This is a genomic window from Kribbella qitaiheensis, assembly GCF_042657745.1.
Lineage (GTDB): Bacteria > Actinomycetota > Actinomycetes > Propionibacteriales > Kribbellaceae > Kribbella > Kribbella qitaiheensis.
Genome location: NZ_JBHSKE010000074.1, coordinates 1 through 49,540 on the forward strand (window position 1 = coordinate 1; position 49,540 = coordinate 49,540).

Annotated in this window: 51 protein-coding genes and 2 pseudogenes; 35 read left to right on the forward strand and 18 right to left on the reverse strand. The window is 66.2% G+C overall.

Going from position 1 to position 49,540, the window contains the following annotated elements:
- From ACFPJ1_RS38650 to ACFPJ1_RS38685, 8 genes are all read left to right on the forward strand, one after another.
- Positions 1 to 780 (forward strand): IS701 family transposase (locus ACFPJ1_RS38650; protein WP_380111304.1); only part of this gene is annotated, 780 nt, incomplete at its 5' end.
- A 719-nt stretch (positions 781 to 1,499) separates the two neighbouring features.
- Positions 1,500 to 1,733 carry a hypothetical protein gene (locus tag ACFPJ1_RS38655; RefSeq protein ID WP_380111305.1) on the forward strand — a complete coding sequence of 78 codons (234 nt, stop codon included), beginning with the start codon at positions 1,500 to 1,502 and terminating at the stop codon, positions 1,731 to 1,733.
- Between the two features lie 234 nt (positions 1,734 to 1,967).
- The gene (locus ACFPJ1_RS38660; RefSeq protein WP_380111354.1) at positions 1,968 to 2,180 is read left to right on the forward strand and encodes an ATP-binding protein; all 213 of its coding nucleotides are present in this window, start codon (positions 1,968 to 1,970) and stop codon (positions 2,178 to 2,180) included.
- Between the two features lie 560 nt (positions 2,181 to 2,740).
- Entirely contained in the window at positions 2,741 to 3,811 is a 1,071-nt protein-coding gene (locus ACFPJ1_RS38665) for an ABC transporter ATP-binding protein (RefSeq protein WP_380111306.1), read from the forward strand.
- Entirely contained in the window at positions 3,808 to 4,656 is an 849-nt protein-coding gene (locus tag ACFPJ1_RS38670; RefSeq protein ID WP_380111307.1) for an ABC transporter permease, read from the forward strand. Before ACFPJ1_RS38665 ends, ACFPJ1_RS38670 begins: the two co-directional genes overlap by 4 nt.
- 41 nt (positions 4,657 to 4,697) lie before the next feature.
- Positions 4,698 to 6,023 carry a sensor histidine kinase gene (locus ACFPJ1_RS38675; RefSeq protein WP_380111308.1) on the forward strand — a complete coding sequence of 442 codons (1,326 nt, stop codon included), beginning with the start codon at positions 4,698 to 4,700 and terminating at the stop codon, positions 6,021 to 6,023.
- Complete coding sequence (locus ACFPJ1_RS38680; protein ID WP_380111309.1) at positions 6,023 to 6,706, forward strand: response regulator; 684 nt, start codon at positions 6,023 to 6,025, stop codon at positions 6,704 to 6,706. The genes ACFPJ1_RS38675 and ACFPJ1_RS38680 overlap by 1 nt, the downstream gene beginning before the upstream one ends.
- Before the next feature lie 223 nt (positions 6,707 to 6,929).
- Entirely contained in the window at positions 6,930 to 7,607 is a 678-nt protein-coding gene (locus ACFPJ1_RS38685) for a hypothetical protein (protein ID WP_380111310.1), read from the forward strand.
- Positions 7,608 to 7,641: 34 nt separating this feature from the next.
- On the opposite strand, the gene ACFPJ1_RS38690 is transcribed toward ACFPJ1_RS38685, so the two are convergent.
- Positions 7,642 to 8,358: a phosphatase PAP2 family protein gene (locus ACFPJ1_RS38690; RefSeq protein ID WP_380111311.1), complete on the reverse strand. Its 717-nt coding sequence runs from the start codon at positions 8,356 to 8,358 to the stop codon at positions 7,642 to 7,644.
- A 110-nt stretch (positions 8,359 to 8,468) separates the two neighbouring features.
- Between ACFPJ1_RS38690 and ACFPJ1_RS38695 the strand changes: the two genes are divergently transcribed.
- Both ACFPJ1_RS38695 and ACFPJ1_RS38700 read left to right on the forward strand, forming a co-directional pair.
- Positions 8,469 to 9,596, forward strand: a complete 1,128-nt coding sequence (locus tag ACFPJ1_RS38695; protein WP_380111312.1) for a phosphodiester glycosidase family protein — start codon at positions 8,469 to 8,471, stop codon at positions 9,594 to 9,596.
- Positions 9,593 to 10,501 (forward strand): decaprenyl-phosphate phosphoribosyltransferase, encoded by a 909-nt coding sequence (locus ACFPJ1_RS38700; protein WP_380111313.1) that lies wholly within the window; start codon positions 9,593 to 9,595, stop codon positions 10,499 to 10,501. The genes ACFPJ1_RS38695 and ACFPJ1_RS38700 overlap by 4 nt, the downstream gene beginning before the upstream one ends.
- Before the next feature lie 11 nt (positions 10,502 to 10,512).
- Here the strand turns inward: ACFPJ1_RS38700 and ACFPJ1_RS38705 are convergent, their stop codons facing one another.
- From ACFPJ1_RS38705 to ACFPJ1_RS38720, 4 genes are all read right to left on the reverse strand, one after another.
- Positions 10,513 to 11,907 carry a sensor histidine kinase gene (locus ACFPJ1_RS38705; RefSeq protein WP_380111315.1) on the reverse strand — a complete coding sequence of 465 codons (1,395 nt, stop codon included), beginning with the start codon at positions 11,905 to 11,907 and terminating at the stop codon, positions 10,513 to 10,515.
- A gap of 29 nt (positions 11,908 to 11,936) precedes the next feature.
- Entirely contained in the window at positions 11,937 to 12,581 is a 645-nt protein-coding gene (locus ACFPJ1_RS38710) for a phosphatase PAP2 family protein (protein ID WP_380111317.1), read from the reverse strand.
- Between the two features lie 74 nt (positions 12,582 to 12,655).
- Entirely contained in the window at positions 12,656 to 13,333 is a 678-nt protein-coding gene (locus ACFPJ1_RS38715) for a response regulator transcription factor (protein WP_380111318.1), read from the reverse strand.
- Positions 13,334 to 13,378: 45 nt separating this feature from the next.
- On the reverse strand, positions 13,379 to 14,179 hold the full coding sequence (locus ACFPJ1_RS38720) for a PIG-L deacetylase family protein (protein WP_380111319.1): 801 nt from the start codon (positions 14,177 to 14,179) through the stop codon (positions 13,379 to 13,381).
- 120 nt (positions 14,180 to 14,299) lie between these two features.
- On the opposite strand from ACFPJ1_RS38720, the gene ACFPJ1_RS38725 reads away from it, so the two are divergent.
- The 15 genes and pseudogenes from ACFPJ1_RS38725 to ACFPJ1_RS38795 all read left to right on the forward strand — a co-directional run bounded on the left by ACFPJ1_RS38725 (position 14,300) and on the right by ACFPJ1_RS38795 (position 26,657).
- Positions 14,300 to 15,316 (forward strand): lysylphosphatidylglycerol synthase domain-containing protein, encoded by a 1,017-nt coding sequence (locus ACFPJ1_RS38725; RefSeq protein ID WP_380111320.1) that lies wholly within the window; start codon positions 14,300 to 14,302, stop codon positions 15,314 to 15,316.
- Positions 15,313 to 16,392 (forward strand): glycosyltransferase family 4 protein, encoded by a 1,080-nt coding sequence (locus ACFPJ1_RS38730; RefSeq protein ID WP_380111321.1) that lies wholly within the window; start codon positions 15,313 to 15,315, stop codon positions 16,390 to 16,392. Before ACFPJ1_RS38725 ends, ACFPJ1_RS38730 begins: the two co-directional genes overlap by 4 nt.
- Positions 16,393 to 16,570: 178 nt before the next feature.
- Positions 16,571 to 17,764 carry an FAD-binding oxidoreductase gene (locus ACFPJ1_RS38735; RefSeq protein ID WP_465261105.1) on the forward strand — a complete coding sequence of 398 codons (1,194 nt, stop codon included), beginning with the start codon at positions 16,571 to 16,573 and terminating at the stop codon, positions 17,762 to 17,764.
- Positions 17,761 to 18,468 carry an SDR family NAD(P)-dependent oxidoreductase gene (locus ACFPJ1_RS38740; protein ID WP_380111323.1) on the forward strand — a complete coding sequence of 236 codons (708 nt, stop codon included), beginning with the start codon at positions 17,761 to 17,763 and terminating at the stop codon, positions 18,466 to 18,468. The genes ACFPJ1_RS38735 and ACFPJ1_RS38740 overlap by 4 nt, the downstream gene beginning before the upstream one ends.
- A gap of 35 nt (positions 18,469 to 18,503) precedes the next feature.
- A complete protein-coding gene (locus ACFPJ1_RS38745; RefSeq protein WP_380111324.1) occupies positions 18,504 to 19,274 on the forward strand; it encodes an FAD:protein FMN transferase in 771 nt (256 codons plus the stop codon).
- Positions 19,271 to 19,936 (forward strand): response regulator transcription factor, encoded by a 666-nt coding sequence (locus ACFPJ1_RS38750; protein WP_380111325.1) that lies wholly within the window; start codon positions 19,271 to 19,273, stop codon positions 19,934 to 19,936. The genes ACFPJ1_RS38745 and ACFPJ1_RS38750 overlap by 4 nt, the downstream gene beginning before the upstream one ends.
- Positions 19,933 to 21,165: a sensor histidine kinase gene (locus tag ACFPJ1_RS38755; RefSeq protein ID WP_380111326.1), complete on the forward strand. Its 1,233-nt coding sequence runs from the start codon at positions 19,933 to 19,935 to the stop codon at positions 21,163 to 21,165. Before ACFPJ1_RS38750 ends, ACFPJ1_RS38755 begins: the two co-directional genes overlap by 4 nt.
- Positions 21,166 to 21,188: 23 nt before the next feature.
- Entirely contained in the window at positions 21,189 to 22,610 is a 1,422-nt protein-coding gene (locus ACFPJ1_RS38760; protein WP_380111327.1) for a ferredoxin reductase family protein, read from the forward strand.
- Positions 22,611 to 22,623: 13 nt separating this feature from the next.
- Complete coding sequence (locus tag ACFPJ1_RS38765; protein ID WP_380111328.1) at positions 22,624 to 23,154, forward strand: FMN-binding protein; 531 nt, start codon at positions 22,624 to 22,626, stop codon at positions 23,152 to 23,154.
- Positions 23,151 to 23,597, forward strand: a complete 447-nt coding sequence (locus tag ACFPJ1_RS38770) for an FMN-binding protein (protein WP_380111329.1) — start codon at positions 23,151 to 23,153, stop codon at positions 23,595 to 23,597. The genes ACFPJ1_RS38765 and ACFPJ1_RS38770 overlap by 4 nt, the downstream gene beginning before the upstream one ends.
- A 71-nt stretch (positions 23,598 to 23,668) precedes the next feature.
- The gene (locus ACFPJ1_RS38775) at positions 23,669 to 24,160 is read left to right on the forward strand and encodes a hypothetical protein (RefSeq protein ID WP_380111330.1); all 492 of its coding nucleotides are present in this window, start codon (positions 23,669 to 23,671) and stop codon (positions 24,158 to 24,160) included.
- Between the two features lie 126 nt (positions 24,161 to 24,286).
- A pseudogene (locus tag ACFPJ1_RS38780) lies at positions 24,287 to 25,132 on the forward strand (ferric reductase-like transmembrane domain-containing protein); the annotation flags it as partial.
- A 41-nt stretch (positions 25,133 to 25,173) separates the two neighbouring features.
- Positions 25,174 to 25,293, forward strand: a pseudogene (locus tag ACFPJ1_RS38785) (glutathione-dependent formaldehyde dehydrogenase); the annotation flags it as partial.
- A 234-nt stretch (positions 25,294 to 25,527) separates the two neighbouring features.
- Positions 25,528 to 25,734 carry a hypothetical protein gene (locus tag ACFPJ1_RS38790; RefSeq protein ID WP_380111357.1) on the forward strand — a complete coding sequence of 69 codons (207 nt, stop codon included), beginning with the start codon at positions 25,528 to 25,530 and terminating at the stop codon, positions 25,732 to 25,734.
- A 737-nt stretch (positions 25,735 to 26,471) separates the two neighbouring features.
- Positions 26,472 to 26,657 carry a hypothetical protein gene (locus ACFPJ1_RS38795; protein WP_380111331.1) on the forward strand — a complete coding sequence of 62 codons (186 nt, stop codon included), beginning with the start codon at positions 26,472 to 26,474 and terminating at the stop codon, positions 26,655 to 26,657.
- Between the two features lie 695 nt (positions 26,658 to 27,352).
- Here ACFPJ1_RS38795 and ACFPJ1_RS38800 read toward each other — a convergent pair.
- From ACFPJ1_RS38800 to ACFPJ1_RS38810, 3 genes are all read right to left on the reverse strand, one after another.
- Positions 27,353 to 27,469: a helix-turn-helix domain-containing protein gene (locus ACFPJ1_RS38800; protein ID WP_380111332.1), complete on the reverse strand. Its 117-nt coding sequence runs from the start codon at positions 27,467 to 27,469 to the stop codon at positions 27,353 to 27,355.
- A 125-nt stretch (positions 27,470 to 27,594) separates the two neighbouring features.
- Positions 27,595 to 28,167 carry a recombinase family protein gene (locus tag ACFPJ1_RS38805; protein ID WP_380111333.1) on the reverse strand — a complete coding sequence of 191 codons (573 nt, stop codon included), beginning with the start codon at positions 28,165 to 28,167 and terminating at the stop codon, positions 27,595 to 27,597.
- Positions 28,168 to 28,579: 412 nt separating this feature from the next.
- Positions 28,580 to 28,813 carry a hypothetical protein gene (locus tag ACFPJ1_RS38810; RefSeq protein ID WP_380111334.1) on the reverse strand — a complete coding sequence of 78 codons (234 nt, stop codon included), beginning with the start codon at positions 28,811 to 28,813 and terminating at the stop codon, positions 28,580 to 28,582.
- A gap of 84 nt (positions 28,814 to 28,897) precedes the next feature.
- Here ACFPJ1_RS38810 and ACFPJ1_RS38815 point away from each other — a divergent pair, with 84 nt between their 5' ends.
- Positions 28,898 to 30,031, forward strand: coding sequence for an epoxide hydrolase family protein (locus ACFPJ1_RS38815; protein ID WP_380111335.1), 1,134 nt, complete (start codon positions 28,898 to 28,900; stop codon positions 30,029 to 30,031).
- Positions 30,032 to 30,221: 190 nt separating this feature from the next.
- Positions 30,222 to 31,058 (forward strand): sensor histidine kinase, encoded by an 837-nt coding sequence (locus tag ACFPJ1_RS38820; protein ID WP_380111336.1) that lies wholly within the window; start codon positions 30,222 to 30,224, stop codon positions 31,056 to 31,058.
- Here ACFPJ1_RS38820 and ACFPJ1_RS38825 read toward each other — a convergent pair.
- From ACFPJ1_RS38825 to ACFPJ1_RS38840, 4 genes are all read right to left on the reverse strand, one after another.
- Positions 31,046 to 31,690, reverse strand: a complete 645-nt coding sequence (locus tag ACFPJ1_RS38825; protein WP_380111337.1) for a DUF4158 domain-containing protein — start codon at positions 31,688 to 31,690, stop codon at positions 31,046 to 31,048. The genes ACFPJ1_RS38820 and ACFPJ1_RS38825 overlap by 13 nt on opposite strands.
- Positions 31,687 to 31,833: a DUF4158 domain-containing protein gene (locus ACFPJ1_RS38830; protein WP_380111338.1), complete on the reverse strand. Its 147-nt coding sequence runs from the start codon at positions 31,831 to 31,833 to the stop codon at positions 31,687 to 31,689. Before ACFPJ1_RS38830 ends, ACFPJ1_RS38825 begins: the two co-directional genes overlap by 4 nt.
- The gene (locus ACFPJ1_RS38835; RefSeq protein ID WP_380111339.1) at positions 31,826 to 31,966 is read right to left on the reverse strand and encodes a DUF4158 domain-containing protein; all 141 of its coding nucleotides are present in this window, start codon (positions 31,964 to 31,966) and stop codon (positions 31,826 to 31,828) included. The genes ACFPJ1_RS38830 and ACFPJ1_RS38835 overlap by 8 nt, the downstream gene beginning before the upstream one ends.
- A 343-nt stretch (positions 31,967 to 32,309) precedes the next feature.
- The gene (locus ACFPJ1_RS38840; RefSeq protein ID WP_380111340.1) at positions 32,310 to 32,804 is read right to left on the reverse strand and encodes a hypothetical protein; all 495 of its coding nucleotides are present in this window, start codon (positions 32,802 to 32,804) and stop codon (positions 32,310 to 32,312) included.
- Positions 32,805 to 34,045: 1,241 nt separating this feature from the next.
- Here ACFPJ1_RS38840 and ACFPJ1_RS38845 point away from each other — a divergent pair.
- Positions 34,046 to 34,780: a hypothetical protein gene (locus ACFPJ1_RS38845; protein WP_380111341.1), complete on the forward strand. Its 735-nt coding sequence runs from the start codon at positions 34,046 to 34,048 to the stop codon at positions 34,778 to 34,780.
- Positions 34,781 to 35,356: 576 nt separating this feature from the next.
- Positions 35,357 to 35,617: a hypothetical protein gene (locus tag ACFPJ1_RS38850; RefSeq protein ID WP_380111342.1), complete on the forward strand. Its 261-nt coding sequence runs from the start codon at positions 35,357 to 35,359 to the stop codon at positions 35,615 to 35,617.
- A gap of 87 nt (positions 35,618 to 35,704) precedes the next feature.
- On the opposite strand, the gene ACFPJ1_RS38855 is transcribed toward ACFPJ1_RS38850, so the two are convergent.
- Positions 35,705 to 36,136 (reverse strand): VIT1/CCC1 transporter family protein, encoded by a 432-nt coding sequence (locus ACFPJ1_RS38855; protein ID WP_380111343.1) that lies wholly within the window; start codon positions 36,134 to 36,136, stop codon positions 35,705 to 35,707.
- Positions 36,137 to 36,165: 29 nt separating this feature from the next.
- Between ACFPJ1_RS38855 and ACFPJ1_RS38860 the strand changes: the two genes are divergently transcribed.
- Complete coding sequence (locus tag ACFPJ1_RS38860) at positions 36,166 to 36,333, forward strand: Lsr2 family DNA-binding protein (protein WP_380111356.1); 168 nt, start codon at positions 36,166 to 36,168, stop codon at positions 36,331 to 36,333.
- Between the two features lie 727 nt (positions 36,334 to 37,060).
- Here the strand turns inward: ACFPJ1_RS38860 and ACFPJ1_RS38865 are convergent.
- Positions 37,061 to 39,268, reverse strand: coding sequence for a S8 family serine peptidase (locus ACFPJ1_RS38865; RefSeq protein WP_380111344.1), 2,208 nt, complete (start codon positions 39,266 to 39,268; stop codon positions 37,061 to 37,063).
- Positions 39,269 to 40,018: 750 nt separating this feature from the next.
- Between ACFPJ1_RS38865 and ACFPJ1_RS38870 the strand changes: the two genes are divergently transcribed.
- A complete protein-coding gene (locus ACFPJ1_RS38870) occupies positions 40,019 to 41,422 on the forward strand; it encodes an esterase/lipase family protein (RefSeq protein ID WP_380111345.1) in 1,404 nt (467 codons plus the stop codon).
- Here ACFPJ1_RS38870 and ACFPJ1_RS38875 read toward each other — a convergent pair.
- From ACFPJ1_RS38875 to ACFPJ1_RS38890, 4 genes are all read right to left on the reverse strand, one after another.
- On the reverse strand, positions 41,406 to 42,641 hold the full coding sequence (locus ACFPJ1_RS38875) for a hypothetical protein (protein ID WP_380111346.1): 1,236 nt from the start codon (positions 42,639 to 42,641) through the stop codon (positions 41,406 to 41,408). The genes ACFPJ1_RS38870 and ACFPJ1_RS38875 overlap by 17 nt on opposite strands.
- Positions 42,638 to 43,729: a CHAT domain-containing protein gene (locus tag ACFPJ1_RS38880; RefSeq protein ID WP_380111347.1), complete on the reverse strand. Its 1,092-nt coding sequence runs from the start codon at positions 43,727 to 43,729 to the stop codon at positions 42,638 to 42,640. The genes ACFPJ1_RS38875 and ACFPJ1_RS38880 overlap by 4 nt, the downstream gene beginning before the upstream one ends.
- Entirely contained in the window at positions 43,726 to 45,081 is a 1,356-nt protein-coding gene (locus ACFPJ1_RS38885; RefSeq protein ID WP_380111348.1) for an SIR2 family protein, read from the reverse strand. Before ACFPJ1_RS38885 ends, ACFPJ1_RS38880 begins: the two co-directional genes overlap by 4 nt.
- Before the next feature lie 336 nt (positions 45,082 to 45,417).
- The gene (locus tag ACFPJ1_RS38890) at positions 45,418 to 46,095 is read right to left on the reverse strand and encodes a hypothetical protein (RefSeq protein ID WP_380111349.1); all 678 of its coding nucleotides are present in this window, start codon (positions 46,093 to 46,095) and stop codon (positions 45,418 to 45,420) included.
- Positions 46,096 to 46,388: 293 nt separating this feature from the next.
- Between ACFPJ1_RS38890 and ACFPJ1_RS38895 the strand changes: the two genes are divergently transcribed.
- From ACFPJ1_RS38895 to ACFPJ1_RS38910, 4 genes are all read left to right on the forward strand, one after another.
- Entirely contained in the window at positions 46,389 to 46,709 is a 321-nt protein-coding gene (locus ACFPJ1_RS38895; protein ID WP_380111350.1) for a transposase, read from the forward strand.
- Between the two features lie 2 nt (positions 46,710 to 46,711).
- The gene (locus ACFPJ1_RS38900; RefSeq protein ID WP_380111351.1) at positions 46,712 to 47,368 is read left to right on the forward strand and encodes an IS3 family transposase; all 657 of its coding nucleotides are present in this window, start codon (positions 46,712 to 46,714) and stop codon (positions 47,366 to 47,368) included.
- Between the two features lie 99 nt (positions 47,369 to 47,467).
- A complete protein-coding gene (locus tag ACFPJ1_RS38905; RefSeq protein ID WP_380111352.1) occupies positions 47,468 to 47,746 on the forward strand; it encodes a hypothetical protein in 279 nt (92 codons plus the stop codon).
- Complete coding sequence (locus ACFPJ1_RS38910; RefSeq protein ID WP_380111353.1) at positions 47,743 to 49,383, forward strand: deoxyguanosinetriphosphate triphosphohydrolase family protein; 1,641 nt, start codon at positions 47,743 to 47,745, stop codon at positions 49,381 to 49,383. Before ACFPJ1_RS38905 ends, ACFPJ1_RS38910 begins: the two co-directional genes overlap by 4 nt.
- Positions 49,384 to 49,540: the final 157 nt, after the last annotated feature.

The following is a 49,540-nucleotide window of genomic DNA, read 5'->3' on the forward strand; positions in this document are numbered from 1 at the left end:
CGCGCCCTGGACGCCGGCGTGACCGCGCGCTGGGTCGCCGGTGACGAGGTCTACGGCGCAGACCCGAACCTGCGTAAGGCCCTGGAGGATCGGGGCATCGGGTATGTGCTCGCGGTTGCCTGCAGCCACCCGGCCCGCACCGGCGTCGGCAAGATCCGCGCCGACAAGCTCGCCGCCAGCCTGCCCCGCAAGGCATGGCAGCGGCTGTCGGCCGGTGCCGGCTCCAAGGGGCCGCGTCTCTACGACTGGGCCTGGATCAGCATCGAACCCGAACCGGGGGCAGTGCCCAGTGACGCTCAAGGGCAGCGGTGGCTGCTGATTCGCCGCAACAACGCCACCGGCGAGCTCGCCTACTACCGCTGCTGGTCACCGACACCGGTGCCGCTGCGCGAACTGGTCCGCGTCGCCGGCCGCCGCTGGACGATCGAGGAATCCTTCCAAGCCAGCAAGACCCTCACCGGACTCGACCAGCACCAGGTCCGCCGCTGGACCAGCTGGCACCGCTGGACCATCCTTGCGATGCTCGCCTACGCCCTCCTAGCCGTCCTCGCCGCGACCGAACGAGCCGAAACCTCAACCCCACCAGGCCTGATCGCGTTGACCTGCAACGAGATCCACCGCCTGTTCAACACACTCATCGTCGAGCCGATCCGAGACCTGCGACACCGGCTGCACTGGTCGACCTGGAGACGCCGACACCAACACCGCGCCCGAACCAGCCACTACCAGCGCCGACAAGCCACCGCGACCAGAGATCACGAACTACGGCTGCCGTACTAGCCTCGAAGGTTTCATGCCGGTCCGGTGTGTCGTTGAACGTTGCTGCGTGTGTGGTTGAGGTGCGGTTGGTCGGGGTGGTGGCATGCGGCGGGCCCGGTTGTCGCGCCGGGTGGGTTCCGGGTCCTCGGGGTTGTAGGGACGGCCGTTCGGGCTAGGTGGCTGGCCAAGGGGCGCTGCGGAGCCTGCCGAACGCGGCCGCGAGGTCAGCAGCCCAGGGCCAGTCGGTGTCGAGTCTGAGGTGTCGACCGCAGGCGGTGCGCACGAGTAGTGCGGCGGGCCTTACCCCCGGTTCATGGACACGGTGGGTGGATTACGCCGCTGACGGGAGCGTAGCGGGGTGGAGGGCTTCGTAGGTGTTCGGGGAGTGGTAGTGGCACCAGGAGTGTCGTCGGCGGGTGTCGGCCTCGAAGACCTCGTTGTGCGTTCTAGTAGCAGCCCGACGATGGCGACGTCGGCGTCCCTGAGGGTGGCGCGTTCGACGCAGAACAGACTGAGTACGCCGAGAACCCGGCCGCGCAGGCGTAGCGGAAGGGCGTGGGTCGACCGGTAGCCTGCCGCCACGGTCGGGGGTGGAAGCGAGGCGGGCGCGCCTCGACTCTTTAGCTGGACGGATCGTCGATGCCTTGTGTGCGTCAAGGCCGGTCGGAGTGGTGTCGATCTGGGGGAGGCGTGTTCGTCAGACTGGATGGAGGCTAGTTGTTCGAGTGAGGAGTGTTGTGATGATCGTCGAGACCGTGTTCCCCATCGTGGTCAGTGCTGATCTGCCGCGGTTGTTGCCGTTCTACACCGAGGTCCTCGGTGGGGAGCAGGTGTATCAGTTCCCTCCCGAGGGTGTACCGGCGTACGTCAGCCTGCGGTTCGGTGAGGCTGCGCTGGGCCTTGGCCATGACCCGGCGTACGCGCGCGACCGAGGCCATCCTGCCGTGCTTCCAGGCCGGCCACTGCCGCGGTGATGGGGTTCGTAGTGTCGGAGGGCGATCGGGCAGAACCTCGGACGGATGCAGGCGCTGTTGTTCGCTCTGGCGTTGCCCGCGTCTGGTTTCGCTTCGTCCTCGGGTTGAACGTATGCCGGGGTCGGTCATCCTTGAGGGCTCCTGGAATCGGCATGTCCCGCTCGGTGCGCGGCGGGTGATGGGAAGCCGCCTATCCATCAGACGCGCGGCTTCGAAGACACCTCACGACTGTCCATCTCCGACGACGGTCCGGGGATCCCGTCGGCCGACCGGATCCGGGTGTTCGACCGTTTCGTCCGGCTCAACACCGCGCGTTCCCGGGTCACCGGCGGCACCGGGCTCGGCCTTGCGATCGTTGCCGAAGTCGTCCAGCGCCATCATGGCACCATCAGGATCACCGGACGTGCCACCTTCGAAACCCGCCTCCCGGCCCTGTCTGATCGCTAGCGCAGGTCGCGTCCGCAGCGCGCCGGCCGGATCGGCTGAGGTGAGCGTTGTGTCGCAGCGCGACCTCGGGCTCGTTGCGGCATCCATCAGTCGCCGGCTCTCCTCGACGTTCACGCCCATGTCGTCAATCCACGTTGACGCTGATCGGTGGTGGCTGTGGCGTCCGGGTGGGCGGATGATGGCGGTGTGACCGCTGCTGAGGAGACGTTTCAGCCGACGGCGCCGGTGTGTTGGTGCTGCGGTGGCGAGTTCGACGAGCGTGACCTGGTGCGGCTGGGGATGCACCTGAGGTCGGCGTCTGTCTGGGGTGCGCCCGCTACTTGCAGCGGCGGGCTGCCGAGCGTGAGGATGAGCTGCGGACAGGGCCGGGGGTAAGGCTGCGGGACGGGGTGCGTGGAGCGCGCGAGTGGGTGATCAGACACGGGTGGCATCGCCTACCGGTCGTCGGCCCGCTGCTGCAGCGGATCAATCGGCATCTGCCCTAACCGCAAACCTGGTCAGTCCGCGAGCAGCGGAGCGGTGGTCGCTGTGCGAGGTCGGCGCGGGGAAACCCGTCCGGGTTGTTCCTGCGTGTAGTACCACGGTACGACGTCGCTGCCTTAAATCATTCGCTGGTACCACGGGTGCCCGATTTCGTCCTTCTAGCGTGGACAACGAGGCGGCCGGGGCACCCGGCGCCCGTGATCGAGGGAACGAACGCGATGATCGAGGCGCACCAACTGACCAAGCGGTACGGCGAGACGACGGCCGTGGATCGGCTCGACTTCACCGTCAGACCCGGGACGGTGACGGGATTCCTCGGTCCCAACGGAGCCGGAAAGTCCACGACCATGAGGATGATCATCGGTCTGGACAGCCCGAGCGGAGGGACGGTCACCGTCAACGGACGCCGCTACCGCGAACACTCCGCACCCCTGCAGGAAGTCGGCGCGCTGCTGGAGGCGAAGTCCATCCACCCGGGTCGGTCCGCGTTCGACCACTTGATGGCGCAGGCCTACACCCACGGCATCCCGCGCCGCCGGGTGAACGAGGTGATCGAAATGACCGGCATCGAGTCCGTGGCCAAGAAGCGTGCCGGCGCATTCTCGCTCGGAATGGGCCAACGGCTTGGCATCGCTGCCGCTCTCCTCGGTGACCCTGCCACCGTGATGCTGGACGAGCCGGTCAACGGCTTGGACCCGGAGGGTGTGCTGTGGATCCGGAACCTCCTCATCGGCCTGGCGGCTGAAGGCCGCACGATCTTCGTTTCGTCGCACCTGATGACCGAGATGGCCCTGGTGGCTGACCATCTGATCATCGTGGGGCGTGGTCGGCTGCTGGCCGACACCACTGTCGAGGAGCTGGTTCGCCAAACCGATGGCAGCTCAGTGACCGTTGCCACCGCCGATCCCGGGCGTCTGCGGGAGGTCCTGGCTGGTCCAGGCGTCGAGATCACCGGACAGACAGGCTCGGAGGAGCTGCAGGTGACCGGCCTGACGGCACGCTCGATCGGGCTCAAGGCCGCCGAGGCGGGTATCGCGTTGTTCGAGCTCACGGCCAAGAAAGTCTCCCTGGAGGAGGCCTTCATGGAACTCACGAAGGATTCGGTCGACTACCACGGGACCGCCGAGATCAACAGGAGTGCAGCATGAGCGTCACCACCCCTGTCCGGCCGTCCTCAGGAGACGCCGCGCCTGCGACACGACCGCCGTATCGGGTGACCGGGCGACGCGTGCTGCGCAGCGAATGGTCCAAGCTGTGGTCTCTTCGCTCGACCTGGATCACGTTGGCACTGGCGTTGCTGTTCCTGGTGGCTTTCGGGATCATCGCGGCGGCGCGCTACAAGAGCAGCGTCACCTCTGGACGCCAGATGGACCCCGACTTCGCCGACGCGACCGCACTCAGCTTGTCGCTGTTCGGCGTACCTCTCGCGCAACTGGCACTGGGTGTACTGGGAGTGCTGGTCACGGCTGGTGAGTACTCCACCGGCACCATCCGCTCGACCTTGGCGGCTGTTCCTCGCCGGCTTCCGGTGCTCTGGTCGAAGTCGGTCGTGTTCGGCCTGGTTGCGCTCGTTCTCGGCGTGGTCGGAGTGGTTGTGACCTTCCTCGCCGGCAGCAGCATCGTCTCCGGCACACAGGCGGCCCTGACGCTTTCGAGTACGGGCGTCCTACGCAGTCTTCTGGGTGCCGCCCTCTACCTGGGCCTGGTAGGCGTGATCGGCGCGGCTCTGGGTGCCTTGCTGCGATCGGTGGCCGGTGGCATCTCGGTCCTGGTTGCCTCCCTAATGCTGATTCCCGGGTTGATCTCGCTGCTTCCGAAGTCGTGGAGTCAGGCGATTCAGCCCTACCTGCCCAGCGTCGCGGGTCAGTCGATGTTCGACCTGCATCACCAGGCGCACACGCTGACGCCGGCGATCGGGTTCCTGGTCTTCCTTGCCTGGACCGCCCTGGCACTGGCAGGAGCTGCTTGGCGACTGGCCCGCTCGGACGCCTGACGGCGGCGGTGGCGATTTCGGTGTCGGCACACAATGGAGGGGTGACACCTGTGACCGTCAACGCCACGTCCGGCGCGGATCCTTACCCGAGCGCGGCCGAGCTGGATCCGCTCTGGAGGCATCCTCTGGTCGTCCGGATGACCAGGATCGCGCAGCGGCTGCGGCAGGCGGATGTGCAGCATCCGTGGGTGCTGGACGCAGGCATTGTGGCCATGACGTTCGTGTTGTTCTGCCTGCCTGACCTGGTCAGAGGCGACAGCGGCCCGAGGGAGCTCGATGGCACCTTCTCGCCATTGCCGCTGGCCGGGATGCTGGTTCTCCAAGCTGGACTGATACTGCCGCTGTTGTGGCGGCGGCGCGCGCCGTTCGCAGCTTTCGGTGTCATCGCCGTGGTGTTCTTGATCCAGTGGTCCCAGAGCGCGTGGCTGCGTGCCGACATCGCGCTCCTCATCGCGTTGTACAGCTTGACGTTGCACGGGCAACTGCGCAGCCTGCTCGCTGCTGCCGGCATCGTCGCGGTCGTCCTGACGGTGGTAGCGATCCGCATCTCCGCCGTGGTGTCGGCAGCAGAGGGATTGTTCTTCCTGGTATGCGCTGCCACTGCGGCCACAGCTCTCGGCTTGGCGGTGCGAATCCGGCGTTCTCAGCTCGCGGGACTTCGAGAACGGGCCGCCCGGCTGGAGGTCGAACGCGACCAACGGATCAAGCTTGCCGCGGCTGGTGAGCGCACCCGGGTAGCTCGTGAGATGCACGACATCGTCGGCCACAATCTGTCCGTGATGATCACGCTCGCCGATGGCGGTGCCTATGCCGCCGGCGCGACGCCGGATCGCGCGGCCGAGGCGCTCGGGTTGATCGGGGAGACCGGGCGTCAGGCGATGGGGGAGCTGCGCCGCATGCTAGGAGCGTTGCGTGAACAGCATGACGCACCGCAATTCAGCCCGCAACCGAGCATCGCCGACATCGACAGTTTGTGTCGCCGAACCCGGGCGGCGGGTCCGGCGATCACCTACCGAACGACCGGTGACGTGGATGCGACGGATCGTGGCATCCAACTCACGGCGTACCGCATTGTGCAGGAAGCGTTGACGAACACTCTGAAGCACGCCGGACCGCAGACGCAGGCCGAGGTGTGGCTGAACATCGCGGAGCACCAGTTGCAGATCCGTGTGCGGGACTCGGGTCCGCCTACCGGCAGCGGGCGGCTGGAACGGTCGGTCGGCGAGGGACACGGCCTCGTCGGAATGAAGGAACGCGCAGCCATGTACGGCGGGACCGTGCTTGCGGGTCCAGTGCCCGGTGGGGGCTGGACTCTCCAGGCAGAACTCGAACTCGATCCGCCCACCGACTCACTCGAAGGTGACTGATGATCACGGTGCTCATCGTGGATGACCAGCCGCTGCAACGGCTCGGCTTCCGGATGCTGCTGGAGTCCGTCCCCGACACCCGGGTCGCCGGCGAGGCCGCGACTGGTTCCGAAGCTGTGCGCCAGGCGGCCGAACTTCGCCCCGACGTGGTCCTGATGGACGTGCGGATGCCAGGCATGGACGGCATCGAGGCAACCCGTCGCATCGTCGCCAACGGAGGTCGGTCGCGGGTCCTCGTGCTGACGACTTTCGACCTCGACGAGTACGCCCACGCCGCGCTACGCGCAGGGGCCAGTGGCTTCCTGCTCAAGGACGCCAGGCCGGAGGAACTGCTGGCGGGTATCCGCGCGGTCGCGGCCGGAGACGCGATCATCGCGCCGGCGCTGACCCGACGACTGCTCGATGCGTATGTCCACCATCTCCCCAGCCGCCCTCGCGACCCCCAGGACAATCCCGAACTGAGAAGCCTGACCGACCGCGAACGCGAGATCCTGGTCGCAGTCGGCCGCGGCTGGACCAACGCAGAGATCGCGGATCGCCTGACCCTGTCCGAGTCCACCGTCAAGACCCACGTCGGACACGTACTGGCCAAGATCCGCGCCCGGGACCGGATCCAGGCCGTCATCCTCGCCTACGACCTCGGACTCACCCACCCAAACACCAGCAGCGCGATCGACCGTTGACGCGGGCCGCACGTCATGGGGCTGTCCTTGTTCCCAGACAGCCGATAGCTCGGCAGAGGATCTCGGCGTCGGTGATTGCCCGCGGCCGCAACCGCCACCGGGGCGTTTCGAGCGTACTGTCGATAGATGGAGTGGTTGTTGTTCTTGGTGTTCGGTGGGGATAGCGCTCGGTGCCCGGCAACTGTGGGACCGCCGGGCGGTGCGGCGTGCTGATATCGCGGACGTGAGCCAGATCAGGAAGATCGCCGACGAAGACGTCACGCTGCTCGGTGAGGAGTTCTCCCGGCTGGGTGTGGAGGTCGACGGTCGGGAGCTCGATGCCGCGACCCGGCTTGACTACCAGGCCGCGCTCGATGCGTACGACGCCGCACAGGTGTCGGTCAAAGAGTTGCAATCGGCCGAGGCGATCAGCACGATCACCGACACGTTGGCCACGGGGCGGTATGCGATCACCTGCGTGCGCGCTCGGGTCGCCGGCGTCGCCGTACCGGTTCGTCGGGTTCCTTGTTTCTTCAATCCTCAGCATGGTCCGTCGACTACCGATGTGGTGTGGACCCAGCCCAGGCATGGGACGCGCACGGTGCCGGCGTGTGCGCAGGACGCTGCCCGCGTCGGGATCGGTGACCAGCCGGAGATCCGGTACGTACAAGTCGGTTCACGTCAGGTTCCGTACTGGGAGGCCGGCCGGGCGTTCGCGCCGTACGGCCAGGGCTACTTCGCCAGTGCGGGAGAAGGCGCCAGCTTCATCGCGCTTTCCGGATTCGACGGGCAGTCGGGCGGCCACAGCAGTTGGGGCGACAGCTGGGGCGGCGCCCATAGTGGGTACGACGGTGGCGGCAACGGCGGAGGTGGACACGGCGGCCACGACGGCGGCGGACATGGCGGCGGGGGCGACAGCTAGCCCCGTTGTGCGCGGATCCGTCAGCATGCTGCCGTTATCCATTGCCTGTGGCAACATCGCCCGACGGTGGTCTTGCTTGGTCCCAATGTGATCGAGCGAAGGAGGCGACGTTCAGGACGATCACCAGCCAGACGACTGCAACCGTCCATCCGGCCAGTACGTCGGTAGCCCAGTGGTAACCGAGGTAGACGCGGCTCAGGCCGATGCCGATGCTCATCACCACCGCGACGGCGAGGATCGCGGTCCGGATCCGGAGCGACCGGATTCTCGCCCAGACCAGCGCGGCCACGATGACTAAGAAGACCGTCGAGTTCAGGGCGTGGCCGGACGGGAACGCGAAGGTGTTCGAGACCGGACCAAGGACGACCGTGACGTCTGGTCGTGCGCGCCCGATGAGGAGCTTCAATCCACTCGACAAGGCTGATGAACCGATCATCGCCAGCAACAGCACGGCAGGCGTTCCCAGAGTCCGGGTCCACCGCCACAAGATCAATGCCGTGACCAGCGTCAGGGTGACGAGGACGGGTGTATTGCCGATGAAGGTCAGCCCCTGAGCGACAGCGGTGAGAACAGGAGTCCGGTGCGACACTGCTTCAGCTGTCAGTTCGGGATCGAACGCCGCCAACCCGTCGGACTCGGTCGCCGCGTCGGCCAAGCCGATCAGCCCGAGCGTCCCAGTCACCACCACGGCCGCGCTCGCGACGAGTACGCCGTACCGGTGCCGGGCCGCGCTGTCCTTGTCCGTTGACATCACATCCCAGTTTCGCCGGAGCCCGCTGAGGATCCGCTGAGGACGGTGCGAAGACTTGCTCCCGGTCGTCTCTCCGGTTCTTCTCAGCGGGTCGTCGGTCTACTGGCTTCATGAAGTCCAGAACACCAGCCGAGAAGGCCAGGAGGCGGCGGCGACGCCGGTGGATCGCGCTTGGTGTCTGCCTGGTCCTCGTGGTTCCGATCGTGTCCTATGTACGGGCGCTGCTCTATCCAGGAAACGCATCGTTCGCGGTCCGAACCGTCGAGTGGGTCCGCGACCATGGCGCAGGACCGGTGATCGACACGATCGAGACGTGGAAGTACTCGCGTCAGGCGCCTCCGGCTGGTGGACAACCCCAGGACATTCCGACGTTTGCCCATGGCACCTATTCGGAGCGCAAGGCATCGCAACTCCCCACGATCAAGCGTCTTCCGGAGGCGCCGCCACTGCCACGAGAGGGTGAATGGACTCCTGGACGGCAGGGAAAGAACGGCAGGACTCTCTTGTGGACGAGTTGGTTTCGCCCTGACAGCGCTCACCTCCCGGTGACAGTGGCGGCTGCGCTCATGCCGCAGACGGCCGACAGGGTGCGGCTCATGCCGGGGACCCGAGAGCCTGTCGTCGGAATGGCCTCCCGGGACGGCTATTCGGTGCCGGCGAAGGACAGGAAGAGTCTGGTGGCCACGTTCAACGGCGGCTTCAAGATGAGTGACTCGCATGGCGGTTGGTGGACCACGGAGTCGCATGCAGTGCCCCTCGTCGACGGCAGGGCCTCGGTGGTCATCGACAAGAGTGGAGTCGTACGGATCGGTGCGTGGAACAAGACCGTACGGATGGGGCCGGAAGTCGTTGCTGTGCGACAGAATCTCGATCCGGTGATTGTTGGCGGCAAGATCGTGGACGGTCTGACGACCAACGCCAACGGCCGGTGGGGCAGTGTACGAAGTCAGTTCCAGTACACCTGGCGATCCGGCCTCGGCACCGATGCCAAAGGCAACCTCATCTACATTGCCGGGCGGGGTCTGACGCTTGGCAGCCTCGCCGCCGCGATGCAGCAGGCGGGGATCCAGGAAGGTATGGAGCTGGACATTCACGCCGCCATGGTCAGCTTTGACATCGAGTATCCACAGGCCAACGGTCAGATCACCAGTAGACGTCTGCTGGATTCGATGACCTCGCCGCCGGATCGCTATCTGGTCGATGATCAACGTGACTACTTCTCAGTGGTCGCCCGATGACCGAAGTCCAGAATCGGCCGGACGTCGCGCTCAAGGTTGGCCGCGGTAGATCACTGTTGAGACTGAGCCGACCGCAGCAGTGGCACAAGGCGGTCATGCTCTTCGCTGCTCCCGAGGCCGCCGGGCTGATCGATCGTCCGCAGGTGCTCCTTCGTGCGGCAGTCGCTGCTGTCGCGTTCACGATGCTCTCGATCGCGGTGTACGCGGTGAACGACGTACGCGACGCACCGGACGATCGGCGTCACCCGCGCAAGCAATTTCGTCCGGTGGCGTCGGGTGCGCTGAGTCCGACGGTCGCGTTGGTCTGGGGAACGTGCCTGGGACTGGGAGGCCTCGTCCTCGCCGCGCAGGTGGGCCTGCCGACCTTGGCGCTCGGCCTGGCGTACTTGACTGCGCAGCTCCTTTACGTGTTCGGGTTCAAGCATGTCGCAGTGGTCGACGTGGTGCTTGTGGCCCTGGGATTCGTGCTGCGTGCCGCGGCCGGCGCGGCGGCCTCCCGGGTGCCGGTCTCGAACTGGTTCCTGCTGGTCTCTCTGTTCGGCGCACTCTTCCTGGTGGCTGGTAAGCGGCGCGCCGAACGCGGCTCCGCGACGGCGGACGCGCGGAGCAGGCCGGTGTTGGCCGCGTACTCTTCGGCTTGGCTCGACCAGCTGACCACGGTCGCAATGCTGGGGACTGCCATGTCCTACGGGCTCTGGGCATTCCAGTATCTCGGCGACGACGTGTTCCGTCAGCTGCTGGTCGTGTCCTTCCTGCCGTTCCTGACCTGCCTACTGCGCTACGGCCTCTTGGTGTCCACCGGACGCGGCGAACTCCCCGAGCATGAGCTGTTCCGCGACCGGGTGCTCGTTGTTGCGGGCCTCTGCTGGTCTGTACTGGTGGGAGCCGGCCTGTATCTGGCCTGAAACGCGAAGACTCAGCGGGCGTGGGGGATGGCCACGGTGGCTATGGTGCCTGCGGTGGGGGCAGGGGTCAGCGTGATGGTGCCTCGATGGGCCTTGGCGATTTCCAGAACGATCGAGAGGCCGAGTCCGGAGCCGCCGCTGGCACGGGCCCGGCTGGTGTCGAGGCGGACGAAACGTTCGAAGACGCGGAGGCGGTCGGCCTCCGGGATGCCGTCGCCGTCGTCTTCGACAGAGATGATCGCGGACCCGTTCTTCGCTGCCGCGGTCAGGCGGACGGTGGTGTGGGCGGCGCGGATGGCGTTGTCGACGAGGTTCCGAAGCAACTGGCTGAGTCGGGCCGGGTCGCCGACCACGCGAACGGGATGAACATCTCCGGTCACGGCGATGTCGGGCACTGAACTGCGCAGCCGCTGGATCTCGGCTGCGACCAGGTCGTCGAGATCGACATCGGTGTGTTGCATGCGCAGGCCGGTGTCGTCGGCTTTCGCGAGCAGGAGCAGGTCCTCGACCAATCGTCGCATCCGCTCGGTCTCAGCACCCATCACCTGCTGCAGTTCGCGCCAGGCCTGTCCGGTGGTGTCGGCCTCGACCACCTCCAACGCTGCGGTGAGGGTGGCGAGGGGTGACCGGAGCTCGTGACTTGCATCCGACACGAACCGCCGCTGTGTTGCCTGACCTGCCTCCAACCGGTCAAGCATCTGATTCATGGTGGTCGCGAGTCGCGCGATCTCGTCCTGCGTCGCCGGCACCGGAACTCGCTGGGAGAGGTCGGTGGCCCCGATCCCCTGGACGCGGGACCGGATCCGCTCGACCGGCCTGAGTGCCTGCCCGACCAGGAGCCATCCGGCCACCCCGACGATGATCAGCAGGACCGGGAACCCCACCAGCAAATACTTCGCCACCGTGGCCACAGTGTCCCGCTGCGTCTCGATCGAGGACGCGATCACGACTGTGTACGTCTGGCCGCCGTACGACGCTCCCTGCGCGACGATCAGGTACGAGTGGTCGTCGTCTAGCAGCGGCATCTTGCCGACCTCCGCGCGCTCGAGTACGCCGGGCGCGGGACGGAGAGTGGTCAGGGGCCTCGTGTCTACTCGTGCGGAGGAGGCAGCGAGGATCCGGCCTGATGGATCGACCACCTGGATGAGCTGCGTCTGCCGGGTGGTAGTCGCGAGATCCGTGGACAAGCCGGAGGTACCTTCTTCGGCGACCTGGTTCGCAACCTCGCTTGCTCGCGCATCCGCGGCATCGGACACCCCGGTGATGAGAGCGCGTTGCAGGAGGAGGAGTAGTACCGCGGCTCCGAGCGCCATCGCCACGGCAACCACGATCACCGCAGCAGCGGTGGACCTGCTCCGCACACTGGCGCGTCGCAGTCCGAGGTTCGGCTTGCGCCAAGCCGACACCGGTCGCGCTCGTTCCGAGCTGGGATCGGTCACGCGTGATCAAGTGTTCTCGAGGGCCACAATCGCAGGCCACGCGTCAGGTGCGCACAGGTTGCCAGGACGCTGAGCCACGTGATGGCCAGCAGCCATCCAGCGAGTACGTCGGTTGCCCAGTGATATCCGAGATAGAGCCTGCTGAGTCCGATCCCCACACTCAGCAGTACGGCGATCAGGCCGCCCCCGATCCGCAACATCAACCGGGCACCACTCATCCACAGCAGACCTGCCAGCGTCAGGAGAAACGCTGTCGAATCCAAGGTGTGGCCTGAGGGGAACGAGTAGCTTGTGTCGATACTGCCGAGCACATAGCTAGGCCCTGGCCTCTGGCGCGCGACCAACAGTTTCATGGCATAGGTGAGCGCGCCGGAGCCGGCGATCGCGGTCAGGAGCAGGACGGATGGCCGCAGGTGCTTGGTGACACGCCAGAGCAGTGAAGCCGTGAACACGGTGAGCAGACACACCACGGGCACGTCGCCGAGGAACGTCAGGGCCCTGGCGAGGTCGGTCAGCTCGAAGGTGCGCATCCCGACCAGATGCTTGGTGAGGCCGAGGTCGTAGCCGGCCCACCCGTCCTTCTCCGTCGCTGAGTCCGCCAGCATGGCTGTACCGATCGTCCCGGCAACTGCAATCGCCAAGCCGGCAATCGGGACCGCAAAAGCAAGCGAGTGCTGTTCGGGGCGGTGACCAAGGATCCGGGATTCGGTCACGGTCAGCCGCCCTCGGGGTCGAGGCGGTAGCCCATGCCGCGGATGGTTTCGACGGAGTGGCGGGCGAAGGGGGCGTCGAGTTTGAGGCGGAGGTAGCGGATGTAGACCTCGACGACGTTGGGGTCGCCGTCGAAGGCGGGGTCCCACACGTTGGCGAGGATCTCGAGTTTGCTGACGGTATCGCCGCGGTGGCGGATCAGGTATTCGAGCAGGCCGTACTCGCGTGGGGTGAGAGTGATTTCCTGTCCGGCGCGTTCGACTCGTTTGCGGGCGAGGTCGAGGGTCAGATCGCCGGCGGCCAGGACCACCGGCCGTTCCGGACCGCCGCGCCGGATCAGCGCCCGCAAGCGGGCGATGAGGACGAGGAAGCTGAACGGTTTGGTCAGGTAGTCGTCCGCACCGAGATCGAACGCGTCGGTCTGGTCGTACTCCCCGTCCTTCGCGGTCAGCATCAGCACCGGCGTCCACACACCACGCTCCCGCAGCTGCTCGAGCACCTTGTACCCGTTCAGCTTCGGCAACATGATGTCCAGCACGATCACGTCGTAGCTGTATTCGGTTGCCGCCCACACCGCGTCCTCGCCGTCGTGCACCAGCTCGACCACGAACCCGGCGTCACTGAGACCGCGGCGGACCGTCTCGGCCAGCCGGACCTCGTCCTCCACCATCAGCACTCGCATGGTGTCAGTCTCATCGTCGCCCGCTGAGAGTCCGCTGAGAGCTGCTCATCGGAGCGTCGCAAACATGTCGTCGAGCCGACTACCAGGGGTTCGGCCGTGTTCGACGTACCACTCCCGCCCGAGGACGCGCCGGAACAGCCACTGGGGCAGCTTGAGCAGCAGCCCGAGCGTCCGTGCCCCATCGTCCGAGCTCGCCTGACTGGCGTGAGCCTGGAAGGATCGCCGTTTCTGGTCCGTGTACGCGCGTACGTCGACACAGTGGGTGATCGCCGATGCGGGGGAGTACGCGCGGTCGTAATCCGCCGCCCGTACCGCAGGCAGTACGCCGGGAATCGCCTCGACCACCCGCACCAGCCGACGGATCAGCCGCCGGTCGATCGTTGCCTCGAGCACCAACCGCGTACCGGCGTTCGCGGCGGCGTGAACGCCGACCGCGTACACCTGCTTGTGGTCCGGATGCCCATACCCGCCGGCCGGGTCGTAGATTGTCAATGCATCGGCCTGCTCCGCCCGCAGCAGCTCGATCAACGGTGCCGCTGCCTCCTCGACCGTGAGACCGCTGAACGCACCGTCTGCCACCGGACCCGTCGATCCCGAGTCCCAGAAGCCGAACCGCACGACCCGCGCACACCCCAGCGCTGCCGCCGACCGCTCCAGCTCATCTCGCCGGTACGACGCCAGCCGTCCAGCCGACCGGTACGACGAAGCGGCCGCACCAGCCTCGCCGTCGGTGGCGACCGCCAGCACGACCCGATGCCCTTCCGCGGCAAGCCGGGCCAACGTCCCGCCCATCAGTAGCGCCTCGTCGTCCGGGTGCGCGTGAAAGGCGACCAGCGTAAACGCCATGTGGTGAGGATCGCACGCCACCACAAGTCGACCCAGTTGCTCTCAGCACCCTCTCAGCGCCCGCCTTCCAGTCTTGACCTCAAGAGATCTGGCTACGAAGGAAACGGACGGAGGCAGCAGGTGGCCAAGGCGTATTGGCTGCGGGTGGTGACATCTCTGCTCAGTGGGCTCGGGACCGCTGCGCTTGTCGTGTTCCTACCGCGAGCTGTCGGGGCGACCTGGGCCGAGGTCGGCTCCATTCTCGGCCGCATCTCCGCCGGTGCGCTGGTGGCCCTCGCGATACTCTGGATCGCGGGACTCTGGGCACATTCGTTCGTCCTGGCCGCGTCCCTGCCAGGACTGACGAAACGCCGCGGCCTGACGCTGAGTCTGACCGGCAGCGCCGTCGCGAGCGTACTTCCGTTGGGCGGCGCGGCCGGCACTGGCCTGAACTTCGCGATGGTCCGCCGTTGGGGCTTCAGCCAGGGCGCGTTCGGAGGCTTCCTCGCCGTCACGACCCTGCTGAACATCGTCTCCAAACTCGGCGTCATAGCTGTGGCCTTGGCGATGATTCCGATCCTGCACAGCGCGCGGGCCTTCGGGTCGGCGAGCCTCCTGTTCCTTCCGGTCCCCGTCGCGGTAGTGGCGGTCGTCTGGATCCTCGCCGACCAGAATGCGGCCACGGCGGTCGGCGGCGCGTTCGACAAGCTGATCGGACTCTTCCGACCCTCGTGGCTGGCCCACCGGATTCCAGAGCTACGTCGCTCGATCCTGCGGGTGCTCCACGCCGGCTGGCGTCCGATGACTGGTGGAATGCTCGCCTATCTCGCGCTCCAACTGGCTCTGCTCTGGTTGTGCTTCCACGTACTCGGCGTCTCCCTCGGTCTACCGGTCCTGTTCACTGCGCTGGCGGTCGAGCGTTTGCTTACCTTGGTCCCGATCACTCCAGGAGCAGCCGGTGTCGTCGAGGTCGGGACGATCGCTGCTCTGGTCGCTCTCGGCGGCGCCCCGGCCGGAGTCGCGGCCGGGTTCCTGCTGTTCCGCGGTTTCACCTACCTGATGGAGATCCCGGTCGGCGGCGTGCTACTGGTCGGCTGGCTGGGTAGCCAGCACCGGGTCCGGCGCAATGCGGCCGATCTGGGCGCGGTCAGCGGATGAGGATCGCGCTGGTCAGTGACTGCTACCTGCCGAGACTGGGCGGCATCGAACTGCAGGTCCACGATCTCGCCGTCCAGCTGGTTCGCGCCGGGCATGCCGTCACGGTGTTCACCACCACTGACGGGTCGTCGGCAGCGGGTGATGTGCCCGTCGTACGCCTGCCGTCGCTTGCAGGCATTCCGTTGCCAGCTGCAATCGACACGCTCAGGCATGCGCTCGACTCCTTCGACGTCGTCCACGCACACACCTCCTTGTTCTCTCCGCTGTCCTGGCAGGCCGCCCGCCACGCGGTGGCTCCGATCATCACCATGCACTCGTTGCCCAACGCATCGATGCCATGGCCGATGGCACAGATCGACCGCTACATCGGCCCGGCGAAGTGGACCGCGGTGAGTGGAGTCGTAGCCGAGAGACTGCGCCGGTCGTTGCCGAACGGGTCGGTCGACGTGCTGCACAACGGAGTCGATCCTGACCGTTGGCGACAACTGAGGCGGCCGGGCCATCCACTGACCATCGTCAGCACCATGCGGCTGACCCGACGCAAGCGCCCGATAGCGCTCTTGCGAGCACTGGCGCGGATCCGCGAGATCGTGCCGGCCGGCACCGCGGTCCGGGCGATGGTGGTGGGCGGAGGCCCGCAAGCAAGAGCGGTGGCGGCGGAGGCCCGCGGCCTCGGCCTCATGAGCTGGGTCGACCTTCCAGGACGCCTGACCCGCTTCGAGATTCAGCAGCTCTATGCCACCGCGGACATTTACCTCGCGCCGGCCGAGCTGGAATCGTTCGGGGTTGCGGCCCTCGAGGCCAGGTGTGCCGGACTGCCGGTGATCGCGATGGCATCGGGTGGAGTCGGCGAGTTCATCCGCCACGGGGTCGAGGGGTATCTGGTCGACAATGACGCGCAGATGGCGGAGGCAGCGGCAGCATTGCTCACCAGCCCTGCCCTCCTGTCACGTATGCAGGATCACAACTACACCACTGACCCAGCGATGACCTGGGGACACGTCGTCGCGCGGCATGTTGCGGCGTACCGGACTCAGGTCTCTCTCAGTGCCTTGCCTCTAGCGTCGGCATCATGACCCCCGAAGACTCCAGCACCAGCGAGCTGACTGGGTGGGGACGCACGACTCACCGACAGACTCAGGTGCGGCGGCCGACCACCGACGGCGGGCTGGTTGACCTGGTCCTCGCCGAACAGAGAATCACTGTCCGCGGCGCGGGAAAGAGCTACGGCGACGCTGCCTGCCCGAGCAGGGCATCGTCTTGGACATGACGGCCCGCGACCGCATCATCTCGTTCGACCAGAGCAACGGCGTGATCGTGGTCGAGGCCGGCGCTCTGCTCAAGGACATCATCGAGCAGACCCTCCCGCTCGGGTGGATGTTGCCCGTCGTGCCAGGCACGGAGCGAATCACCGTCGGCGGTGCGATCGGCTGCGACGTCCACGGCAAGAACCATCCCGGCGCAGGTTCGTTCGGCCAGCATGTCCTCTGGCTCGCCCTGCTGCGTTCAGATGGGACCGTGACCCAACTGTCGGCCGGACGCGATCCCGATGCCTTCTGGGCGACGATCGGGGGGATGGGCCTGACCGGCGTCATCCTGCAAGCGGCGATCCAGCTTCAGCACATCGAGACCGGCTGGGCACTCCGGAATCGACTCCGAACACGGTCCCTCGACCAGACCGTCTCGGTACTGCGCACCCTGGCTGACCGGCAGGAGACCGATCCGAATCACCATGCCATTGCCTGGCTGGACGGGCATGCCTCAGGCGACAGCCTGGGGCGCGGGATCGTCGACGAGTTCCGGCCATCGACAACGAGGGAACTGCCGGGCGTCGTACCGCCGTTCCCAGAACGCCGGGAGCATTCGACCCGAAGGGGCAGGCGGTCGCTGCCGGGACCGGGACTGATGTCGAAGGCAACAATTGTCGCCGCCTCGACCGCCCGCTGGCACCTCAGCCGATCCGGCAATGCGCAGCTCGTTCAGTTGCACTCCGCGCTCTGCCCCTTGGACCGGGCAGAGTTATGGCCCAGTGCCTTTGGACGTGCAGGCCTGATCCAGTACCAGTTCGCTGTCCCACGAGGCGAGGTGTCAGTACTCCGAAAGGCCCTGACCTTCCTGGTGGCACACCGGATGACCCCGGCGCTCGCCACCCTCAAGAATCTCGGGTTCGGTACCTCAGGGCCGCTGTCGTTTCCGATCCCTGGCTGGACGCTCGCTGTGGATCTGCCCGCCCGCTGGCTGCATGACCGAGAGATCCTTCGCCCGATCGACAAGATGGTCGCCGCCGCCGGCGGCCGCGTCTATCTCGCGAAGGACGTGCTCACCGATCCGAGTCGCATTCCGACGATGTATCCACGGCTCGAGACGTGGCGACGAACCCAAGCCCGACTCGATCCCGCACATCGGTGGACATCCGCCTTGGCCGAGCGCCTGGGACTGTTGCAGTGACGGCTGGAACCGCTCTACTCGTCGGTGGTTCGTCCGAGATCGGCATGGCCGTCCTCACCGAACTCCTCGGCCCACCTCCGCGCCGCGTTGTTCTGGCCGGCCGGCCGAGCGGCGAGCTCTGGTGGAACGCGGAGAAGCTCCGCGACCTGGGCTACACGGTCAGGACGGCGGGGTACGACGCCAACCTCCGCGCGGACGAGGTCGACGGGATGCTCGCGCACGCCTCCGCCGAGCAGCCGATCTGCCTCGCAGTGTTGGCTGTGGGTGCGATGACGTCGGACTCGTTCGCCGACGGCATCATCGTCAACGGGCTGTCGGTGTCGCTACTGCTGCGAGCGTTGGTGCAGCGCAGACCTGAGCAGGTCGTGCTGCTGTCGTCCGCGGCCGCGGTGCGGCCGCGCCAGTCGATCGCGGCGTACTCACTGGGAAAACAACTCGCCGACTCGACTGCCGTCCTACTGGCTCGGCAGGCCGCGGACACCGGCGTGCGAGTACTCGTCGTACGTCCTGGGTTCGTCGCGACCCGGATGACCGCCGACCTGCCGAAGCCGCCCCTCGCGACGACGGCGACGCGGGTCGGCAAGAGGGTCGCGGCGGCGGTGCGGGCCCAGAGATCGATCGTCTGGGTGCCCCGGAGGATGGCGCTGACTGTGAGAGTCCTGAATCTCCTGCCGCGCCGGTTGCTCCCGTCAGCCTGGAGGTGAGCTGCGGGGTTCCGGCTCGGAAGTACCGTTGCCGCATGGTGTCGAGGCGGAGCTGGGTCGAGCAGATCATGGGTCTGCCGGTCAGTGTTCTCGCCCGTGGGGAGGAGGCAGAGTCAGCGCGGGCGGACGCCGCTGTGCGGGACGTCTTCGCGGATCTGGTCGAGGCTGATCGGATGTTCTCGCCGTACAAGATCGACAGTGCGGTCAGCCGGCTGGCGCGCGGAGAGCTGAGTTGGGACGAGGTGGATCCGGTCGTACGGGAGGTGGGCGAGCGGTGTGTGCGGGCTCGTGACCTGACCGGCGGGCTGTTCGACGCCGAGCTGCCCGGCGGTGGATGGGACCCGTCGGGGCTGGTGAAAGGCTGGGCGGTCGAGCGCGCGGCTGAGCGACTGCGGGAGGTCCCTGACCTGGACTGGTGCCTGAACGCCGGGGGCGACGTCTTGGTGCTGTGCCCGAGCAGCCTCCCGTTCACCGTCGGAATCCAGGATCCGCGCGATCCCGGGCGGGTGGTCACCAGCGTCGCCCGGAGCGATGGAGCGGTAGCGACGAGCGGTACGGCGGCCAGAGGTGCGCACCTGTACGACCTACGGACCGGCGATCCTGTGGACACCCGGTGGTTGTCGGTGTCGGTGAGCGGTCCGTCGCTGGAGTACGCTGATGTCCTTGCGACTGCCGCCTTCGTCGCGGGGGAGGAGTGGCCCGGAGTGCTCGCGGCGCTACCCGGGTACGAAGGGTTGGGGATCCTTGCTGACGGCAACCTGTTTGCCACGGCCGGCTGGCCCCTGGGTGAAGTGGCGGCGGGATGACTGAGTCCAGACGGATCCTGCTGATCGAGGACGATGCGGATCTCGCCGGCTTGCTCGACCGGGTGCTGGCCGACGAGGGGTACGCCGTGACGTGGGCAGGCGACGGTCAAGCCGGACTGCATCTCGCGCTGACACGGCCGTTCGAGGCGATGATCGTCGACCGCGGCCTGCCGGCTGTCGAGGGCCTGGACCTGATCGCCCGGCTGCGCAGCCGTGGCGTGAGTACGCCGATCCTGGTGCTGTCTGCGCGCAATCGGACCGAGGACCGGGTCGACGGCCTGGACGCCGGCGCCGAGGATTACCTGGCGAAGCCGTTCGAGCTCACGGAGTTGCTGGCGCGCGTGCGGGCGCTGTTACGCCGGCACCTGGATCACGCCGGTCACTTAGCTGTCCCGGGTGGTTCCCTCGATCTCGCTTCACGCACGGTACGACGTGTTGATTGCACGACGGTGGAGTTGTCCGAGCGGGAGGCGGCGTTGCTCGCTCTGCTGGCGGCGCGGCCCGGCGCTGTGTTCAGCCGGAGTGAGCTCCTTGACCGGGTGTTCGACGACGCGGAGTCGGACACCGTGGTGGACACGTATGTGCATTACTGCCGGCGGAAGCTCGGACGTGGAGTGATCAGTACTGTCCGCGGCCTCGGCTACCGGTTGGGTAGCTCGTGAACGGGCGGCCGATCGGTGACGAGGTCCTCGTCCGCAGAGCCGCTCGTGGCGTGGCCGTCCAGGTCGCGGCTCTGGTCGCCCTGGCGATGCTGCTGCTGATCGCTCTGGTCACGATCGTCGTGGTCCGCGGTCAGGCGGGTGCGGCCGACGATCTGCTCCGATCGGCGATCGCGACGGCGGACGACGTCGGCGATCCTCCCGCCGGCATGTGGCTGGCGATGACCGGCGCCGCCGGTACGACGGTCACCCCCGGGCTGCCGGACGAGCTGCTCCCCGAGTTGGCCGCGATGCGCACCGGCGCCACCGAACAGGTCCGGCTGACCACGGTGGAGAACGACGACGGTGAGTACCGCATCGCCACCGGGATCATCAAGGGCAAGCCGGTGCAGGCTGTGCTCGATCTTGCGTCGGCCCATCAGGAGCGCACTCGGCTGCTCGAGGCGATGGGGCTCGCGTCCGCCCTCGGCTTGTTGTTCGCCGGGCTGCTGGGCGTCCTGATCGGGCGTCGCGCGGTGCGGCCGTTGGCCCAGGCGCTCACCCTGCAACGGTCGTTCGTGGCCGACGCCGGCCACGAACTGCGCACGCCGCTGACGTTGCTGAGCACCCGGGCCCAGGTGCTCGACCGTGCCTTGCGCCGCAGCAGCTCGAGCGACGCGATCCTGCGCGACTCGGGCGGCGTCGTCCAGGACACCAAGCGGCTCGGTGAGGTCGTCGACGACCTGCTCGCCGCCGCCGACCCGCGGGGCGCCGAGGACCATGACCCGGTCGATCTCGCCCGGGTCGCGGAGGACGTCGCGGACAGCGCGGGAGCCCATGCGCACCAGGCTGGTGTGCGGCTGCGGTGGCAAGCGGACGAGGGCAGTCTCCTGGTCCTGGGTGCCGCTAGTGCGATCCGCCGCGCGACGATCGCACTGGTCGACAACGCCATCGACCACACTCCGGCGGACGGCGAGGTGCGGATCGCCGTACGACGGCATCGGCGGGACGTGATCTTGGCAGTCAGCGACACGGGGCCTGGGATCGGGCCGGAGGAGGCACAGCGGGTGCTGCGCAGGTTCGACACGGGCGGGCATCGCGCGGGCCGGGCACACTACGGCCTGGGCCTCGCGCTCACCCATGATGTCGCGAACCGTCATGGTGGCCAGCTCCGGCTGGCTCCGAGCGAGGGCGGCGCCACGTTCGAGCTGGTCCTGCCAGCGATCGCAGAGCCCGCTCAAAGGAAAACCTAAGAATCCGCGGGCATCGTCGTAGCATGACGGACCGAGGTGTCGAGCAGGCTACGAGCGGGCATCGCATGGGGCATGTCCGGCGGCGGTCTCGTCGTACGCCGGTCTGGTGGCGCGACGCCATCGGCGTTCTGTGCTGGAGCAGCGCGTTGATCGTGATCCTCCTCTGGTTGTCCGGGCGAGGCGTTCAGCTGCTCGCGACCGGGCCGGCAGATCTGCTGACGTCGCTCGGTCGGCTGTCCGGTCTGGTGGCCGCGGACTTGTTGCTGGTGCAGGTGTTCCTGATGGCGCGGGTGCCGATGATCGAGCGGAGCTACGGACAGGACGAGCTGGCCCGCAGACATCGGCTGGTCGGTTTCTGGTCCTTCAACCTGCTGATGGTCCATGTCGGGTTGATCCTCGGGGGATACACGCTCCGGGATCACAACAATCTGCTGCGTGAGACGTGGAGCGTCGTCACGACGTACGGCGGAGTGCTTCTTGCGGTCGCGGGAAGCATCGCGCTGACGGTCGTCGTCGTCACCTCGGTCCGGGTGGCTCGCCGGGCGTTGCGGTACGAGTCGTGGCATCTGCTGCACCTGTATGCGTATGCCGGGGTGGGGCTCTCCGTGCCGCACGAGATCTGGACCGGCGCGGACTTCACGACCTCGCCGGTGGCGCGGGTGTATTGGTGGTCTGCGTACGCCGTCGCGCTCGCTGCGATCTTGGTCTATCGCGTGGCCGTGCCGGTCTGGCGGACGCTTCGGCACGGGCTCACGGTCCGGGAGGTCGTCCGCGAAGGTCCTGGAGTGGTGACGGTCACGCTGGCCGGTCGCGGTCTGCACCGGATGCCGGTCCAGGCAGGTCAGTACTTCGTCTTCCGGTTCCTCGACGGCCCGGGATGGTCGCGTGGCAACCCGTACTCGTTGTCGGCGTCGCCCGCGCCCGATCGCCTGCGGGTGACCGCGAAGGCGGCCGGTGACGGAAGCAGCCGGCTGGCCGGGTTGCGGCCGGGCACCAAGGTCGCCATCGAAGGACCGTACGGCCGGCTGACCGGTGAGCGGCGAGTCACCGGCAAGCTCGCGATGTTCGGCTGCGGTATCGGCATCACACCGCTGCGGGCCTTGCTGGAGGAGCTCGCCTATCGACCGGGTGACGCCGTTCTGGTGTATCGGGCGCACGATCTCGACGACCTGGTGTTCCGTGACGAGCTCGACCAGTTGGCCCGCCGCCGCGGCATCACGGTGCATTACGTGCTCGGCCGGCGGATCCGGAACCGGCAGTCGTGGCTTCCCGAGAACGCCGCGGCCTGGACCGACGAGGACGCGATGCGGAAGCTCGTCCCTGGCATCAGCCAGTACGACGTCTATGTGTGCGGACCCGATCAGTGGATGGATGCAGTGTGCGCGGCGGCCGTCGGACTCGGTCTTCCGCCGAACCAGCTTCATCAGGAGCGGTTCTCGTGGTGAGAGGAGTACGTGCGTGAGGCGCGGGATGAAGCTGGTCATGTCGGCCGCGAGCCTGGTGGTCGTCGGCGTCGCAGTGCGGACGAGCGTCCAGCCGCACCCGGCAGCCGACGTGGTGTCGTCTGTGCAGGCCGGCCGGCCCGCGGGCGTGCGCGCGCGACCGACGCCGGCACCTCCCCGTCGGTCCGGCACCCGAACAGCTCGGCCGGGCCGACCGAGTCCCACACCGCACGCATCGGCACGCCCGAGCTCCTCGGCGCCCGTGACTGTCGCCGGTGATGTGGTCCAGACGGAGTACGGACCGGTGCAGGTCGAGATCAGTGTGCGCAGCGGACGGATCACGCTTGCCCGCGCCCCGGCCCGGCCGAGTGGGGACGGACAGACCGACGCGATCAACAGCAACGCGATCCCACAACTGGACCAGGAGACCGCTGCCGCGCAGAGCGCGCGGATAGACACCGTGTCAGGAGCGACCTTCACGTCCGACGGGTACCGACAGTCGCTGCAGTCGGCACTCGACGCGGCTCATCAAGCGGGCGCGCGATGAGGAGCCATGCAACGCGGCTGCGGCGCAACGCGGCGGTGATCGGGGCTTCGGGAGTACTGATCGGCCTCCTCTTCCTGTACCCGACAAGCACGAACCGGACCGACTCGCCGACTGCCACCGCGGCCGCGCCGGGGGTGGTCAGCACCGGACCGGCGAACGGCGCCACGACCGTGAACGGCACGTCGGCCGACACCCGGTACGGACCGGTGCAGGTCCGGATCACGATCCGTTCGCAGCGGCTGGTCGCTGTCACCGCGCTGGTCTATCCGTCGTCGGGAGGACGCGACCGGGAAATCAGTTCGTTCGCGCTCCCGCAGCTGGAACAGGAGGCGATCGCGGCCCAGAGCGCACAGATCGACACTGTGTCGGGCGCAACCTTCACCTCCGACGGTTACCGGCGCTCGCTGCAGGCCGCCCTGGACGCGGCCCACCTGCAGGGCTGAAGGACTCCAAGAAAACCCCAAGAACCGTCTGCGACCGTGGCGACTCCAGTCCAGCGCCCCGAAGGAACCTGATGCAGACAGTCAATGGCCTCCCTGCCCATGTCCTCCTGGTACACGCCATCGTCGTGCTCTTGCCATTGTCAGCCGCCTTGCTCGCACTCACCGCTATCTGGCCGGCCGCACGACGCCGGCTGACCGGCCCGAACGCCATCCTGGCGATACTCGTCGTCGTACTGGTACCGATCACCACCAGCGCGGGGGAGTGGCTCGAACATCACCTGGCCCGCAACGCCCTCATCCAGCGCCACGCCGAACTCGGCGACACCGCCATCTACGCCGCCATCGCCGTCGCGGTACTGGCGCTGATCGTCTGGTGGCGGCAACGCGAAGGCAACGAGGCGACCCCGATGAAGCGCGCCTTTCTCGCACCAGCCTCGAGCGCTGTGACGACTGTCGTGACCGTGATCGCCATCCTCGTCGCGGGCGCGGCCGTCTACGACGTCATCAGAATCGGCGACTCCGGCGCCAAGGCGAGCTGGACCGGATGGGCGACCGGATCCTGACCGAGGTTTCCGCGCTGCGGATGACAGTCCTGTCATAGCTGCGCAGTGCTGTTCCGCGCGGCTGCGCTGTCGGCGTACTTTTCCAGCGTCCTGAAGGATTGTCCCTGGTCCTGGAAGCAAGTCGCGATGTCCCGCCACCAAGTCTCAGCGCGTGTCCGCGGCCCGTTGTCCCGGCTCGCCTGGTTTCTGTGGCATTTCGCCGTACTGCTCATCCCGCTGTTCCTCACCTGGCACGTGATCGCGCCATCCGACACCACTCCCGGTGGGGCTGTGACCCTCAGCGCCGGTCTGGTCGTCGCGGTCGTCCTGCCGGCCCGGCTGCCCTGGCTGATCGCGAGCTTCGGGATCGAGACCGTACTCGCCGTACACCGGCTGATCGCGCTGATCGCGGTCGTGCTGGTGCTGGTGCACCTGGTCGCGGTGCTGATCGTCGATCCACGGGGATTGTCGATCCTCGATCGCGCGCACACCACCTGGGCCGCTCGCGCGGCTGTCACGTCGACGTTCGCTCTGGTGCTGGTCGTCGTACTCGCACTGCGCCGTCCGGGTCGCCAGCCGCGGTACGAGGGCTGGCGACTCGTGCACAACGGACTGGTGGCGATCGTCGTGATCGCCGCCTGGCTTCACGTCTGGTGGCTCCGGCACCTCGTGTCCGACGTCCTGGTGGCTGCCTGGTTCGTTGCGTCCGGATTGCTAATGGCCGGCCTGGCCACGCGCCGCTGGATCTGGCTGCCGACGCGAGCCGGGAGATTCGCCTACCTCGTGAAGTCGGTGCGGGCCGTACCAGGCGACGGCGTGACGCTGGTGATCCAGGCCGACGGTCACCCCGGTCTGCCGTTCGAGGCCGGTCAATTCGTCTGGCTGAAGATCGGGTCGACGCCGTTCGTGTTCGAGGAGCATCCGTTCAGCATCGCGTCGTCCGCGGAGCACCCGGACCGGATGGAGTTCACGATCAAGGCGCTCGGCGACTTCACCGAGTTGCTCGTGGCGCTCCGGCCCGGGCCCGGGCGGCCATGCTGCTTGGCGCCGACCAAGTCATCATCATCGACCGATACGACTACCGGTTGCAGTCCGCGAGACAGCACATCGGCTGCGAGACACTCGACTACGAGCGGACCGACATCGCCGCCGAGCTCAAGGAACGGACCGGTGGCCGAGGTCCGGACGTCTGCATCGAGGCGGTGGGCATGGAGGCGCACAGCCCCGGCCCGGACTACGTCTACGACCAGGCGAAGCAGCAGTTGCGGATGCAGACCGACCGGCCGACCGCGGTACGGCAGGCGATCTACAGCTGCCGCAAAGCCGGCAGCGTCTTCGTCCTGGGTGTGTTCGCAGGTTTCGTCGACAAATTCCCGCTAGGTGCCGTGATGAACAAGGGGCTGACACTGCGCGGTGCCCAACAGCACGGTCACCGGTACATCCCAATGCTCCTGGAGCGGATGGAGCGCGGCGAACTCGCCACCGAACACCTCGCCACTCACACCATGCCTCTGTCCGAAGGGTCACAGGGCTACCGCATGTTCAAGGACAAAACCGACCAGAACATCCGATCGGTCTTCCTGCCCGACGGCTGAGGACGTCTGGCCGGCGACCGGACCGGAGCCTCTGAGAACCCAGGTCACCGACCCGTCGGAATCAACGAAGGCAGCCTCGGCGGATAGATGGTGAAAGGGCGAGACGGCGAGGGTGTCTGAGGGTGTCGGTTGGGCGGCCACCTGCGTGATGGGAGTTGCAGAATGCCGAACACGACAGCCGTCGGCTTTCGCCATGTAGCAGGGCATCAGCGGTAGCCGACAGCTCGCAGCTGCTCGGGCCCCCAGCCCTAGGGGTACCGATCTTATGCAGTCGCCGAGCCATGGCCGATGGGCCGTTTGCTGGCGGAACGACCGGGTACCGCAGCGCCACATCGCCCGGCAGCATGCGTTGCCTTGGCCTTGCAACCCTCTGGTGCCCGGACTCAGGCATCGAATGCGAACGACGATGAGGTGATATCGGTGGCACCCCAAGACACCGCAATAAAACCAGTGTGGACACAGAATCTGCCCATCCGATCGGCGGTTGCTGCAGACCACTGCCGTGCTTACGGTGGGCCAGCCCATGGCTACAGCTGGCTACTAGCCCGCGCCGCGGTCCCGTTGGCTGCGATCGATGTGGTCGCGGGGCATCGGGTTGTTACCTATCGCCTGATCCATCACCCCCGCACTCACTTGCCCGCACGAGATCACCTGGGCAACTACCTGTACATGCCGGTGTGCGCGGCGTCCGCCGCCGCCGGCGATGGCCCACCCGGCACCCAACGAAAGGGATCACGATGAGGATCGACAAGTCGCAGATCATCGACATGCTCAAGAACAAGGGCGACCACGACAAGGCCAGCCAGGCCGAATCCGATCTGCCGGACCAGGTCGACACCGATCAGGACAAGGACAAGCCCGACAAGCTCGGCATCGACCCCAAAGACCTGATCGGCACGCTCCCTGGCGGCCTCGGCGGCTGACCAGCTCACGCGTGCGGGGTCCACTGCCACCGCGGCGGTGGGCCCCGGTCCGACCAACTGAAAGGACCAGCTATGAGCACCGCAGCCCCCCAGGGTGGACCCCGGGAGGAAACAGACACCGATCGGTCGGTGCCCGACCAGACGGCGGAGACCCACCCCGACCAACCGGAAGCGCGAGCCGATAGCGGTCCTTCGGCACAGTTCGAACGTGGTGGGGACCGGCCTCTACGTCCTCACCCTCACCGGCGACCGGATCCGCGCCATGACCCGCTTCGAAAACAGCGTCCTCCCATCGTTCGGGCTACCGCGATCGCTCCCCAGCCCATAGCCAGCATCCAAACGATGGATCTGCGCGCCAGCGAAACACACACCGGCGGATGTGCCGGTGCAGCTACCAACGTCCAACGTGCTGTTTCGGTGTGACGACCTGCGGCGACCTATTCGGAACCGTCGGGTCGAGGCGTCGGGATCCAGCCGACCCTGTAGGTTTTGCCGCCGATGATCGCCTTGATCGGATCAGGTGGCCTGGCGCGGCTCCTGGCGGGCGCCGAACGGCCGCCGTTACCGGGTCGAGGCTTGCGAGGGCCGCCGGCCGCCCCTGGACGGGGGCAGGCTACGTGCGCGCACGGCCGATCGCCGGGCAGCAGGACGGGAAAGCCCCCGCCCGCTGGTGGTCGGCGTGGAGATCCACAGGTCTATGGCTGCAGGTGGCGGTACAGCGTGCGGCGACTGAGGTCGACGATGCGGGCGATCTCGGCGATGGTTCTGCCGACGTCGTACAGCTGGCGGCGTCGAGCTTGGCCGGGGGTCATGGGTCGGCCGCCGACGCGGGCACGAGCGGCGGCTAGGCCGGCGTGAGTCCGCTCGACGATGTTCGGAGTCGGCTGCGCAGTTGCCTGAACTCGGCTGCATACCGCTGACGACTATGCGGTGAGGCTCAGCTGGCCTTGTCGGTGGTGCTTGGGGCTGGTGGAGCTTCGGTTTCGCTGACGATGCGGTGTACGACGGCGAGGCTCACTCCTACGCCGCGCGCGATCTCGCGCAGGCTTTGTCGCTCACCGCGTCGGGCGAGGATCGCGCGGCGCTTGTCGTCGTCGACCACGGTCGGGCGGCCGCCGACTCGGCCGTGGATCCGGGCGGAGTCGAGACCGTTCTTGGTTTTCCGTGCGATGTCGCGGCGCCGGTCTTCGGCGAGCGCGAGGGCCAGGTCGAGAATGAGGGACCGTTCGATGTGCTCGCCGGCCGCGATGCCTTCCAGCACCTTGACCGCGACGCCGCGCTGGAACAGGTCATTCAGCACGATCAGCCCTTCGAGCAGGTTGCGGCCGAGCCGGTCGACTTCCTGCACGGTCAGCATGTCGCCCTCGCGCAGGTACGCGAGGGCGGCGGCCAGGCCGGGACGGTCGTCGGCGCGCAGCTTGCCCGACACCTTCTCCTCGAACACCTTCACGCAGATCGGATCGAGCGCGTCATGCTGACGCGGACGAGTCCGACAAGTGCCACCGGGCACCCCATTTCTGTTCGTTTAACGTGTTCGCAAAGCCCGGACGAGAGTGGCGGTTTCGGAACGGGTTTCCGAACGCTGGTCCCGTGACGGTGCCGGACAGCCTGTCGGGGGTCGGTGCTTGTTCGGATAACGAGCGTTTGCCGAACAGGCCGCCACCGTCGTACCGGGCCTCAGACGAGGTCGGCGGGGGACCCTAGTGCAGACGACTCCAGGACACCGCTACAACTCGAACTCGCCTGCACAGCGCTCCACGGCCAGCGCCGAACCGGTGCAGACGACTTCGGAGATCGACAGTGGCCTCATCCGCGCCCTGGCCGCCCCTGAGGTGTTCCGGTAGCCGATCCCCTAACGGACACCACCCATCAGCGCCTCGACACCTGGCCAACCTGGCCAATCGTTGTTTTTGCGCTGGAAGCTACGGGGAGGCCGTCAAGGCGGCGAGGTCGATCTCGATCGGGAATGGATCCTCGATCGATGCTGCCTCGCCACTGAGCGCTGTGAGGGTCTGGCGGAACTTACCGTGGGTGAGAGCGGAGACGATCAGGTGTGGCCGGGTCTCCAGTTCGAGTCGCCAGTAGAAGCCGATCCCGGCTTCGGCGTAGATCTGGGCTGAGTGGAGTATTGCCGACGTGAGCGAAACTGTCGCCAAGGTACTTACTTCTCGTGAGTGGTCCCGCGAGCCGGGTGGGCACTGCATCGACTGCAGAGACCCGTTCTCGCCAGGGGTGGCGCCATGAGTGGTCGACCGCCCCTGCTGCGGGTCAGCGAGGCAGCGATTGATGACCTTCGCAGTCGGCTGCGAATGACGCGTTGGCCGACCAGATGGCCCGTCGAGCCGTGGGCGGCCGGAACGGACGCTAGCGTGCTGGAACGGCTGGTGGAGTACTGGGCGAACGGCTATGAATGGCGTGTCTGGGAAGCAGCGATCAACGAACTCCCATCCCATTACGCCGACATCGGCGGTCATCAGGTCCACTATCTCAGGTACGACGGAGAGACGCCCTCAGCTATCCCGATCGTCCTCACCAACGGCTGGCCGAGCACCTTCTTCGAGATGGTGGAGCTGGCGCGACGGCTGGCCAACCCGAGCGTTTTCGGGGTGACCGACGAGGTCGGTTTCACTGCGATCGTTCCGTCGCTGCCAGGATTCACGTTTTCCAGCCAACGCCCCATGCTCCCGGCCGACGTTGCGACGCACGAGATTTGGCATCGGCTGATGAGCGACGAGCTGGGCTTTGACCGCTACGTGGCACACGGGGGTGACCTTGGCGCGGGAACGACGTCGCGCCTCGCAGCGGCGCATCCCGACGCCCTCTTGGGGATCCACCTGATGGCGGTGGGTGCGCCGTCCGATGTGGATGAGGCGACCCTGAGCTCGGAGGAGAAGGAGTACCTCGCGAGAGTTGCTGCCTGGACCCGCGACGAAGGGGGGTACATGCACCAACAGTCGACCCGTCCCTTGACGCTGGCCTACGGGCTCTCGGACTCGCCGGCGGGGCTGCTTGCGTGGATGCTCGACAAGTACAACGCCTGGAGCGACAACCGGGGAGTGCTTGCGAACAGCTTCTCCGACGACTTCCTCCTCACGCAGGCTTCGCTCTACTGGTTCACCAACACGATCGGGACGTCGTTTCGGCCCTACTACGAATACGGGCGTGGGATCAGTCGCGGTCTTTCGCGCGTGACGGTCCCGACAGCGATTTCTCTCTTCCCGGCTGACATCTCCCAGCCACCAGAGTCGTGGGCCGAGCGCACACACAACGTTGTGCACTACGTGCGCGCACCGCGCGGCGGTCACTTCGCACCGATCGAGGTTCCTGACCTCTTGGCCGACGACATCCGACGTTTCGTCCGTTCGCTGTTGTAACTCATCGTGCGTCTGTGGCCACCGGCGTCTGATGCCGACGATCAACGACCGGTTGGCGCCGACTTCTCGCTGTCTCGCAGCCTTCCTACGAGTCCGTCCGTCATGCCGCGTTGCGCCCGCACCTGGCCATCGACGGCCGCACCGCCCCCGAACAGGTCCCGGCACGCCTCGCAGGAGGCAGGATGAGGTCATGCAGGACGCCGACAGCGCACCGCGCGCGGGTTTCCGGGACTGGCCGGGCCGGATCGCCCCGCGCGGCGCGGGGTGGCTGCTGGTCACGTCGGTGGCGCTCTTACACCTGCTCAACCCGCGGATCGGGCAGGTCGAACCGGAGCCGCGGTCGGTCCTGCTGGTCGTGGTCGGGTTCGGCCTGGTGCTCGCCCAGAGCGTGCCGCTGTTCTGGCGACGACGGCGTCCCGCCCTGGTGCTTGCGCTGATCGCCGGCGCGTGGGTCGCCGGACAGCTGCTCTTCGGGCCGTCGGCACCGTTCGGGGTCTGGGTCGCCCTGTACTCGGTGGTCGTGTACGCGACCCGCCGTACGGGCGAGCTCGGTGCCGCGGCTGCGACCGCCGCCGTGGTGGCGCTCCAGCTCGCCCATCTCGGTCGCGACCGCCTCGAGCTGCAGGAAGCGGTCCCGCTGATCGTCGCCACGTTGCTCGTCGTGATCGTCGGCTTCGTGGTCGCCGACCGCCGCAGTCGGAGCGCCGCGCTGCGGGACCGGGCGGAGTTCCTCGAGCGGGAGCGTGAGGCACTGTCGCGTCAGGCCGTCGCCGAGGAACGGCTGCGTATCGCCCGGGAGCTCCACGACCTTGTTGCGCACAGCCTCACGACCATCGCCATCCAGTCGAGTACCGGCAGACTCGCCCTCCCCCAGCACCCGGACGTGGCGCTGCGGGCGCTGGCGACGATCGAGACGACCAGTCGCGACGCCAACCGTGAGATGCGGCAGCTACTGGGGGTGCTGCGGCAGGCCGGCGACACCACCGCCGAGTCCGGTTCGCCCGCCCGATCAGCTCACTCGACATGAACAGGTCGAACAACTCCAGGGCATCGTCGGTGGGCGGTGACCTCCAACCAGCGCACCGTCGCCAACAGCGTCGCGATCCGTCGCCCATAAGGATGCCGCGCCGGCTTCGGTGCCTTCGCCGCGACGCCGTACCGGGCCAGCTCGATCACCCGCCTGGTCGGCACCGGCGCCACATCCGCGGAACGCATACCCAGCCCGGCGATCTCCGCGACCCGGTTGAGGGCCAAAACCATGCCCCGCCCCGTCATACTGCGGACACCGCGCCGCCACAGATCCAGCCGCGAACGCCGCAACCCCTCCGGAACCTCCAGCACAGCCTCAAGAGCCCTGGTCTGCTCAGCCGTGACCGCCGCGGCCAGAGTGTCGTACAACCGCTCCTCAGCCGCCTTCCGCACACTGGCCACCAGTTCCGTCAGCGTCGTCACTCCCGGCAGCAACACTCGCCGCTCCCGAAGCCACCCCACTGCCGCATAGAACAGCGCCCTCGGGCCGTCCCCAGTCGTCCATGCCTCGTCGTCCAGCCACTTGACCAGCGCCGCCTCCATCGACACGAACGAGAGATAGCCGTAAACCTCGGCGATCTCCGACTGATGCTCGAACCGGGTCGACCGCCGCACCAGATACCGCTTCACACACGACGGATCGACCCCCCGACCTGCACAGCCACGTAGTCCAGCACCACGGTCGGCACAGCCAGTGGATCAGCCAGGAACGTCCCCACCTGCCGAATCGTCACCAGTTGCAGCGCGAACCCCAGCCGGTTGTGATCACCCACACCGCTTCGCGACCAGCTCCCGGTCGACGTCGTCGAGGAAGAAGAACCGCTCCAGCATCTCCCGACCCAGCGACTCCGTCGCATACCGCCCATACGCCTCAGCCTGGTCTCGCGTCAGAAAAGTCGTCGACACAGCCGCTCAACGTACGGCACATCCACCCGAACCGCCCAGACCCTGCTTAGCGGGACATTCCCGCGCGTTGGTCCTCATGGGCCGACGCCCTCGAACGACCCGTCAGTGAACCAGTACGTCGCGTCGTCGGCGACGAGCTCTCGCCAACGGTCCAAGGCACGTGCGTTGGTCGCTCTTCGTAGTCCGCCATGAAGGCGTCCAGCTCAGCGGTCAGCGAATGAGTTCGGTTCTCCACGCGGCCAGCCTGTCAGCGTGGAGGCTTGAATGCCATCGCGAGCGCCCCGGCAGCGGGGTGGCTGTCGGGGCGCTCTCTTCGGTTCAGGAGGGTGGTGGTGAGGGGCTTCTAGTTGGCGCCGACGACCTTGAAGGTCTGGTTCACGAAGATGTGGTGGGGCCAGTTGACGCCGATGTAGTGGACCTCGTACTCGCCGTTGCTCAGCTGCACGACACGGTCGACCACGCCACCCGGGTAGGCCGCAAGGGCGGCCTTCGTGGCCTGGTCCGCGGTTGTTCCGCTGACGATCGTTCCCTCGCCCTCGGTGTAGTTCGCCGGGATCTGACCGTCCTGCTTTGCAGCACTCGGGGCGCCGCGCTGGAAGGGGACGACCCCGGCCGCCGTGGAAGCCGCAGTACCGCCGCCGTCATTCGCTTGCACTATGACCTGCGAGGCCGTGATGGTCGTTCCGTTGGTCGAGCCGAGCACGAGGACATTTGTGCCGTTGGTGATGGCACTCGCGGTGGTTGAGGTCGTCCCGTTCGTGTACGTCGTAGAGGACCCGTTTGTGACGGTCACGTTCTGCCCCGCTGATGTCGTCAACGTGAAGCCCGACGAGGTCACGCTGTCGACCGTGCCTGCCGCTCCCCCTTCGGCCGGGCCGGACCGGGCGTTGGACGCCCCTCCTGCAGCTGCCCCGCCGCCAGCGCCGCCCGCGGGGCCAGCACCGGGTGCGGGTTGCCCCGACGCCGCCGGCGGAGGCGTGGCAGCTGTCGAGTTGGACGTGGCGTAACCGACGCCAATCCCGGCCCCCGCAAGTACCACCACCGCGGCGGCAACTGCTATCCATCGACCTTTCCCGCTCGACAGGAATCCCCGTACTCCTCGCCGGGGTGCCTGCTCAGCCGGGGCTGCCGAGGCAGCCAACTCCGGTGAAGACGGTGTCGGCGGAGGCGGCGCAGCGCCGGCGGCGCCTGGAGTTCCAGTAGCAGCCGGCGTGGGCACCCCGCCCGAACCCGGGTGATCGGGAAAGGCCTCGTGGGAGCTTGTCGGGTCGTAGTCGTTCATGATGGCGCTCCTCCTACTTAGGCAACAACACGAGCCTGCCTGCCGTTCATATGAGGTCCCTGTAAGCATCCTGTGATGTTTCTGTGACTATGCCGAAACGTCCTCCTCCTCGCCTGGAGCTGCATCCGGGGTGTCGGCGGGTCTTCGCGGCGGACCGCAACAAAGCGGTGGTTGATCTTGTGGGCTCCGAATAGGTGGCTGACTGTGGCGCACCATCCCGATGCTGAGGTGCCGGCCTTCCGGTTGCGGCGGGCCGTGCTTGGTGACGTCGACTTTCTCGCTGACGTGGTCATCGCAGCGCTCCCGGCGGCGGTTGCCGTGGGCGCGGGTCGGACCGCGGTCAGCAGTGCGGCGGCGGGAACGAAGGACAGCAGGCGGCGGCGACTGAGTTGCACTGGCATTCCTGGGCGGATGGGAACAACCCCACGCCCAGAGTCAACCAGCCGAAACTATCTCACGGCAGCCGTTTGCCATCCGCCAGGGCAGCGCGGACGGCTGACGACGTGGGGGCGACGAAGGCGCGGCGGCGATATCACGGCTCAGGGCGCTGGCGCATTGCGGCCAGCAGGGGGCGATTCTGTAGGGCTGGCATCCTTCCGAGTTGCAGCTGACATTCCTCCCCTGAACGGATTCCGCGACTACCGTGCTGTTAAGCGCAACCGCGAGTCGCCGTTCAGTCCAGCCGGGTCCGCCGCATGCCGAGCGGCGGACGGACGTATTCCGCTGCGAATCCAGCGGTCGATCATCCGGCGAAATGACCAGGTGCGGCGCCATGACCCACAGAAGGAGACCCGCTGATGGCGGCCGATCATGCTTTCACCCGGCGAACGGCGTTCACCAGTGACGTGATCGCCGAAGCGACCGGGCATCATCAACGCGCCAACCCGGTCTTGGACGGTGGCGGCGGGCCGGCCGGCAACGCCCGGCTCACGGCGTGGACAGGGTTGTTGCTGCTGGTGCTGTTCGTCGCAGAGTTGTTCACCCTCGTCGACGTCGGCCAGTTGATCACCTGGCACCTCGCGATCGGTGCGCTGCTCATCCCGCCGGCACTGCTCAAGACCGCGGCCATAGGTTGGCGGATCCTTCGTTACTACGCCGGCAACCGTCCGTACCATGACTCGGGTCCGCCGCCATTGATCATGCGGATTCTCGGCCCGATGGTCGTGCTCACCACCCTGGTGCTGCTCGGTTCTGGCGTGGCGCTCGTGGTCGTCGGCCCCGACGGCGGACGGAGTGGGCTTGTGGACGTGCTGGGCCAGCGTATCGACTGGCTCACCATCCACCAGGTCGTCTTCGCCGTGTGGGCGGTCGTCACCGGACTGCATGTGTTGGGCCGACTCGTCCCGGCGCTGCGACTCACCCTGCGACCGGCGCCCGGTCGCGTGCCCGGCGGTTACCGACGCGTCGCGATCCTGATCGCGACAGCCGCCGCAGCTGTCGCTTGCGCGATCGTGCTTGTGCGGGCCGGTCATGCCTGGCAATCGCTACCGGCGCACCACGTTCGGCCGCCCGGTCGGCCGCAATCCCGATGACGAGGCGGCGGCCAAGTGGATCAGCCGAAACTCTCTGGCGGTAATCGTTTGCTGATGGTGAATGAGTGCTCGTGCGGGGCTTCGGAGCCGGTCGCCTGGCTTCGTCGTCCCGCTCGTGCGGCCCAGCGTGATCACTGGTCTTCAGACGGCCGATCCGTCGGTTGCTCGCTGGGCGCGGAGGGGCCCGAAGGGGTCTCCACCAGAACCTTGCCTACGGCATGCACATCGAAGGCGTCGCGGCGGACGACGAACAAGAAGGCAACCTGATGGCAAAGAGACGGTTTGGGCGCATCCGCAAGCTGCCATCCGGCCGTGCGCCGGCCGGTTGCAACAAACACAACATTGATGCGGCCTGGTTAGTCGGCGCGCAGAGCCCCAACTATCACTACGAACCTGGGCCGCCGGATCCCCGCTCGGGTCAGGCATCATCACCGTTACTCGGGTGTCGGGTAAGAAGCGTGTCACCAGCGGCAAACGAGCGAGTCTGGTGTCAACCTGCGTTCGCGGGAGTATGACCGATCGTGGATCGGTCGATCGTGCTGGACGAGCTGGTTGAACACTAGATGCAGCTGGACGATGAGCAGGTCCTGGTGGCGGGCAAGCGTGATGCGACGCGGCTGGGCCTCGTTCTTCTTGCTGAAGTCCTACAGTCGACATGGCCGGTTCCCGCGGGGTCGTGGCGAGTTCCTCGCGGCCAAGCCGCACCTGAAGTTCTTCAATTCGCAGGGCGGCGTCCGGGTGAAAGTCGACCAGTGCCGCTGGCGCAGCGACTACCGAGTCCTCCTCTACGTCACCACCCCGGCGCCCCGGTCACCGCCCGCGTCACCTACGTCGTAGAAGATCGCAAACCCGCACGTCCCCGCCTCCTGACCAGCTCAACCGCCTGCACCTGCGACGGTGCTTGGGTCACGGGTGTTGCCAGCATCAACCGGCAGCGCCGATCGCTGCGCTGATGCCGACGATGATCGCGCCGCCGAGAGTGATGGAGACGAACGAACGCACGAAGCCAGTCTTGAAGAAACGCCAGCGAATCCAGGACAGCACCAGCAGCTCGAACCCGACCACGACGACCGCGACGATGAGTGCGGCGCGGAGCTGCGGGATCAGGAAGGGGAGCGTGTGCAGTACACCGCCAAGGAAGGTCCCGGCGCCGGTGATCGAGCCGCGAAGGTACGGATTGCCGCGCCCGGTCAGGTCGCCCGTGTCCGACAGGCCTTCGGAGAAGGCCATGCTCACGCCCGCACCGATGGCGGACGCTAGCCCGGCGAAGAACGCGTAATGCGGCTGATGGGTGGCGAGCGCGACGGCGAAGATCGGCGCCAGCGTCGATAGCGAGCCGTCCATCAGGCCGGCCATCGCCGGTTGCACCCGTTGGAGCAGGAACGATCGCTGCCCGTCCGGTCCGAACCAGCCGCGGCGCGAAGGTCAGGCGGACGCAGGTTGGAGCAGACGTCAGAACGATCAAGGAGTGGGCCCGCGCCAACGGCTACGAGGTCAACGACCGCGGCCGCATCCCCAACCACATCCGCGAAGCCTTCGAGGCAGCGAACTAACGTTCGCCGGTGCCGACAAGCGGGGTGACTGGTCACGTGGTCCGAGGCTGACCTGGCCTCGACTTCTTAGCGCGACGGGTTCGGCTGCAGCCCTTGACGACAACCCATTGGTGAGCGGAGCGCCCGGCCTTCGCGACCTGCCCTGCTCGACACCGATCACGGCAGCCTCTCAGCGACGCGAGGAGCCGAGGGACACGGGTCGCGCTCCGCCCGCGCTGTCGAGCCAACGCGCGATCACTTCGAACCTCGAAACCGCTGATTTCCGGCCGAGATTGATCATGTTTCGTCGCTGGCAAGCAAAAACCCTTACTGTTAAGGGCATCGCTCGCTGCATGGTGCGCATAGGTCTGCATTGCTGACCATCCTCTCGCGCTGATTGAGGTGCGTAAAGGGGTGCGTTTGCGGGATGTCGGGCCGAGGCGGCGGGCGAGCCGCAGGTTCAGGAATGCCGACAACCAACGCCGCAAACGGCTGCACGGCGCCCGGCACACACGCTGGCCAACAGCACGTGTCAAGGCGAAGCCCGATCAAGATTGAACTACCACCAACGTACCCTCGAAGAGCACCGGCGCCGCTCCTGAATGGCTCCACTGACGGTCCACCCGTCGGGAATCCGCGTCAGCTTCACGAGCGAGGCGCCGGGCCTTCATACCGGCCACTTCCACATGAGCAACCGGGTGACGGCACCCTTGGTCGCTGTTGAGGAAATTCAAATTGATGCCCATGGTCAGCGGGACGGGAACCTCGTGTTGAGCTCGAGGGGCCAGGGTATCGGCCAGAAGAAGCCGGTGACCGTCCAGGCCACTCCATACCAAAGGCTGTCCGTGCCCGACCAGCGTCGGATCACGATCTCGTACGATTGACCGGGGGCGGCCGAAAACTCGACCACTTCGTAACTGTTGTCCCAGGACGCGGCAGATGCCACCTGCACGCCCGAGCTATCGCGCACGAGCAGGTCTAGGTCGACGGTCAACGTAGATGCGGTCGCGGTGTCGCCCGAAGTTGTAACAGCGCTGTCCCACGCCAGTGCGACCTTCACGCGGGGCAGCAGAATGTTGCTCGGAACAGCCACGTGATAGCGGAATGTCGCGAGCCGATCGGATCCGACGACGGCCGAGGAGAGCGTACCCACGTCCCACCCGTGGCGGGTGGCGGGGGCATCTCGCCAGCGACGCTGCTGCGCGATCGCCACTCCGGCGTAGGCATCGAGGGCTCCGGCTCCGTCCGAGGCGTCGGTGCGCGCCAACACGTCTTGCCACCAAGTGCTTCCGGAGACATTGCGGCCGGCCGCGGCCATGAGGATTGCTCGGCAGCCCTCTGGCCACGAGCACAGGACCACGTCGACATCCTGCAAGAGAGCAGTCACTCCAGCGGCTGCCGGTGCCGCGAAGCTGGTGCCACTCATGGTCTGCGAATTCGCCGACACGCCCGTCCCGTTGGCTGCGAGCTCGGGGAGCTCTCGGTCGCCGTGAGATGTTGCCGGATTCCGAAAGACGGAGTCGCCCGCCACGGCCCCTGCCGTGTCGTCATGATTGCCAAGTGCCATCGAGTTGTAGCCCTTGTGGTTCACGAACTCAGCGGACGGCGGAACGATGCCGTCAGGGTCGGTCGCCCAAAAGTTGCCAGCCGCCTGGAGAATCGTTGGATAGGGCCACCTCAGAGCCAGCCAGTCCTTGAGTAGATCGTCGGCCTGCAAGCCGGAGCCACTGGGTTCGCTGGCGCGATGGAAGCTCTGGCTGATGACGGTGCAATGCTGAGTGCGAACGGCCCACGTGAGCGCGTCCGTGCCCGACGTATTCGCGGAATAGAGGTCGCAGTCTGGCGCGTGACCGTGTGGTTTGTTCGCTTCCGTGTTCTTGATGATGGCTGAAGTGAGGCGTGCATGGTCACTGGCCCCAGGCGTAGCGGTGAATCGATCAGCGAACACGAGGTTGGTAGTTATGCTCGGGCCCGTTTCCCAGACCGCGACCCGGACGCCTGTCCCATCGAATCCGGCGTTGTGCGCGAGGTCTGAGCGGGCGACGGTGATCGAGTTCCCGAGGTCGAGGATCTCCGACGGATCATCGAGGTGAACCACGCCGACCGCGTCGTTCCGCGCTAACTCGCGGATTTGCGCCACTGTCGCGGTAGCACGGAGGAACGGAGTGTCAGGACTTGCCGTATCATCGTTGATCTCTATTCGAGCTTCCCGCATAGCGATCCGGAGCGCGTCCGTGGCGCTTGCGACGAGATCCGCTACGCGGCGCTCACCATCGGGTGGCTCGTGCGATCGCTTGTCGGCCGGCTTGTCATAGGGCGCCGGAGGGAGGCTGATCGGCGGCCACATCAGCACGGCGATCATCTCGCTGTCATCGGCGCCCTCAAGGCGCCGCCACAGTGTCTCATCGATGCGTCCGAACTTCTCTGCGCGCCGTGTCGCTACACCTGCGAGCAGATCGCCGATGTCGACCCTTTCGCCGCGATGGTCAAAGGCTAACTCGATCGGTTCTCCAGTCGCGCGATCGACGGCCTTGACCACGTCGACATGTTGCTCGGCGCCCTGCTCGCCAAACGAAAGGCGCTGTACGTCCAGGTCACCGATGACGAGCCGGACTGCATGTTCGACTCGTAGATGGCTCGGGATGGTAGCGGTGATGGGCGACATAGTGAACGGAATGACCTCGCGGTCAACGAGTCGCTGGCCTTTGGTGTCGAGAAGCTCGTCCACCACGAGTTGGTAGGCCCCGGCCGGCAACTCACCTACATCGACGGCCACCAAACGGCCGTGATTGTGTACTTGGACGCTAATCGGCTTGAGTTCTCCTGGGGATATGCGGATCCCACCCTGGGCGGAGCGGGGCTCGACCGGTCTGGCCAGAGCCAGCTCAATGGTCGCGCCAGGCTGCAACACTTCGCCAGCGACGATATTCGCCGAAGCGAGAACGACGTCATTCATGCTGCGTTCCTCCAGTCGATCGGATGCGTCGTGCAGGATGCATGACAGGTCTGTCAGGACGATGACGCAGCCCTTCGACTGCGTCTTGCAGAGGCGCACACTCGAGAGGAGTAGCGGTCCTATGGGCTCCCTTGGCGACGGCGAGCGAAATCATCGTCGAGCCTCGGGCAGTCATTCTGAGCGTAGAAGCGAGCTGATGACCGGTCAATAGGTGTTCTCGCCCCAAACGGCGTGATAACGCGGTGATAACGCGGTGATAACGCGGTGATAACGCAGTTGGATGTGAACTGGGTTGAGGGAGATGAGGTGGTTGGTTGGAGGGGGAGTTGGCGGCCAGTTGCTCAGCATCATGGCCAGCGGCCCGCAATATCCGCCGAGGATATGACCTAGCAAGACGATCCATAGGTCTCACAGTTCCTCTCATTCCGGCGCAGCCTCGTGAGTTTCGCGGCCAACCGGCGAAAGATCCGGGCCAGTTGTCTGCGCGACGTTGATGTGCCTAGCCGCCGCGGCACGCAGAGGTCTCATCGACCAAACTGCTATGCAAGGTCCTCACCGCCAGCGCACGAATCCACACCCCATCTGGTCGCCGAGCGAGCTATTCCATTGACCGCTTGGAGATATCGCGCGAGCCTGGAGTAAAGGGCGTACGCGATGGGGCGGGCTGAGCGTCAGACTGTGGCGTTCGCGACGAGCGGGTCGGTTCGTAATTAGACCGCTGTTTGGGGGAGGTGCGAGATGGTGCTGCCGATGAAGGATGTCGTCGTGGTGCTGCCTGGGATAACGGGTAGCCGTCTTCAGAAGGACGGAGCGGACGTCTGGTCGATATCCGCGGGCGGCGTGGCTAGAGCGCTCGTCACGTTCGGCCGCAGCATCAAGCAGCTCGCGATGGAAGACGATGATCCCGAGGCCGAGTACCTCGACGATGGCGTGCGCGACGCGGGCATGTTAGCCGATATCCACCTTCTTCCTGGTCTATGGCGTATCGATGGGTACAGCAAGATCTGCGACACGCTGCTCCGGCAGTTCGAGCTTGTGGAGGGCGCGAACTTCTTCCGTTTCGCGTATGACTGGCGCCGGGACAACCGGGCACACGCGAAGCGCCTGGACCGTCAGAGCCGGCAATGGCTGCGGAATTGGCGCGAGTCCTCGGGCAATGCCGAGGCGAAGCTAGTCTTGATCGCGCACTCTATGGGTGGCTTGGTGGCACGCTACTTCCTAGAGTGTCGCGAGGGCTGGCGTGAGACACGCTCGCTCATAACATTCGGCACGCCATACAGCGGATCGCTCAACGCAGTTGACACTCTTGTGAACGGCTGGCGGAGGAGCATCGGGCCGCTGGAGCTGCTCGACCTCGGCGAAACGCTTCGGACCTTCCCGGCGGTGTACCAATTGCTCCCCATCCACCAGTGCATCGACCTCGGCGACGGCGCCCTACACAGGCTCGCCGACATCAAACCCGCTCTTCCGGGAATGAACGGCGAGCTTGTCACGAACGCCCTGCGGTTCCACCGGGAGATCGAGGACGCAGTGACGAGCCACCGCCAGGACGATTACGAGGGCACCGGCGGATACGACATCCGGCCAATTATCGGCGAATTCCAAGCCACCAACCAGTCTGCGGTCATAGAGGGACAGACTGCGCGGCTTCTGCCGGATCGGGCTGGCGTCGACGAGGGCGGCGACGGGACCGTTCCGCGCCTCTCGTCGGTACCAAAGGAGCTATTCACCTCCCAGCGGAATGTGATGTATGCGGCGTACCGCCATGCCGCCCTCCAGAACGCGGATCCGGTGTTAACACACGTCTACGGGCTAATGCGCGGTGCACCTCCCGACCCGGGGCAGTTCTTCGCTGGTCTCGCGCGCCTCGGGATGGGAATCGCGGATATCCACGACGAGACAACACCCATCCCACTTCAGGTGCGTTGCGACGTCGCAGGCACGTCCGTCCGTGCCGCGGCTGTGGATATCGCAACCGGTACAACGGCGGCAAGCATCACGATCGACGAAGTCGGCGAGGACTGGATCGTGACCGAGTTGCCACCGCTGCCGGCTGGTGACTATCGCATCACGCTCGCAGGCGGCGCCGACGTGATCCCTATTGCAGACGTCTTCACGGTCCTCGGACGGCCGACTGTCATTCCATCGGAGTGATGCTGTGGATGGCACGTAGGTCGCGCATAGCCCACCGGCGAAATAGCGAGTCACCGCTCTCTTGCGCTCGCTCCTGGTAGCTGCGAGCAAGATGTTCCGCCCTCTGTCGTGCCATCTCATAGGGCCGAGCCCCCCAGATCATCTCCGTCTCCAGATAGCGCCACTCGTCCGTGTTCGGCCACGTCTCCCAACCCACGAACGCGTGACCGGGCACAAGCACGATCGCCGGCCGCAATGACATCGCCTCAAGTACGCTGGCCACCAGCACGGTCCCGTCCAGACAGTTCGCCGACTGATAGCGCAGGGTTTCCCGCGGGAGCCGGATCCGCTGGTTGGCCGTGCCATCCTCCGGATCGAAGGCGATAACAGAGTTTACGTAGCCGATTCCGGAATCTCTAAGCGCCTCGAATACGGCCTGGACTTGCGGCTCGACCACATCGCTGCTGCCCTGGTAGCCGCTCAACCGGTGCTCGGGATGCTTAGTCCGTACGACAGGAAGAAGGTCGAGAACCTCGGGCACATTCGGGGTCACGAATGCGCCCAAATAAGGCGTTAGGTCCACCTCGGCGCCCGTCGTCGGGTCATGCACCGACAGCGGTGCTGTACTTCGCGCCAGTAGCCACAGAGGGCAGGTGCGATGCACCTCAACCTTCTCCGAGTCGAGATCCTCGACCAGGACGCTCACCGTCGCTCGGGTGAGCTCCCTGACTGCGGCCAGTTCCGCCGGAAACAAGGTGGGGAGCAGGTCAAACGAATGAGCTTTGCGATCCGGCAATTCGACCGTGTCGATTGCGGGAGCCGAGTAGCCTTCGATCCGGCAGGTGACCCGGATGCGTCGGATCGTTGTCTGCCGGCCTTCCCGTGACGCCTGCTTGACCGTGCAAGACACGAGGGGATGAGTAGCGGCATTTAGAAGGTGGCAGATCGCCGTCGGGAGGTGGGACAAGCGCAATGTGACGACAGCTTCAAGTCCTGTCGACTCCGTTCCGAGGTTGAGATTCGGTCCGGCATTGTCGATGACACGGCCTGCGTCGGCTGCCGCTCGCCGATGGCGCCTGGCCGCGGCGAGTGCCTGCTCCGCCGCGGTGAGTGCGGCCAGGTCCACACCGGCCAAGTCTGGCCCTGCCTCCGGGTCGGCGAACGCCTGGCGGCGCAGCCGCTCGACCGTCTGCCTGGCATCGTACTCATCCTCGGCATGCGCGAGGATCTCGTCGGTCACGGCACGCCCTCCGGCACGAACCGGGTATCCGGGGACCCATAGAGGGTGTAGAACAGCCACGACGGATCGGTGGTATTGGCCTTTTGAAAGTGCTCCTTGGTCGACCGGAGCGCCTCACCGACTGCGAGCCCGTCTGTTAGTAGGCGCTCGTAGAAGACGTGCGCGAACTCTAGAGCCACTGCCTTGCTGATGGGTGCGATGGCACCGACGTATGCCGATGCGCCGCGATCGAAGAACGCCACCGCGATGCCACGCGTTGCTGCCGCACTAGGCGCGGCTGCGCGAGGCGAGCCGCAGGCATTCGCGAACACCAGCGGCCCTGAGGGAGGGAAGTTCAGGGTGGTGGCGAGGTCCTCGTCGATACCGGCGTAGTCGTCCTCCGGATCCAGCGTGAGGTACGGTCTGCCTTGGTCGTCGACGCCACCGTGACAGGTAAGGTGGATAATGTCGACAGACGCGGCGGCCTGAATGTTTTCGAGCCCGGGCCAATTCGCTCCACCATTCGCTGGGAAGCGCTGGACGACCACACCGGACCCCTCGGCGAGCGCGAGCGTGTTCGCCCAGCGACTCACCTGCGGCGTATGCGCGTCAAAGACCCCCGCGCCTAAGAAGCTGGCCGCGTTACGCACCGCATGGCGCGAGTCGGCGTTCACCGGCCCGTTTGGGACTATCGGGAGCCGGGCCACCCGGCAACGCAGGCCCAGGAAGTTCGTGCCGTCGTGCAGCAACTCCCAGGGTACCCACTCTAGCTTGGGAGAGGTGTACACCAGTACGCACGGAGGCTCGATCGCGCCCGCCAGCGCGCTAGTCAAATACTCCCCGACCGGCACCGGCAGCAGGTCTGACCAGTACCGTCGGCATTTAGCCTCTAGGGTGACGCGCGCATTGTCAGCAGCTCCCTGATTGATCTTCGTCATGATGTCGCGGAGCAACCCGTCGACGCCTTCGCGGACCGCCTTGAGGCCGATTCGTGCGGTGACCTGCAGCGGCACTTCGTGCCAGATTCCGGCGCCGAGCAGGTAGAACTGTGCGGGTGCGTCTGGATCCGGGCTGCTGGGCAGGACCATGAGCGAGGCCGCGGCACTCATTGCGGTTCTCCCGACCCGATGTCGCGGGCGGCCGAGGCTAAGTCCGCCGCCGTCGACGAAGACACCACGCCTCGCAGCGACGATGTGCACACGCTGTCGGCGGCCGCGAGCGCGCCGGCGACGACGCCCCATTCGGGATCGAGTTTGGCCGCCTCGTCCGCCACCGCTCTGGCTTGCGACTCGAGGAAGCTGACGACCGACGTCTGGACTGCCGACCCGGCCTGCGATGCCTCGACAACCACCCGGTCCAGCAACTCGGCCACCTCACCGACCCGCCCGGTGGATGGCTCCAAAGTCGCGCGCAGCTTGCTCCGCAGGTCTGCCTCCAGACGCTGCTGGTAGGCCAACTGAGTGCCAATCTGCTCATCGTCTATGCCCGGGAACTGGTGTGACTGGAGCTCGTAGGTAACGGCGCGCGACTTGAGCACCTGTCCCCTGGCAAACTCGGTCTCCAGTTCGTCCTCGCTCAGCGCCTCGACGCCGGGGGTGAGCACATCGGCCGCCTCAAGGGCAGGAAGGCGCAGCAGGTGCAGGGTCAGCCGCCCGAAAAAGTCGTCGGGTCGAGCCCAGTCCCCCCTCCCAACGAGCACAAGCTCCTGGTCTCCGGCGTAGTCCTCGAGGCGCACAAGGTCCGGACTTGCGTGCACCCACCACCACTCGCCTTGTGACCGGCGGCCCAGCCAGCGGTCGATAGGCTGGGGTGGGTCCAACAGGTCGTGGCCGACAACCACCAGATCGCTGGCCATCTGCTTCTTGAACAGCCGGCGCCCATTGTGGAGCGTCGCCTCGATCGCCTCCGGCCCGGCCGGCAGCATGATCTGCCCCACGTCGCCATATAGCTTGACCACCTGCAGCAGTCGTGCCGGAGGCGGGGGCTCGTCCGCTGCCCCAACGACAACCACTGAATAGTCAGAGCCGCGTCGCATGCCCGCTGCGTCAAGGGCCTGCTCCAACAGCGTGTCGACGTTCGTTGTCAGGACGTCACTCACGTATCCACGGAGTACGAGATCGGCCAGATCGCGGTAGAACAACGGCACGGCTACCGACCGATAGAACGGCTGAAGAATCTTGTATCGCTGGACCGGCGTGTGCTCCGCCATCCAGGCGGCGAAGGCACCCTCGAGCTCATCGGTAGTGGAGTTCGGCCACGCCGGCAGGAAGCGGCGGACCTTCTTGGCGTCGGTCTTCTCGAAACGCCCGAAAATACTGCGTGCCATATCGGCATGGCTGGGAACCCCCGCCGCCCGTCCGCAGCCGTCCCCGAGAAAGAACGGATAAGTCCGCGGAGGGTTTGCCGCCGCTGCGTGGCGCATTCTCTCCGCCAGTGCGCCGACTCGCTCAACGCGGATCATTGGTGCCACTCCCACGTTCCACGATTCATGCTGACCAACCCCTCAAACCAGAATGCCCTCAATATCAGGGTTAAGACAACCGCGAAGGGGCTCAGGATTAGAAACCAACCACCCACCGGGGGCCGAGCTTCGTCACGACCGAGGGGCCTCGCACCGTTCTGTCGGGCTCGATGCTCGATGTAGCGACTGTCGGCATTCTCGATCCGTGGAGTCGTTGAAGCTGGTAACTCGGCCCGGCAGCCGCACCGTGTCGCTCTGTTCATTCGGAAAATCAGGTGTTCAAAACTCTGTCGGCCTGGCTACCCGAGCAGGCGTTAGAGAGCGGACGACTCGCCGCTAGCGCCGCACGCGGACACGACAGACCGGCGATGGAGTCCTTCCACCTCCATCCGGTAATGCAGCGCCCCGTGGCGCACGAAGTCCCAGATCCAGGCCCTGAACCGGACCCAGCTCGGGCTGCCGTCGCTCCGGGTTCTTCTGCACGATGTGGAGGCGCCGAGCTCGTACTCGAGGTGGTTTGCGGCCGCCGCGGCCACCGGCGAATCGGGTGGTGTAGACCATCGCGTTGTCGGTGAGCGTGGACACCAGATACTCGTGCTGGCCTGCGGTTCGGCTGAAGGTGTCCAGCACGATCCGGGCGGTGACCCGGACGTGGGCGCTGAGGTGGAGCGCATAGCGGGAGTGATCGTCGAGCCAGGTCAGGATCTCCACGTCCGCCCCGGCGCCGGTCCCGGCGTGGGTCTTGGCGCCGATCGCGGTGGTGAGCCAGTAGTGGGTGAAGTCCGATTGCGAGCACTCGTTGGGCATGGCTGATTCGAAGCGGATGTAGGACGATCTGGGCCGCTTCGCTGGGTCGGGGATGACCGTTCCGTTGCGGACCAGGATTCGGTTGATCGTGGCCCGCGACAGCTTCACCTGGCGGTGATGGTGCAGGTGCCAGCCGATGGTGTCCGCGCCGGCGTCCAGGCCCTGCTCGGTCAGTTCCTTGCGCAGCCGCAACACCAGCTCCACCACGTCGGTCGGCGTCGCGGTCGGACTGGTCAGCGGGCGTCTCGAACGCCGCCTCGCCCTCGACGTCGTGGCGGGCCATCAAACGGCTGATCCACCCCTGGGAGACCCCGTAGGTCCTCGCGACCTCCGACTGCGAGCTACCGGCAACGACCGCTGTGATGACCAGGCGACGCATCGAAATGGCACAGCGTCGAACCCACAGCCCTCACACCCACGCCGCCATTCCGATGTCCTGAGCCACGACATGAATCGCCCCGGGTCTGATGGAGGCTCTCAACCCATGGAGGATCAGAGTGATGGCGGCACCAAGGAAGTGCGGCGACGAGTTGCGTGAGCGGGCCACCCGGATGGCGGTGGAGGCACGTAAGGACCCGGCGACACGGTCGGGAGCTGTCGGTTGGATCGCGGAGCGATTGGGCGTGCACCCCGAGACGTTGCGAGGGTGGGTCCGGCAGGCCGAACTCGACGGCGGAGTCCGATTCGGCACGACCAGTGACGATTCGAAGCGGATCGCGGGCCTCGAGCGGCAGAACCGTGAGCTGAAGCGGGCCAACGAAATCCTGCGAACGGCGTCAGCGTTTTTCGCGGCCGCGGAGCTCGACCGCAAGATCAAGTGACGGTGCCGACAGCGGTGCTGGTCGACTACATCGATCAGCACCGCGACCGGTCCGGGGTCGAGCCGATCTGTGAAGTCCTGGAGTCTGCTGGGACCAGGATCGCCCCGAGCACCTACTACGCCGCGAAGACCAGGCCACCGTCGGCGCGCACCGTGCGCGACGCCGAGCTGGTGCTGGTGATCGGCCAGGTCCACAAGGACAACATCGGCGTCTACAGCGCTCGTAAGGTCCACGCCGAGGTCAACCGCAAGGGCACGAAGGTAGCCCGGTGCACCGTCGAACGACTGATGAAAGCCGCAGGGCTGCGCGGGATCAGCCGGGACAAGACCCGCAAGACCACGACCGGCGACGGCGCCGAGACCGAGCGCCCGGCGGACCTGGTCGAGCGCCAGTTCGCCGCCCAGGCTCCCAACCGACTGTGGGTAGCGGATCTGACCTATGTCCGCACGCACTCGGGTTGGGTCTACGCCGCGTTCATCCTCGACGTATTCTCCCGCATGGTCATGCTCGACCTGGCCACACCGCCGCCGTTACTCAATCGTTACATCGGTCTCTTCCTGGATGCCTACTGCGCCTTCATGGTGGAGAGACCGAAAGGTAGTACCGTCCGAATTGCTGGGCGGTCAGTGGCGGTTGTCCTCGGGGTGGGGACAGCGTAGAGCGGTAGGGGGACTGGGTATGACCGAGGACGGTTTTCTGTGTCGATCGAACCTCAGAGCAACCGAGCTGCATCAGATGCCACAGGTGACGGTGCCGCGATGACGTCGACGATGTCGCGGGCTCGCGCCGAGCTGGCGTTCCTGCGAACGAGCGTCGTGAGCCGCAGCGAAGTGGCGCGGCAGGCTGCGGACGCGATCGAGAGCTACCTTCGGGATCGCGGCCCAAGCGACGGTGGTTCGATCGTTCGCGTCTTGTCGGAGCGGTCGGACGTCTATCTGCCGGCCCCGGCTGTTCAGCAGGCATTACACGAACTGGACCGGACCGGCCGGGTCAAGCGGGACGGCGATGGCCGCTACGACCTGGCGAATCCGAGTTGAGCGGGCCGCAAGTAGCGGAGATCGAGGCGCGCTGCAAGCGCAAGGCAGACGAAGACGACGACGAAACGATCGTCGCCGCCAAGGCTCTCGGCACCGCCGATGCGTACGCCCGTCTGTCACGGCTCAGATATGGCCAAGACTACGACCGCGTCCTGTATTCGAGTGCGTTTCGTCGACTGGATGGAGTCACGCAGGTTGTCGCATCCAATGAGATCCCACTCTTCCACAATCGCCTGACGCATTCGTTGAAGGTCGCGCAAACCGGCGGATTGATTGTCCGGTCAATTCTCGAACAAGATGAAAACCAGCACGCTGTCGCGGAGATAATCACGCTTCACGGAGGCCTGAATCCGCGTGTAGTGCGCGTCGCCTGCCTAGCACATGACCTCGGCCATCCGCCTTTCGGACACATCGGCGAAGAGGCACTGCAGGACATCGTCGACCGACCCCACGAACTGCTTCGCGATTATCCCGAGTCGGCCGGTCCATTGAAGGACGGATTCGAGGGAAACGCGCAGAGTTTCCGCATCGTCACTCGCCTCGCTTTCCGCCAGGCAAGTAAGACCGGCGACAACGTGGGGCTCAATCTCACCCGCGCGACTCTGGCAGCGCTGTCAAAGTACCCATGGTCCCGTAGCGACGGGCGATCGAAGAAAGTCGGCAAGCAGAAGTGGGGCGCCTACGACGATGACTACCCGACTTTGCAGTGGGCGTTGGAAGGTATCGAAACCCGGGATGTGAACTTTCACGGACAGGAGCGCCGCGAGAGTCGATCAATCGAGGCACAGGTGATGGACTGGGCCGACGATATCGCATATGCCGTACATGACATCGAAGACTTCTTTCGGGCAGGCTTGATTCCACTCCATGTTCTCGCCGAAGGCGGGCAAGAGACGAAGGCGTTCGCCTCGTATGCGCTCGGCAGGATTTATAACCGACTCGAAGGAATCCGGGTCGACAAAGGAACCGACAAGGGCGAATTGCTCGATCCCAACAAGATCCGCGATTACTTCGCCCGGGCTCTGAATGACTTTCCCAAGCAAGGCTTCATCGGAAGCGTCGGCAATCGTGCAGCACTGCACACCTTCGCTTCGGCCATTATCAAGCGCGCCACCAGAGACGTCCGGCTCGTCAAGGGCGGCCTGGTGCTCCCCGACGTCGAGTCCTACGTCATCATAGAGATGCTCAAACAGCTCACAGGCTTCTACGTCATTGACCGCGCCTCACTGAGTTCGGCGCAGCGCGGCCAGCAACAGATTCTCGTTAGCTTGGTCCAAGAACTTTGGCAGTGGCTCAGGGACTTCTCGCAGAAAGATGTACCCTCCTACGTTCTCAACGCAGCTGAATTGAGCTCGGACGACGGCGCCAAAGAGAGGACGGAAGAGGCCTACCGACAGGATTGGCGATACCGCAACCTCCCCCCTCGCCTTGTCGACTTCGTTGCTGCCGCTCGTGGCGGGGCTTCTGCCGTCGAGCCAGACGACGATGACGTAGCTCAAGATATGCTCGCCCGGATCCAGCTCAGAGGGGTCATCGACTATGTCTCGTCGCTCTCCGAGACGCAGACCATCGAGCTCCACGAGCGCTTGTCGAGAGGCTGGGGCAGCTCGATGATCGATCCGTGGCTCACTCTATAGCGGGCAGCTCGCGACAATCCTTCGACTCGGACCACGGCCAGCCATTACGGCAACAGTTGACCGATGCCGTGATTTGTGGATTTGTAAACGGGCTCTTCACGATCCAGGGTGTAGTCGGGGCCTGAAGCCACCGGTCTCGAGGAGTGATCTGGCGATG

What these genes read in the sequence shown, in the direction of transcription:
- ACFPJ1_RS38845 (WP_380111341.1), top strand. Translation starts at nt 34,046, where the DNA reads ATGGCGGCCGATCATGCTTTCACCCGGCGAACGGCGTTCACCAGTGAC.
- ACFPJ1_RS38750 (WP_380111325.1), top strand. Translation starts at nt 19,271, where the DNA reads ATGACTGAGTCCAGACGGATCCTGCTGATCGAGGACGATGCGGATCTC.
- ACFPJ1_RS38855 (WP_380111343.1), bottom strand. Translation starts at nt 36,136, where the DNA reads ATGGCCGGCCTGATGGACGGCTCGCTATCGACGCTGGCGCCGATCTTC.
- ACFPJ1_RS38795 (WP_380111331.1), top strand. Translation starts at nt 26,472, where the DNA reads ATGAGGATCGACAAGTCGCAGATCATCGACATGCTCAAGAACAAGGGC.
- ACFPJ1_RS38815 (WP_380111335.1), top strand. Translation starts at nt 28,898, where the DNA reads ATGAGTGGTCGACCGCCCCTGCTGCGGGTCAGCGAGGCAGCGATTGAT.
- ACFPJ1_RS38820 (WP_380111336.1), top strand. Translation starts at nt 30,222, where the DNA reads ATGCAGGACGCCGACAGCGCACCGCGCGCGGGTTTCCGGGACTGGCCG.
- ACFPJ1_RS38905 (WP_380111352.1), top strand. Translation starts at nt 47,468, where the DNA reads ATGACGTCGACGATGTCGCGGGCTCGCGCCGAGCTGGCGTTCCTGCGA.
- ACFPJ1_RS38770 (WP_380111329.1), top strand. Translation starts at nt 23,151, where the DNA reads ATGAGGAGCCATGCAACGCGGCTGCGGCGCAACGCGGCGGTGATCGGG.
- ACFPJ1_RS38895 (WP_380111350.1), top strand. Translation starts at nt 46,389, where the DNA reads ATGGCGGCACCAAGGAAGTGCGGCGACGAGTTGCGTGAGCGGGCCACC.
- ACFPJ1_RS38680 (WP_380111309.1), top strand. Translation starts at nt 6,023, where the DNA reads ATGATCACGGTGCTCATCGTGGATGACCAGCCGCTGCAACGGCTCGGC.
- ACFPJ1_RS38670 (WP_380111307.1), top strand. Translation starts at nt 3,808, where the DNA reads ATGAGCGTCACCACCCCTGTCCGGCCGTCCTCAGGAGACGCCGCGCCT.
- ACFPJ1_RS38695 (WP_380111312.1), top strand. Translation starts at nt 8,469, where the DNA reads ATGAAGTCCAGAACACCAGCCGAGAAGGCCAGGAGGCGGCGGCGACGC.
- ACFPJ1_RS38655 (WP_380111305.1), top strand. Translation starts at nt 1,500, where the DNA reads ATGATCGTCGAGACCGTGTTCCCCATCGTGGTCAGTGCTGATCTGCCG.
- ACFPJ1_RS38730 (WP_380111321.1), top strand. Translation starts at nt 15,313, where the DNA reads ATGAGGATCGCGCTGGTCAGTGACTGCTACCTGCCGAGACTGGGCGGC.
- ACFPJ1_RS38850 (WP_380111342.1), top strand. Translation starts at nt 35,357, where the DNA reads ATGAGCAGGTCCTGGTGGCGGGCAAGCGTGATGCGACGCGGCTGGGCC.
- ACFPJ1_RS38800 (WP_380111332.1), bottom strand. Translation starts at nt 27,469, where the DNA reads ATGACCCCCGGCCAAGCTCGACGCCGCCAGCTGTACGACGTCGGCAGA.
- ACFPJ1_RS38870 (WP_380111345.1), top strand. Translation starts at nt 40,019, where the DNA reads ATGAAGGATGTCGTCGTGGTGCTGCCTGGGATAACGGGTAGCCGTCTT.
- ACFPJ1_RS38715 (WP_380111318.1), bottom strand. Translation starts at nt 13,333, where the DNA reads ATGCGAGTGCTGATGGTGGAGGACGAGGTCCGGCTGGCCGAGACGGTC.
- ACFPJ1_RS38760 (WP_380111327.1), top strand. Translation starts at nt 21,189, where the DNA reads ATGACGGACCGAGGTGTCGAGCAGGCTACGAGCGGGCATCGCATGGGG.
- ACFPJ1_RS38745 (WP_380111324.1), top strand. Translation starts at nt 18,504, where the DNA reads ATGGTGTCGAGGCGGAGCTGGGTCGAGCAGATCATGGGTCTGCCGGTC.
- ACFPJ1_RS38885 (WP_380111348.1), bottom strand. Translation starts at nt 45,081, where the DNA reads ATGATCCGCGTTGAGCGAGTCGGCGCACTGGCGGAGAGAATGCGCCAC.
- ACFPJ1_RS38775 (WP_380111330.1), top strand. Translation starts at nt 23,669, where the DNA reads ATGCAGACAGTCAATGGCCTCCCTGCCCATGTCCTCCTGGTACACGCC.
- ACFPJ1_RS38880 (WP_380111347.1), bottom strand. Translation starts at nt 43,729, where the DNA reads ATGAGTGCCGCGGCCTCGCTCATGGTCCTGCCCAGCAGCCCGGATCCA.
- ACFPJ1_RS38720 (WP_380111319.1), bottom strand. Translation starts at nt 14,179, where the DNA reads ATGGCGTTTACGCTGGTCGCCTTTCACGCGCACCCGGACGACGAGGCG.
- ACFPJ1_RS38790 (WP_380111357.1), top strand. Translation starts at nt 25,528, where the DNA reads ATGAACAAGGGGCTGACACTGCGCGGTGCCCAACAGCACGGTCACCGG.
- ACFPJ1_RS38865 (WP_380111344.1), bottom strand. Translation starts at nt 39,268, where the DNA reads ATGAATGACGTCGTTCTCGCTTCGGCGAATATCGTCGCTGGCGAAGTG.
- ACFPJ1_RS38690 (WP_380111311.1), bottom strand. Translation starts at nt 8,358, where the DNA reads ATGTCAACGGACAAGGACAGCGCGGCCCGGCACCGGTACGGCGTACTC.
- ACFPJ1_RS38700 (WP_380111313.1), top strand. Translation starts at nt 9,593, where the DNA reads ATGACCGAAGTCCAGAATCGGCCGGACGTCGCGCTCAAGGTTGGCCGC.